Raw genomic sequence first — 57,671 nt, 5'->3', positions numbered from 1 at the left:
CAGATCCACCGCGAGGCACAGGTTCTGCGTGCCCAGTTAGCCTTGCTGACGTACCCGGCCGATCATGCGAAGAACCAGGTTGCGACGGTGGCTGGTGCTTTACGGGCGCAGGCCATAGAGCTGTCGGAAGCGACCTATGCCGCAGCAAGCCAAGCTTCTGCCCTGCGCGATATCTTGGGGCGCGAAACGCGCGAGCTGGCGCATATGATCCAGGATGTCGATACCAGAACAACCCCGGCGCTGGAGCGCGCAGCCAGCCAGGTCCGCCAAGTTTCGGAGCTGGTGGAGAAGGTCCGGGACGTTACGGCCACTCTGGATTCCTCCCTGTCACATCACTACGCGAGTTTGACCGAAGCTGCCCGCCAGGCCGATACCTCGGCGGAGGGGTTGGCGGCGTCATTGGGGCGTCAGTGTGAGCAGTTAGCTGTTCTTGGTACAGATCTGGCCGAGCGCAACCGGGTTGTTGATGATCTGGTAACGCGTCAGGATGCGTTACTGGCTTCTGCCAAGGTCTCTGCAGATACCTTCAATCACGCGGCAACCACTCTGATGGTTGGCGCCGCCAAGGCAACGCACGGCCTGACCAAGCGGGCGGAGGCAATTGACAACGTTATCCTGACCATGACGGAGCGGGCGCGTTCCTTGGCTGATGCCACAGCTGTTGTCATACAGCAGATGAATGAGTTGGGTGATGGCGTGGACCGCAGGGCGGATGTCTTGCACAATCGCCAGCAGGATATTACCCGCAGTGCCCATGCTGCGGCCCAGGAACTTGATGCAGCGGCTGCTACGGCGATTGGTGACTTCAATGCATTCCGCGATGTGACAACGGATGCTCTGGAGGGGGCTCACGCCGCTGCGGCGGCCATTCGTGATACGGCAGCTCATGCAGAAGGTGTACGCCGCCTTTTGCATAATCAGGCCAAGGGGTTGGAGGATGCTGCCCGTCGTATGGGAGAAGAGGTCCGCAATACGGGCGTGGCCTGTGACGAGCAGGGGCAGGTGGTATCGCAGGCAACGGACCGGGCAACTGAGCGGATTCGTCACTTGGCTGATCTTCTCAGTCGCAGTGCTGTTGATATTACCCGGACAACAGCGCGTTCGGTTGTCGAGATCGAGACCGTGACCGAAGCCATGAAGCAAAGTGGTGGCGCGGCCATAGATGCCTCGCGAGAGATCCAGGAAGCGACGCGTGCCGTTGCAGCTGAGTCTGATCATGCTGTCAGCCGTGTTCGGGCTGCGACCGATGGTATGGCAAGCGGGGTCAGCGCCCTTGCTGCTGCCGGCCAGGCATTTGGCGATGAAGCTGCCCGGATTGGCGAGGCTGCGAATGCGACGATTGTAACCATTCGCACGCTTGCTGCTGATTTGTCTGCGGAAACCCGCCGGTTTGGCGAGACGGCAGATGGGGCCTTGTTGCGTGCTGATGCAGTCCGTGGTGCCTTGGCTGCAGCCTTGGCCAGTTTTGAGGCCACCATAGATGGCGGTGTCGAAAGAGTGGAAACAGCTGGTGTTCGTCTGACCAGCGGAGCGAATGACTTTGCTGTCTCTGCCCGTACAACGATGGAGACCCTAAATGGAGCCGGGGGTACGTTACGGGCGCAGGTTGATGCCTTGAGCCGTGCAACAGATGAAGCGGCAGACCGGTTGCAGGGTGTCACCCGCTCACTGGGGGAGAGTGGTGATATTGTTGCACGGATCAGCGCTACGGTGACCGAAAAAGCAAGTCGGGCCGGTGATGAGTTTGCGCGACGCGCCAGTGCTCTGGCCGCTGCGGCCGAGGAGGCCAAGGAGCGCGCCAGCGAGTTGATGGTTGTGCGTCAGGATGTTGATGTGCAGCGCTTCCTGACCGAAACATCGTATGTGATTGAGCGTCTTCAGGCTACGGCGGTGGACATTACACGACTGTTTACGCCATCGGTGGAAGAAGATCTGTGGAAGCGCTTTTACAAGGGCGAGCAAAACGTCTTCCTCCACCATGCTGCCCGCACGATTACGCGTTCACAGGTTCAGGCCATCAAAAAGCTGTACTCCGAGAATCGCGAGTTTCGTCAATACGCATCCCGTTATGTCACCGAGTTTGAGTCTCTTCTGAAGGGAGCAAGAAGCAATGATCGTGGTGATGTGCTGACGGCTGTCTTCACCAGTTCCGATATGGGGCGTCTTTACATCGTGCTGGCACGTGCAATTGGCCGCATTGGTGGGGATTGATCAAGAGTGAACAGGGTCTGATGACCCCGTCTTATATTTGGGGGACGGTCGGGCGATCAAGGTAGGGAAAGTCTGCGCACAGATGATCAAGCGCCCTTTTCAAGGCTGATTTGCTCTCGATAATGATCAGAACGGTGTCATCGCCGGCAATGGTCCCTAGGATTCCCGGGTGGTCGCTGTCTTTTCCTGATGAGGGTTGTATGTATTTCTGATCAAGGGCATAGGCAATGCTATTTGCCTGTCCTGGATGTGTGTGCAGGATAATAAGTCCAAGGGCCGAGACCTGTATGCCCTTGATGACAGGGAGGGCTCCCTGAAAAACCTCAAGGCTTTTGTACTGCCCCGATACCTTCGCGATGTTCAGCTTTTTGAGCCGTCGGGACAGGGTAGCTTGCGGAATCTTGTAGCCTCTTTTCTCTAGAATCTCCTGAATTTCACTTTGTTCATAGATGGTGTGGCTCTGAATAATATTCAGAACATGCCTATCAAGGGCAGGATCATGCGTCATTCCGTGGTCCCTGTATGACTTTATATTCATATTTTTGAGATTATAGCCGGATTGCTCTTGACGCTGCAATAGATGCGCTCTTATAGTCAAAATATGAATATAAAATGAATGAGGTTTCGTTGTGAGTAAGGTGCTGTCTGCAGTTCTTTTTGCATTAACTCTTATCTCAGCTTGCTCTGATGAGAATCAGTCCAGAGTGATGCGTTTTGCAACCTCGGCAGAATATCCACCTTTTGAATACATGGAAGGTGATGAGATAAAAGGTTTTGATATCGACCTAGCCCGCGCTATTGCTGCCAAGCTGGGTAAAACCGCGGTCTTTGAGGATATGCAGTTCAGCACGGTTCTGGCCGCACTTCAAAGCGGGACCGTCGATGCGGCGATCTCGACCATCAGTATTACAGAAGAGCGCAAGAAGAGTTTCGACTTCTCGAAAAGCTATTATACGGAAAGCTTGTCGGTTGTTTATCCGCTGCAAGATCCTGTTTCTTCTGTTGAAGCCTTAAATAACAAGACGATTGCCTGCCAGCTGGGCTCGACTATGGAGATCTGGTTAAGGGAGCATGTGCCTGGTGCTGACATCGTGGCGATGGACAACAATAACCAGGCAATAGAGGCCTTGAAGGCCGGGCATGTTGATCTGGTTTTGATTGACACTATCCAGGCAGTGGAATTTTCTGCCAGAAATCCGGTTCTGGGGTCTTCGGTGATCAGTCGTTCCGATACGGGCTATGGCATTGCCTTCCCCAAGGGATCGCCACTTCATGCGCTGGTTGACCAAGCACTGACCGAACTGGAGGAAAGCGGCGAGCTTGCGCAGCTGAAACAAAAGTGGCTTGGGGATTCAGCATGGAAGAGCTGATGTCCCATGTCCTTTTTATCGGCAAGGGCGTTGCCCTGACCCTGCAGCTTTTGGCAGGGGGGCTGTTGCTGGGTTTTTCCCTGGCCGTTGTCATCAGCATCCTGAGGTACCGGGGTTTTGGGGTTGCTGTGATTGACCGGTGGGTTTCCGTTCTCCGGGGCACGCCGCTTATCCTGCAGCTTGCCTTTGTCTATTTTGCTCTTCCGGGTGTCCTTGGGATCAAGTTCAGTGTGCTGACGGCTGGGATAGTGACCTTTGGCCTGAATGCATCCGCTTACATCGCCGAAATTCTGCGCTCGGGTATCGAGAGCCTGCCCGCCGGGCAGTTTGAGGCCTCCCGCACCTTGGAAGTACCAACCTTCTACATGTGGAAGGATCTTATTCTCCCTCAGGTTCTGCGCAATGTTTTCCCGGCCTTGGTAAACGAGGTGATTGCCCTGCTTAAGGAAACCGCGCTGATTGGTACGATCAGCGGTCTGGATATCATGCGGATGGCCCAGATTCTGGGGGCAGAGCGTTTTACCTACTTCCTGCCGCTGTGTATTGCGGGTGCCTATTACTACCTTCTGGTTCTTTTGATCGAGCATTTTGGCCGCAAGGTCGAGAAGAGAGGCTTTTATGCTCAGGCTTGAGACCGTATCGAAATCCTTCGGGAGTGCAGTGATTCTGGATTGTTTGGATCTGGACGTTGAGAAAGGCAGTATTGTCGGCTTGGCAGGCCCGTCGGGCAGCGGGAAATCAACCCTGCTTCGCCTTCTCCAGAAGCTGGAGAAGCCAGATTCCGGTATCATTCACTGCAATGGCCGGACAGGCTTCATGTTTCAGGACTTCCAGCTTTTTCCGCATATGACGGTTCTGGACAATGTTCTGTATGCACCACGGTTACGGGGCAAGGGGGCTGCGTGTCTTGAGCGTGCCTCCGTTCTGTTGGAACACTTGGGCCTGACGTCCAGGATTGCGGCGTATCCACGGCACTTGTCCGGTGGACAGAAGCAAAGGGTTGCCTTGGCCCGTACCTTGATGATGGAGCCGGATATTGTGCTGTGTGACGAGCCGACATCTGGTCTTGATGTGGCCTCGACGTCCGGTGTGGCGGAGCTTCTGGGCTCTGTCCGGGATATGGGCGTGACAATGGTTATTGCATCCCACGACCTGGATTTTCTGACCCGTGTTGCCGACCGGGTTGTGCTTCTGAGAAACGGCAGGATTGCCGTGGATACCCTTACCTCTGATCTGGATGACCCCGTTGGGTATCTGGAGTCTTTTTATCAGGAACAGGAAGAATGAAAGACAATCCGGACAAAATCGTTCTGGCCTATTCGGGTGGCCTTGATACCTCTGTCATGATTCCGTGGTTGAAGGAGCATTACCCGAATGCCCAGATCAACGCTGTTACTGTTGATCTGGGGCAGGGGGAAGACTTGCAGGCCATCCGTGACAAGGCATTGCGGACAGGGGCTGACCATGCCGTTGTGGTGGATGTTCGCAAGGCGTTCGTAACGGATTATGTGTGGCCCCTTGTCAAGGCGGGTGCTTTGTACGAGGAGCAGTATGTCTTGGGGACTATTTCCCGCCCCCTGATTGCACAAAAGCTGGTCGAGGTGGCCCGTTCCACCGGTGCATCGGCCATTGTGCATGGCGCGACCGGGAAGGGGAACGACCAGGTTCGCTTTGAATACACCATTAATGCGCTGGCGCCGGACATCAAGGTCATTGCCCCCTGGAGAAGCTGGTCTATCACATCACGCCAGGATGCCATTCGCTATGCCCAGGCACATGGTGTTGAGGTGCCGGTCAGCCCGTCGTCGCCCTATTCCCGTGACCGGAACATCTGGTTTGTGTCCCATGAAGGGGGATGTCTGGAAAGGCTGGATACAGGACAGCCCGATGACGTGTTGCTGATGACCGAGGTGCTGGAGAAAGCCTCTTCTGAGGCAGAGTTTCTTTCTCTTGAGTTTGTGCAGGGGATGCCGGTTTCGCTGGATGGTGTTCCAATGGATCCCGTATCCCTTCTTTCTGCCTTGAACGTGCGTGCAGGCAGGCACGGCATCGGGGTCGCCGACATCATTGAAAGCCGCTTGGTTGGCATGAAGGTAAGGGGCATTTACGAATCACCTGCTGCTGCCGTTCTGTACAAAGCACATCATATCCTGGAAACAGCCTGTCTTGACCGGGCCATGCTGCGATTGAAGCAGTCCATGAAGCCTGTCTATGCTGATCTGGTATACGAAGGGCAATGGTTTTCCCAAAGTCGGGAGGCACTGGATGCCTTTTTCAATGAAACCCAGAAGAACGTGACCGGGACCGTCACCGTGCGCCTGTACAAGGGGAATGTTCAGTATGCGGGCTTGAAGTCTCCCTGCAGTCTTTATAATGCGGACTTGGCTACGTTCGAGGAAGACAGCCTGTATAACCAGGCCGATGCGCAGGGGTTCATCAACCTTTTCTCTTTGCCGGCCAAGGTGTATGGCATGGTGCACCGGCAGTCCAGAACGCAGGAGGAGGTTCCGGTATGACCAACGCAGTCTGGGGTGGGCGGTTCCGCAAGCCGATGGACCCGAATGTTGCCCGTTTCAATGCATCCCTGCCGTTTGACTGCCGCTTGTATCGGTTTGATATCGAGGGTAGCCGAGTTCATGCGCGCATGCTGGCCCGGCAAGGTCTGATTACGCAGCAGGATGCTGACGACATAGATGCAGGTCTGGTTGAGATCCTTGGGGAACTGGAGCAGGGGGGAATCCCGTCTGACTCCACGGCTGAAGACATTCACATGTTCGTCGAGCAGCGCCTGATCGAAAAGATTGGTGATACCGGCAAGAAGCTGCATACCGGGCGGAGCCGGAATGATCAGGTTGCGCTGGATTTGCGTCTGTATGCCCGTGATGCCGGACAAAAGGTACAAGGGTATCTACAGGCTGTACATGCAACCTTGTTGAAGCTTGAGGAGCGTCACATCAATGATGCCATGCCGGGGTATACGCACCTGCAGCAGGCCCAGCCTGTTCCGTTGGGGCGATGCTTCGGCGCGTGGGCTGCCATGTTCGGGCGTGATCTCGGGCGGTTGAAGGATTGGGAACGCCGGATGAACCAGTGCCCCCTTGGGGCAGGTGCCCTGGCTGGCAGTACCTTGCCGCTGGACCGTTCCTTTGTTGCATCCGAGCTTGGCTTTGATGGCGTTATTGAAAACACGATTGATGCCGTCAGCGATCGTGATTACATCATCGAGTTTCATGGTGTAGCCGCTCTCGTGATGATGCATCTGTCACGGCTTGCCGAAGACATGATTGTATGGGCCAGCACCGAGTTTGGTTTTGTTGTTCTGGATGATGCTTTTTCAACCGGATCATCCTTGATGCCCAACAAGAAGAATCCCGATGTTTTCGAGCTTGTTCGCGGAAAGAGCGGGCGGGTGTTCGGGAACCTTATGGGCATACTGACGGTAATGAAGGCCCTGCCGCTGAGCTACAACAAGGATATGCAGGAAGACAAGGAAGGTTTGTTTGATACCGTCGATACCTTGGTCGCATGCCTTGGGATCATGCCGACCCTTCTGAAGTCTCTTACCTTCAGGACGGATGCAATGGGCCGCGCGGCAGAGTCAGGTTATCTGGATGCAACCCGCATTCTTGAGGACTTGGTACGACAAGGCGTTCCCTTCCGTGATGCCCATCACCGCGTTGGTGCCTGGGTGGCTGAGGCAATGGACCGGGGGTGTCCCTTGCGTGAAGTTATGGAAAAGCAAACGACATCCTGATCAAGTCAGGCACGAAACAGGCGGGCGGGCTTGCAGGCCCGCCCTCTTTTCGACCAGGTTTCAGGTGGCGCTGGCCAGGATGGGATAGGTAAACAAGCTAAAGTGGATCAGGTTCAGGCCAAAGTGAGTGGCCACGGCAGATCGTAACCCTCCTGCACGCCATGCCAGGCCATAGCCAATGCCGGCAACAGTTGCCAAGCTTACCCAGGCTATTCCACCGCGGTGGTAGGCAAGCCCGAACAGGAGCGCTGCAAGAACCAGGGCCAGCGTTTTTCCGTACCGTTTGTGGCCCCAGAGGCGTTCCATCCCTCCCTGTACAAAGCCTCTGAAGAAAGCCTCCTCGGCCATCGAAACCAGAAGAAGATTGTTCAGCGCCCACAGCCATCCCCACTCAGGCCATTTGGGTGCCCAAGTTATACTGTCAGTGATAAAGCCAAGGCTCAGGCATACGGATACCGTGCCAGCCAAGACCAAGGCTGTTTTTATCACGGGACGTTTCGTATGGGGTCCGACAAGGCACCAAGGAAGGAATAGCATGAGCCAAAACCCGACCAATGGCTTGTCGAGGTTCAGCCACAGGCTTGCCGGGGCGGCTCCCTCTGACAGCACATCAGCTGTGATGACTTCAAGATTCTCGAATCCCGGAGCCTTGTGCAGGGCAAGGGCTGTTGCTGTGAGTGTAAACAGGGCAAAGCCGGCGGCCCGGATCCAGCGTTCCCGTTGAATCAATACGGCACTGAGTCCCAGAAAAAGGACAGGAAGCAAAGCCGGAAATTCAAGGTGCCCGTTTAGGGCTGCTGCACCATAGCCCGCGATCAGCAAGGCATATGACAGCGGGCGGGAGCGGTTGGGTAGCCATAGCAACGCCGCGCCGGCAAACAGAAAAAGCCAAGGAATGAGGGTCATCAAAAGAGTGTGCCTTGCTGTGGTCTGATGAACAAATACGTGAGCATTGGAATCTTTTACCATCAATGATTGACGGCGCAAGGTGAATTCTGTTTCGTTCTTATCACAGAAGTCTTGAATGCAGCTGCGTCTTTGCTTCACCTTGCAGCAGTGGCAATCGTGGTAGCGGACAGGTGGTACTTTAAATGCATTCTCCCGGTTATATCATGTTCCGGAATGTGGCGTTCCTGACGGTGGGGTTGATTCTCGGGATGTTTGTCCTTGCCTGGTTCTCGGCCGTAGGTGGCCGTCATCAGGGATCACCGGAGCCAGAACAGGTTATGAGGCTTTTCGATTCCGTTGCCTTTTCCGGGTTTGGGGAGCAGGGACCGACGGGGCAGGGGCCTGTGCTTCGGCGCTGGACGGTCCCCGTTACTGTAGGTGTACGGGGTCAGCCCTTGGGGCGTGATGATGACGAGCGTCCCTGGGCTATGGCGTTGCGGGAGTATATTACGGCGTGGAACAGCGTTCGTGGCCTGTCTCTTTCCGTGGTTGATTTGCCTGCTACGGAGAATTCTCGTCACCTTCTGGAAGATCCATCCGATGCCTCCCTGCGTATCTTGGTTCTTTCAGAGCAAGTCTTGGCCGATCTGGCGTTTCAGAATGTGATCCCACGTACCCATGTGGCTGAACTCGCCGATCGTCGCCGTGGTTGTACCGTGTTGGGTGCAGAAGGGCCTGCCTTGAGCAATGTCGTCCTGCTGGTTCGCGATGATGTGGGGCGTTCCGCGCGTGCCACATGTCTGGGGTATGGTTTGGCCAAGGCTCTGGGATTTGGGATTGATGCCCGCACGGCATCTGATGTATTCCGCAGTCGTTCTGACGGGCTTGGATTTCTTCCTGCCGGCCGCATGGTGGCAGAGCTGGTCTATGACCCGGCTTTTGTGCCCGGGCAGCCCCGGCATGATGTTTTGCCATTGATACCGGAATTATTGGAGCAACGAGGAATGATCGACCATGAGTGATATTCCGGCCGAGGCTGGATGGCGGGAACGCGGAAGGGCCTTGTTGCCAAAGGATGTAACGGCTGCACGGGGGGTGACACCGGCCATTATCTTGGTGGAGCCCCAGCTTGGGGAAAATATTGGGACCTGTGCCCGCGCCATGGGAAATTGTGGCTTGGGTGATTTGCGTCTTGTGCGTCCCCGGCCTGATCATTTGACGGAGCGGGCCCGGGCAGCATCTTCCGGTGCCGATGCGGTTCTGGAGCAGGCCCGTATCTATGATTCGACCGAAGATGCCGTGGCTGACCTTGTGCACGTTTATGCAACGACAGCGCGGCGGCGTGACATGATGAAGCGTCTTGTAACGCCGCGTCAGGCCGGGGCTGAGATGCGTCTGGCATTGGCAGCCCAGCCATCGCAGCCAGCCGGTATTTTGTTTGGCCGGGAACGGACAGGGCTGGAGAACGACGATGTTGCACTGGCATCTGCTGTCATGGAAATACCCCTGAATCCGTGGTTTTGTTCCCTGAACCTGGCCCAGGCAGTTTTGCTTGTCGGGTATGAATGGTTTACGGGGCTTGATGAAACCCCGTCCGAGCGCCCGCCAGAACGGCAGTCTCCCTTGGCGACACAAGAGGAACTGTCGGGTCTTTACCAGCATCTGGAGCGGGAGCTTGATGCCAGTGGGTTTTTACGTGTTCCCGAGAAGCGTCCGGGTATGGTGCGGAATATTCGTTCTATCTTTGCCCGCAATGGACTGAGTTCGCAGGAAGTACGTACTCTGCATGGCATCGTGCGGGAGCTGCGCTGGGGGCGTCGTCCCGATCGTCCGCCCCGCAACAGCAACGGAAGCAATACTCCACCGGACTTTCATTCCGGGGCAGGTGATGCCGATCCTGAATAGGATCAGGTTGCGGCGCTGCTGCTTTCTGAGGCGCCATAGCCGGCACCACCCTCGCTGGTCAGGCGGCCGAGCATGTAATCGCGCAGGATATTGGCGCCAAGCTGTTCCCATGGCGGCAGGATCAGGTTTTGCAGGGGAAGATCGGGCAGCATGCTGAATGAGTGGGAAAGCGGCATCTCGGCCTTGCCAATCAGGATCAGAGTGCGGGGCAGGGCCGGGGCTGCTGCTACAAGGCGTTCAACCAGCTGTGCATGACGGTCCCGTACCCCGGTCAGAAGCAGCGGTTGGACGTTGCTCTGGCCCATCGCATCGATAATTTGCTCCAGCGTCATGTTGGCCATGGCCCGTATTGGCGCAAAGACAGGGCTTGAGAGCTTGCACAGCAGCGTCGGGTAGAGAAGCTCGACGTCAAAATACCAGATCCCCGGGCCTGTTTTGGGAACAGGGAGCATGGCCTGAAACATCAGGTCTTTCCAGACCGTGGACAGCATTTCCCTGTGTGGCTGGGCGGCTGATGTGGCGTGGATTGGAATCGCGTGATTACAGCGGTCTTCGCGGGCAATGCCTTGTACCTGTTGTGCCGGTTTATCAACCAGGGTTGTCGGTTCGCCGCCTTGGTGCAGCCAGGCAATACCATCGGTCCAGTGAACGCCATAGCAGTCTGCTGTCTGTGTCATGGAAGTACCCTGCCGCCCGGTTCTGCCTGCATAGAGCTGAAAGAGTACCATTTCCCCGGTTTATCCTCATAGCGGGGTGTCAAGCCGTTGTCCGTCTGGTCATGGCTTGGCGCATGGGGGCATTGCTTGTTCTGCAGGTTTCCTTTCCCGCCGCCCGGATTAATATGCCCAAAAATAATCCGGGTATAGCATTCCATGCTGTACCCCTCTTTTTGAGTATTCTACGGAGAGTATTCCATGAACCACGCCGTTCAGGCTGTCAGTCCCACAGCTGTCAATGAGCAGACCTCTTGTGTGCCTTTGTCCTCATCCTACTCGACGCCTGATGTCTTGCCTCCGGACCTGCTCGCCCGGCAAAACGAGGACCTTGCATACAAGAAAGCTGTGAACAGTCTGTCGGGAAAAATGATTCAAGGAGTCCTGGCGGGTATTTTTATCGGGGTCGGTGCGCTTTTCGCTACGGTCGTCATGTCGGGTGATCCGCATTCAGCCTTGCCCTACGGGGTTACCAAAATGCTGGGAGGCTTCTGTTTCACTGTTGGGCTTTCCTTGGTTATGCTGGGCGGAGGTCAGTTGTTTACCAGTGATTGCCTGATAACGATGCCTGTTGCCAGCGGGCGTCTGAGTTTTGGGCATATGGTGCGTTCATGGGCGGTGGTGTGGTGTTCCAACTTTGTTGGTGCCGTGGCTTTTGCCGGTCTGATCTTCCTTGGTGGACAGTACATGCAGGGGCATGGCGTTGTTGGCGCAAACGCTCTTTATATTGCATCTGCGAAGGCATCGCTGCCTTCTGGTCAGGCTTTCTTTCTGGGAATTCTGTGTAATATCATGGTGTGTATGGCTGTATGGATGGCTAATGCCGGTCGTACAGTAGCGGACAAGATTATAGTGATTGTGTTGCCCATTGCCGGCTTTGTTGCCGCAGGGGGAGAGCACTGTGTTGCCAATATGTACTTTATTCCCATGGGGTTGATGATCGAGTACGGAGCTCCGGATTCGTTCTGGATGGATATCGGAAAGCTGGCCCTTGACAGCCGCCCCCATATTGATGTGGTTAGCGCCCTGAAGAATCTTGGTATCGTGACACTCGCCAACGTAATTGGGGGTGGTGTTTGTGTGGGTGGTGTATACTGGAAGCTGTTCAGATCAGCCCGGAACCGGTCTTGCGGCTGATTCATCATTTGACATCCCGATATCGATCGCGATAATGCCAGCCTCCATTTCCGAGAATGTGGGCATGGCTTTTGGTTTGGATGCCTTGCCCCGCCGCCCGTTTCGTATGCATCCGGGGCCGGACTATCGGGACAACAACGTATAGATTTTAAAAGGGCAACGACCTGTTATGTCGAAGCGTCATTCCGCAAAGTACAAGATAGACCGCCGCCTTGGCGTTAACCTCTGGGGCCGCGCCAAGTCTCCGATCAACAAGCGTGAGTATGGTCCGGGTCAGCATGGCCAGCGCCGCAAGAAGCCTTCGGATTATGGCACTCAGCTGATGGCCAAGCAGAAGCTGAAGGGCTACTACGGTAATATCAGCGAGAAGCAGTTCCGCAAGTATTACGCCGAAGCCGTGCGTCGCAAGGGTGATACCTCCGAGAACCTGATCGGTCTTCTGGAGCGTCGTCTGGATGCCGTTGTGTACCGTATGAAGTTTGTGCCGACCGTTTTTGCGTCGCGCCAGTTCATCAACCACGGCCATGTGCGCGTGAATGGCCGTCGGGTCAACATCCAGTCCTATATGGTCCGTGAGGGTGATGTTGTGTCCGTTCGTGAAAAGTCCCGTGAAATGGCCTTGGTCATGGAAGCGGTCGCTTCGTCCGAGCGTGATATTCCTGAGTACATGGAAGTGGACGCCAAGGCGCTGAAGGGTACGTTTGTTCGTACGCCGAAGCTGGCTGATGTTCCTTACCCGGTGCAAATGGAACCCAATCTGGTGGTTGAATTCTACAGTCGCTAAGGCGTTCGAGAAGCTGGATGCAAAAAAGCCACCCTGATTGGTGGCTTTTTTCATGTGCTGGAGATCACAAAGAAACCGGGCGCTGCTGGTGTTGCGGCAACCCGGTTCAATGTGAATCAGGAATTGATGGATATTCCCTTATCCTGGAGCATCTTGACAAGCTCGCCGTTTGTTGCCATTTCGCGCACGATGTCACAGCCGCCGATGAATTCGCCCTTTATGTACAGCTGGGGAATGGTCGGCCAGTTGCTGAACTCCTTGATTCCCTGACGAAGTTCATCGCTATCCAGAACGTTGATTCCTTTAAAATCAACGCCGAAGTGATTGAGAACCTGAACGACAGCAGCGGAAAAACCGCACTGCGGAAAGTTTGGGGACCCTTTCATGAACAGGACAACGGCGTTCTCGTCGATGTCGCGCTGGATGTCCTTGAAAATCGGATGATCTGACATGATATCGTCCTTGTCTGGCGTGTTTGCGCCGTTTTCCAAACAAATGTGGTGTGAAGGATATGAGGCGATACGGTAGTTCCGTCAACAGGGTAAACAATACAAGTCCCTTGTTTGGGTCGCCCGTATTAAAAGGTTGATGGAGAGTCGCTGATTTCCCCCTGCTTGGGGCCGTAATCTGGTCGGAGTGAGAGGATTCGAACCTCCGGCCCCTGCCTCCCGAAGACAGTGCTCTACCAGGCTGAGCTACACTCCGTTACATTGCAGCGCCAAGGCGTGTGCTTATAACGTTCCCGAATTTCCCTGGCAAGAACAATTGTCTGGTGGCATGTCCCACATTCCGCAAAAAAAGCACCGCTTTTAAGCAGTGCTTTTTAAATGGTCGGAGTGAGAGGATTCGAACCTCCGGCCCCTGCCTCCCGAAGACAGTGCTCTACCAGGCTGAGCTACACTCCGCTATCCATGCATCCCTGAGGGCACAAAGGAAGGTGCTTATAACCTTACTGGAACGGTGCAGCAAGGTCTCATTGTTTGCATGTTGCAGATTTCCCTCTACCAGGCCCGGCTGATGCAAAAGCCAACAATATCACGGAGAGCCTGATGCATGGGAGAGGGCGGGAAAATCTTCAGCGCTTCCTTTGCCTGCTCGCCGTATTCACGCGCCCGTTGCGCGGTTGCTTCCAGGGCGCCGTGGTGTTTCATCAATGCCATGGCCTGCCCCAGGTCTCCTTCATTCTGCTGTAGCTCCCCGAGTGTCCGGCTCCAGAATGCACGTTCGTCACTGTTGGCCTGTTGCAGGGCCAAGATAACCGGCAGGGTAATTTTGCCCTCACGGAAATCATCGCCAACGGTTTTTCCCAGGCGTTCCTGATTGGCGGAATAATCAAGGCAATCGTCTACAATTTGGAAGGCCAGCCCCAAGGCCATGCCATATGCGTAAAGAGCGCTGGCCTCGGCATGCGTGCGTCCGGCAACCTCGGCGCCAACCTTGCATGCGGCTGCAAACAATTCTGCGGTCTTGCCGCTGATGACTTCCAGATAAGACTCCTCGCTTGTATCAATGTCATTGGTGGTGATCAACTGCTGTACTTCGCCTTCGGCAATGACGGCAGATGCACGGGACAGGATGCCCAGGACGGGCAGGTTGCCAACTTCGACCATTAGCTCGAAGGCCCTTGAGAACAGAAAGTCCCCGACCAGAACGCTGGGCTTGTTACCAAAAAGGGCATTGGCGCTGGCCTGGCCACGACGGAGGACGCTCTCATCCACCACGTCATCATGCAGCAGTGTGGCTGTGTGGATGAACTCTACACAGGTTGCCAGGCGAATGTGGTCTTCTCCATCCTCATAGCCGCACAGGCGCGCGCTTGCCAAGGTCAGCATCGGGCGTAGACGCTTGCCCCCGGCCGCAACAAGATGACCCGCTAACTGGGGGATCAGGGCAACCGGGCTTTGCATGCGCTGGACAATTGTCTCGTTGACGCGTTTCATGTCATTGGCAACAAGGTCGCTCAGCACATCCAGGGCGTTGGTATCTGCCGTCTGCGGACAGGCTATTGTTTCGGCGTTTGGTGGGTTGGTCACGGCCAATCCTGAATAATCTGGAGAAGTTACAGTGTGCGCCGGAGCATAGGATTTCGGCGCTGTTGCGGTCAAGGAACAATGCCCCTGTGGTCATAAATGCTTTTTGTGCAGTCTGATGCCGGTGATGGTTTGCGGTCACTTTGTCAGGATATAGAACGGTAACCAGAATGATAAAAGCAATGGTGGAAGAGAATAAGTTGCTGGGAGGGCGTGTGCGCCTTCTTCAGCCTTTGGAGGGTTATCGTGTCGCGCTGGATCCTGTCTTTCTGGCTGCGGCTGTTCCGGGGTCCGGCTGCGGGAAAGTTCTGGATGTAGGAATGGGAACAGGGGCGGCGGCCTTGTGTTTGTTGGCGCGTCTGCCGGTTGATTCCTTGTGTGGGGTCGAGCTTGTCCCATCCCATGCCGATCTGGCGCGACAGTCGGTTCTTGCCAACGGGTATGAGGACCGCTGCAGCGTCCTGTGCGCAGATTTGCGCAGCAGACCTGCCCCCGTTCCCGGATCGTCGTTCGATGTTGTAATTTCCAATCCCCCGTATCACGGACAGGGTACTTTTCCTTCCGATCCAGGGCGCGCGCATGCCCACATGGAGGATGTGCCCCTTCGGGACTGGATTATCTTTTGTCTGCGCTGCCTGAAGCCAGGTGGGTGGCTGGTCGTTGTGCATCGTATGGATCGTCTGGGGGAAATGCTGGCAACCTTGCAGGGGCGTGCCGGAGGGGTGGAGATCATCCCCTTGTGGCCTCGCGTTGGTCAGGAGGCAAAGAGGGTGTTGGTCCGTGCCCGCAAGGGGTCAGGTTCGCCGTTGCGTCTTTTGCCCGGCCTTGTCCTGCACAATGTTTCCGGTGACTTTACGGATGCTGCGCAGGCTGTCCTGCGTGACGGCTTTTCTGTAGATGCCGCGATGGCTTTGCCGTAGTACGCGGGAAAGCGCGAATGGACCCATTCTTAAAAGGGATTTGACCGTATGTGTCGGGGCAGGTAGTTTTCAGGTTCCTTTCAACCCTGTGGTATTGTACCCCCCGGAACCTTGTCGTATGCCCGCACTAGGCCCTTTGTCCAAATCCCCCAGTTTCCAGCAGCTTGTTCTTACCCTCCAGCAATTCTGGGCCGGTCACGGCTGCGCGATCCTTCAGCCCTATGACATGGAGGTGGGGGCGGGGACCTTCCATCCCGCAACAACCTTGAGAGCTCTGGGGCCAGACCCTTGGAATGCCGCGTATGTGCAACCTTCACGCCGCCCGACGGACGGGCGCTACGGCGAAAATCCCAACCGCTTGCAGCATTACTATCAGTTTCAGGTCATCATGAAGCCGTCCCCGGACAATATCCAGGAGCTTTACCTGGACTCTCTCCGGGCACTGGGCATTGATCCTATGAAACATGACATCCGGTTTGTCGAGGATGACTGGGAAAGCCCGACGCTCGGGGCTTGGGGCCTGGGGTGGGAAGTGTGGTGTGACGGGATGGAGGTGACCCAGTTTACCTACTTCCAGCAGGTTGGAGGCTTCGAGTGTAACCCGGTTCCGGCCGAAATTACGTACGGTCTGGAGCGCTTGGCGATGTACATCCAGGGGGTCGAGAATGTCTATGACCTGGATTTCAACGGGGCTGGCGTAACCTATGGCGACATTTTCCACCAGGCCGAGGTCGAATATTCAGCCCATAACTTTGAGTATGCCGATACCACCATGCTGTTGAATCACTTCCGTGACGCTGAAAAAGAATGTCAGTCCCTGTTGGCTGCCGGATTGCCGCTACCGGCTTATGACCAGTGCATCAAGGCATCACATCGTTTCAACCTTCTGGATGCGCGCGGGGTCATTTCTGTGACAGAACGGGCAGCCTACATTGGTCGCGTGCGGGCTTTGGCCAAGGCGTGCTGTGAAGGATGGTTGAAAGCGCGTGGCCATCTTGTTGCTGTGGAGGGCTGATATCATGGCGCAGTCCCTTTTGCTCGAGCTGCTGTCCGAGGAAATACCGGCCCGTATGCAGGCTGCTGCGGCTGAGGCCTTGGAGCGTCTGGTTTGTGACGGGCTGCAGAAAGCGGGCTTCTCTGCTCCGGAGACGCAGACATACGTGACACCACGCCGGTTGACGCTGGTTATTGATGGCCTGCCCGAGGCTACGCCGGATGTCTCGGAGGAGCGGCGCGGGCCGCGTGTTGATGCACCGGAAAAGGCGATACAGGGTTTCCTGGTGGCCAACGGTGTAACCCTGGATCAATGCGAGAAGCGTGAAACGCCCAAGGGAACGTTTTTGTTTGCTGTTGTTTGCAGCCACGGGCGGCCTATGTCATCGGTCCTTAAAGAGGCTATCGAAGGGGCCTTGGCTTCTTTTCCGTGGCCAAAGTCGATGCGCTGGGGGACTGGGCCGCAGCGCTGGGTTCGTCCGTTGCATTCTATTCTGTGTCTCTTCGGGGCCGAGGTGGTTCCGGTCTCTTTTGCTGGTCTTGTTGCCGGTAACGTAACGCGGGGGCATCGCTTCCATGCGCCTGCCGTTTTCTCGGTTACAGGTCCTGCGGACTATTTTGAGAAACTGGCCGCCGCCAAGGTTGTTCTGGATCCGGCGCGCCGCTCTGCCTTGATAGAGGCTGCGGCCACAGCTCTGGCCAATCGTCACGGGGTTCGCCTGAAAGAGGATGCCGCCCTGTTGCGGGAAGTTACGGGGTTGGTTGAATGGCCCGTTGTGCTGAGTGGAGCCATCGAAGATGTCTTTATGGATCTGCCGGCCGAGGTTCTGACAACGTCCATGCGGGCACACCAGAAATATTTCTCCACTGTTCAGGATAATGGTTCGCTTGCTCCACGGTTTGTTGTTGTCTCCAATATGGAAACAGAGGATGGAGGGCAGCAGGTTGTTTCTGGTAACGAGCGTGTCCTCCGCGCGCGTTTGTCAGATGCCCGTTTTTTCTGGGACCAGGATCGCAAGGTCCGTCTGGATGCACGTGTTGATACGCTGCGGGAACGGATTTTTCATGCCCGCCTTGGTACAGAGTGGGAGAAGGTAGGGCGTATCCGTTCCTTGGCTGCAATGATTGCCGGGTACATGGGGGCAGACATCGCTCTTGTGGATCGTGCTGCTTTTCTGGCCAAAGCTGACCTGTCTACTGGTATGGTCGGTGAGTTTCCCGAGCTACAGGGTGTCATGGGGCGTTATTATGCCCGGGCTGACGGAGAGCCAGATGCTGTGGCTGATGCCGTTGCGGAGCATTACAGCCCGCAGGGGCCGTCGGATCGTTGCCCGTCAGCTCCGGTTTCGGTATGCATTGCCTTGTCGGACAAGATTGATACCTTGGCTGGCTTCTGGAGCATTGACGAGAAACCAACCGGATCAAAAGACCCGTTTGCCCTGCGCAGGGCAGCTCTGGGGGTTATTCGGCTTGTTCTGGAGAATGGCTTGCGCCTGCCATTGCGTGCTGTATTCCTCAAGGCGCTGGATGCTTACAGTGTGCCGCGTGTTGCGTCGTCGGATGTCTTGGCCACAGATCTGATGGCGTTCTTTGCGGAACGATTAAAGGTTTTTCTCAGAGAGAAAGGCTTGCGGCATGACTTGGTGTCAGCGGTTCTCTCCCTTGGTCACGAGGATGATCTGGTCAGGCTTGTGAAGCGCGTAGAAGCCCTTTCCGGTTTGTTGCGTTCGGATGATGGTGCCAATCTGCTTGCCGCGTGGCGGCGTGCGACGAACATTGTCCGTATAGAAGATCGGAAAGACGGGCCGCATACCGGGCCTGTTGATGTTCGGTCTTTGGTCATGGATGAGGAAAAAGCTCTTGCCGCTGTGTTGTCGGCGACAGAACCTGGCATTCATCAGGCCCTGGATGCTGAGGACTACCAGAAGGTGGCTGCCTTGGTTGCGGGGTTGCGTGGGCCGGTTGATGCTTTCTTTGAGAATGTGACGGTGAATGATTCCGATCCTGATTTACGCCGCAATCGGTTGCGACTTTTGTCAGCCGTCGGTGCGGTAACAACTGGCCTCGCAGATTTGGCATTGGTTGAGGGAAGCGGCCCGGTTGCCGAAGCCGTGGTGTAGAGACGTGGCCGGGCTTGTCCCGGCCATTTTTTCAAGGTGAAGCCCGGGTGTCATATCGGGTAGACAGGAAGTCAGGCAGGACAAGGGGCGCAAGGATGTCCAAGTGGATCTATATGTTTGGTGGTGGACGGACCGAGGGACGTGCCGGCATGAAGGATCTGCTGGGCGGAAAGGGTGCCAATCTGGCCGAGATGGCTGCGATCGGGCTTCCGGTTCCTCCCGGTTTTACTATTACGGCTGACGTGTGTACGTTTTACTATGCCAATGGTCGTACGTATCCTGCTGGCCTGGATGATGCTATCGAGGCAGGAGTTGCCCATATTGCCTCTATTATGGGGGCGTCTTTCGGGGACCGGAAACAGCCGCTTCTGTTGTCGGTTCGGTCGGGGGCCCGTGCTTCCATGCCCGGCATGATGGATACCATTCTTAATCTTGGCCTGAATGACGATACGGTTCTTGGTCTGATTGAAACATCTGGCGATGCGCGTTTCGCATGGGATAGCTATCGCCGTTTTGTGCAGATGTATTCCGATGTCGTTCTGGGTATTGGACATCACTATTTTGAGGAACTGCTGGAAGATCTCAAGGCTGATCGTGGCTATGTCCTTGATACCGATCTTCAGGCAGAGGATTGGAAAGAGCTCTTGGGTTCATACAAAGCTCTGGTAGAGCAGCGTTCTGGCGTGCCTTTTCCGGATGACCCGTACGATCAGCTACGCGGCGCAATTGGTGCTGTCTTCTCCAGCTGGATGAACCAGCGCGCCATAACCTACCGCCGTTTGCACGATATTCCGGAGGCGTGGGGAACGGCTGTCAATGTGCAGGCTATGGTGTTTGGCAACATGGGGAGTGACTGTGCGACCGGTGTTGCCTTTACGCGTGATCCGTCGACCGGTGACGATACGTTTTTCGGAGAATATCTGGTCAACGCCCAAGGAGAGGATGTCGTGGCTGGCATCCGGACGCCACAGCATCTGACAATTCGGGGAAAGCAGGCCAATCAATCTGATCTTCCTGCCTTGGAAGAGCTTATGCCAGACGTATTTTGTCAGCTGGATGCGATACGCCGTATTCTGGAAAAGCATTATCGCGACATGCAGGATATTGAGTTTACAGTCCAGCGCGGGGTGCTGTGGATGCTGCAAACCCGGACAGGCAAGCGTACACCTGCTGCTGCCTTGAAGATTGCGGTTGATCTTGCACGTGAGGGGCTGATCACGCGTGAAGAGGCCGTGATGCGGGTTGATCCGGGGCAGGTTGACCAGCTTCTGCATCCGATGCTTGATCCACGGGCTATCCGTGATGTTCTGACAACGGGCTTGCCGGCCAGCCCGGGGGCTGCTTCGGGTAAACTGGTCTTTAGCGCAGCCGATGCAGAAGCATGGGTTCGCCGGGGGGAGAAAGTTATTCTGGCGCGTGTTGAAACCAGTCCGGAAGATATTGGCGGCATGCATGTGGCCGAAGGTGTTCTGACATCCCGTGGGGGGATGACCAGTCATGCGGCTGTGGTTGCCCGTGGCATGGGGCGTCCCTGCGTTGCCGGGGCCGGAGCTGTGCGGATCAATGTCACAGATCGTGTGATGACCGTGCTGGGACGGGAAATCCGGGAGGGAGATATCCTGACGCTGGATGGCTCGACCGGTCAGGTTATTCACGGGGCTGTTCCCATGGTTCGCCCGGATCTGGGAAAAGACTTTTCTCTTTTGATGGAGTGGGCGGACAGCATCCGCCGTATGGGCGTCCGTGCCAATGCGGAAACGCCTGCTGACGCGCGCGTGGCTCGTAGTTTCGGGGCTGAAGGGATTGGTCTTTGCCGTACAGAACATATGTTCTTTGAGCCTGGACGCATTGTGCATGTACGTCAGATGATCCTGGCCCGGGATGAGGATGGCCGACGCCAGGCGCTGGATCTTCTGCGTCCGTACCAGAGGGCTGATTTTATCGAGATCTTCCGTATTATGCACGGGCTTCCGGTCACGATACGCTTGCTGGATCCACCCCTGCACGAGTTTTTGCCTCATACAGATGCTGATATTCAGGAGGTAGCTGACTCTGCGGGCGTTGACGTGCGTACTGTACGCCAAGCCATTGCCCAGATGGCTGAGTCCAATCCCATGTTGGGGCATCGCGGCTGTCGTCTGGGGATTACTTTCCCTGAAATTTATGCAATGCAGTGTCAGGCTATTTTTGAGGCTGCGGTTGAGGTTTCTCCCAAGGATGCACCGTCCATGGTGGAAGTGATGATTCCCCTTGTTGCAACCCGCCGCGAACTGGAGCTGACAAAAGCGATTGTTGACCAAGCTGCCAAGGATGTCTTTGACCGGTGTGGGAAGACGATTCCTTACAAGGTTGGCACTATGATAGAGCTGCCACGCGCAGCTCTACGTGCAGGTGATCTTGCTGATGATGCTGAATTCTTCAGTTTTGGAACCAACGACCTGACCCAGACTGCCCTGGGAATATCGCGCGATGATGCAGCTCACTTCATGGATGCCTATCACCGGCATGGTGTTTATGCCAAGGATCCATTCGTGTCGATAGACTGCGAAGGAGTGGGGGAGCTTGTCAAGATTGCAACGGCTCGTGGGCGTACGGCTCATCCCGGGTTGAAGGTCGGTGTGTGCGGGGAACACGGTGGCGATCCGGATTCGATAGAATTTTTCGAGGGTGTTGGCCTTGACTACGTGTCGTGCTCTCCGTATCGCGTTCCCATTGCACGCTTGGCTGCAGCACGTTCGGCCTGCCGTCGTATAGGGAACGGACATAAGGAGCTTGCAGACAGTACGGCGTGATGGGGCGCTCAAGAGGGTGCGCTGTGTTGTCTTGGCGGAATAGTCAAGCTGGTATGCATCCCGTTTGTTGCTTGGTTTCCGCTGTGTCACAGTGATTTCTGTGGGCGGGTGTTGCACCTGCCTTTGGCGTGTGGCAGTAAAGCGGACACCTGATATGACAAGCCTTTCCAGCCATAAAGACACATTGGGTACAGAGGCATGGGTTACTGAACGTGGATTGCAGGATGCCGCGCGTGTTGTACTTGCGGTTTCTGATGCTGTTTTGGCCCATATTTCATCTGATGCGGTGGGTGGATCTTCGGGTGTGTCCTCCTTCCGCGCCCGTTGGGATGGGCTGTTGTCGGTTGGTGTGACGGAGTATCCCGCACCGCATCTTCCGCAGGATCCGGTTTATCGTTTGGCAACATCCATGTTTTTATCCATGGCCTCGTCTGCCCTTGCCCGTCAGTTCCGCTTTCGTCCGTCCCGTTGTGATGCTGCGATCCGCAGCCTGCACGGACGTATTGTGCCTGATCTGATGGGGTCCTCAGGCAGCGAGAGTGTGCAGGCTATACCTTCTGCAGCAAAGGATGCGCATTCCATTCTTATTCTGCGGCAGATGGCTGATACAGCTGCCGATGTCAATGATGCTGCCGTTGTTTTGGCATCACTGTCTCGCAATTCGCATATTACCAGCAGTTCGGGTGAAGCTATTTCCTCTGCTGCGACCGAACTTCTGGCCAGTGTCGAGGAAATTGCCCGCAACAGTGGCACCGCCTCGGGTGAGGCATCTGCCGCGGATGCCTTGGTCAGGGAAGGGGTCAGTGATGTCGAAAGGGCACGGAATGCGATCAGGGATATTGCGGGGGCCGTTGAGCAAACAGCCTTGAGTGTGAGTGATCTGTCGACGGCTTCCGAGCAGATCGGTGAAATTCTGGTTGTGATTGAGGCCATTGCAAGCCAGACGAATCTGCTGGCCCTGAATGCTACGATCGAGGCAGCCCGTGCCGGTGAGATGGGCAAGGGCTTTGCTGTCGTGGCAAACGAAGTGAAGACGCTTGCCAATCAGACAGCGCGGGCTACGGAAGATATTACCCGTCGTATTGATGCCTTGCGTGTTGGCATGACAACCATCCGTGAAACGATGGCACGTTCCACCCGTGCTGTTGACATGGGGCGTTCTGCGATCGAGTCCATCCAGGAGAAAATGCACGCCGTATCGTCACAGGTGACAGAGGCAGCACGGCAAATGCAGGAGATTAATACAATACTGGGGCAGCAGAAGGAGGCAACGGGTGAAATTGCCCGCAGTATTACGGCCGTTGCAGAAATGTCGCGTGACAATGTGAGCTTGGTGACAAAGGTTGCAGACAGTATCCACTCCAGTAATGCTGCCGTCAGCAAAAGTGCCAAGGAGTGGTTCGTCGAGGGATCGGCACAGGGATTGTGCGAAATGGCCCGCGTTGACCATATTCTGTTCAAGAAGAGGGTTGTTGATGTTCTGATGGGCAATGGGGAGTGGCAGCCCACAGACGTTCCGGATCACCATAGCTGTCGCCTGGGGCGTTGGTATGATGCCTTGGATGATCAAAGAATCAAGGCGTTGCCGGAGTATGCTGCCCTGGAGGGTCCCCACGCCACGGTTCATGCTGAAGCCCGGAAAGCACTTCAGGCGTGGTATTCCGGAGAGCGTGACAACGCACTTGTACACCTTGATGAACTGCATGAGGCAAGCCGGGTCGTCATTTCCCTTCTCAATGCCTTGTCACGCAAACTGGATTAACCAGCCTCTGTTAGCCTTGCCTCAGCGGTTGTCCGGAAGGCGCAGCCAAGCCGGAGGGCAGGGTTTCAGGCGCATGGTGTTGCAGCATAAATCAGTCGCCTGGATGGCATCCAAGCGTACAACACCCATCGTAAGAAAGCCTGTTCCGGTCTCATCAGGCGTGCTGCTGCGTATAGCGCCAACTACCTGACCATCAGGCAGAGTTATCGGGCTGTTGCTTTGTGGCATGGTTTTACCTTCCCCGCGCAGGGGGACAAGGCGTTTCTTTGTCAGGTGCTTCCACTTCATGCGGGCGGTTGTTTCCTGGCCAACGTAGCAGCCCTTGCGAAAATCAACACCGCCCAGTTCATCGAAGCCATATTCCAGCAGGAAGCCTTTCTCGGGTTCTATGTCCCGGCTACCATCAGGCAGGCCGTTGCGTATGCGGTTTTGCTCCCATGCGGCTTCGGCCATGTCAGTTGTGGGCAGCCCTGTCTCTGAAATGGCCTGGCGCGATGCAACGATGCGTATACCACCGGCTGGCAGGCGCGGGTCCATGCAGGCGATACCATCCCCGAATGCGGTGGTATCGCCTGCATGGTTCAGGTTCTTCAGTGGCCCATGAAATGGTGGCAGGGTACCAAAGACGGCTAGGTCCGGTGCGGATTCCAAGGTGACCCTGGCGCGAAGCCGATAGCGCAGGAGGCGTGTCTGCAGGTCTTCCAGTCGTTCCCGCTCTCCCTCCAGCAGCAGGGTGCTGCCATGCTGATAAATGAAGAATTCATGCAAGAATTTTCCCTGTGGGGTCAGCAGGGCTGTCCACGCGCTGTGGTTTTCCGTAACCGTACGAATGTCGGCAGAAACCAGACCCTGCAGGAAGGTGCGATGGTCATCGCCGGACAAGATCAGGGCGCCTCGGTGAGCAAGCTCATGAAACGGAGCAGTTTCTGGTGACATTCGTGGTCTCAGGCCTGTCAGTTCTGTGATTATGCCCTGATTATGTGGGCGGGCTTATGGAGTCAAGCAAGAGAAAAGTCCTGTCGGCCGTGTTTTTCGGTCGGTCGGTTGACCGGGGCTGGTAATCTGGTGTGCAACCTCTTATAAGCAAAAGCATTCGTTGGTCACCCGGCTGTTTTCTTGGACATGCGCTTTTGCTTTCTTGATGGCACTGCTGATTACAGTGTTTTCTCCCCCGATCATCATGCTTTGGGTGGTGCGGAGAAGGCTTTGCACGGGCTGGCTGATGCCTTGTCCGCCCGTGGGCACGGGGTTTCTGTTGCTTGTCGTGTATCCCGGCGCATTGAATGCAACGGGATAGCCTACGTCCCTGTAGGCGAGGCGACAGACCTTGTGGCAGATGTTTCTGTTGCCTTCCGGAATCCAGCTTTGCTGGGTCAGGTGTCGGCGCGGCGGCAGTTGCTCTGGGTTACGGCATCACCTGAATATATGGTGCATCCAGCTGTGCAGGCGCGTATCCTGGCTACGAGGGCGGGCGTTCTGTTTTGTGGTGCTGCTCAGCATCGCCGTTGGAGTGGAGACGATCCCGCTTGGATTATGCCGGTTGGGGTTCGCTCCCCCTTCTTGGGCCGGGGTACGGGAGTGCCTGCCTCTATTGATCCTGTCGCGGTTGTTACCACGCATCCGCAACGTGGGCTGGACCGCCTTCTGGATATTTGGTGTGACCAGATCAGGCCCCATGTTCCCGGGGCAAGGTTGTTGGTCGTGTCGCGTCTCCTTGGATCCGGTCCGGATTATGTGCCTGTGGTTCTGAGGCCCCTGTTTGAGCGCGTTGAGGCTTTGGCCATCAAGGGTGTTGAAGTCTGTCTTCCGCCCGGCGACCTTGATCTGGCCACTCTCTGGTCCCGAGCTCGGCTACATCTTTACCCTACGTGTGATGATGATATGTGCTGCTGGACGCTGGCCGAAAGTCAAGCCTGTGGCGTTCCAGCTGTTGTTGGACCGGCTGGGGGGGCTGTTGACCGTATAGAGAATGGTGTATCCGGGTATTGTGTCCCCGATGATGCAGCCTTGGCTGGCGTGGCCGTGCAGATTTTGCAGGATGATGGTGTGTTTTCTGGTTTGTCTGCAGCAGCAGGGGCATCGTTCCGCCATCGATCATGGAATGATGCGGCTGTTTTTCTTGAGACTCTTGCCGCCGAGGTTTGTGTATGAGCCGTTTGTTGTTTGTCACCTCGACCCGGATCGGGGATGCGGTTCTGTCTTCTGGTCTTCTGGCTCATTTGGTTGGGGTTATGCCGGGGGTTCGGGTCACTGTTGCCTGTGGCCCTTTGGCGGCCCCTCTGTTCTCGGGTTTGCCTGAGCTGGAACGCCTGATCATCATGGATAAGCGCCGTTGGGGCGGGCATTGGCTGGATTTATGGCGACAGGTTGCCACAACCCGCTGGGATGTCGTGGTTGATCTGCGTCGTTCAGCCTTGGCATGGTGCTTGCCGGTTGTAGGGCGGCGACTGGTTTCCAGTCGTGATACCGCAGCGCTTCATCGAGTTCGGGCTGCCGGTGCTCTTGTTGGTTTGGCGGATGATCCTCCTTTGCCTGTTTTGTGGACCACAGGTGAGGATGAGCAGGAAGCATGTCAACTCATTCCCGAGGGGTTACCAGTGCTGGCCGTCGGGCCGGCTGCAAACTGGCCTGCCAAGATCTGGCGTGCCGAGCGTTTCGCAGAACTTGTTGCGCGCCTGACGGCACCGGATGGTATCCTGCCTGGGGCGCGCGTTGCCCTTTTCGGTGCACCGGATGAACGCCACCAGGCAGAGCAGGTTGCCCGTACCCTTCCATCGGATCGTTGTCTTGATCTTGTTGGCCGTTTGTCTCTTCCTGTTGCGGCGGCTTGTCTCCGGCGCTGTTCTTTCTATGTTGGCAATGACAGCGCGCTGATGCATATGGCTGCTGCTGCCGGTATCCCGACACTTGGTCTCTTTGGCCCCAGTGATGAGTGCCTGTACGGTCCATGGGGGCCTAATGCGGCGTTTGTTCGTACGCCGGAAACCCTTCAGACCATCTATCCTCCCGGGTTTGACCATCGCAAAACGGGGACGTTAATGGATGGCCTTGCTGTCGAGAGTGTTTTTGATGCCGCCTGTCAGCTGTGGAGGCGTACCCGGTCATGAAGGAATTGCCCCGGCTTTCAGCCTTGGTTGTTGTTCATAATGAGGAAGAGCGTCTGCCAGCGTGCCTAGAGCGTTTGACATTTGCCGACGAGATTGTCGTCGTTCTTGATCGGTGTACCGATCGTTCGGCTGATATTGCCCGCTCTGCCGGGGCCAAGATAATAGAGGGCGCCTGGCCGGTTGAAGGCGATCGTCGGAATGCGGGCATAGAGGCATGCCGTGGAGACTGGATTCTGGAAGTGGATGCAGACGAGCACGTATCGTCTGCCTTGGCTGCTGAAATTCGTGCCGTCATTGCATCCTCCCTTTTCGACTGGCACGTTGTTCCCGTCGACAATTACATTGGCACACGCTTGGTTCGTCATGGGTGGGGATCCAGTTTCGGGAAGGCAGGGTGTCCGGCACTCTTCCGGCGTGGCGTGAAAATATGGGGTCGGCAGAGGGTTCACCCGGCCCTTCAATGGTCTGGTACGCGCGGTCCGGCTCTGACAACTCCGCTGTTGCACTATGTCGATCGCAATATTTCCGATATGCTGCACCGTCTTGACCGGTATACTTCAGCGCGTGCTGTTGACCTGCGGGAATCCGGCCAAGCAGGGTCTCTGGCCGGGGCTATCCGCTCGGCACTATCGCGTTTTTTACGGGTCTATCTGTTCCGCAAGGGGTATCGTGAGGGGCGTATGGGGTTGGTTGTGGCCTTGTGTACGGCGCTGTATCCGCTGCTTTCGTACATAAAGGCCATGGAGGAAACGGAAGAGGTTTGAGCGTCTCTTGCAGGAGGCGAGCCGTCCGTATGATGACAGGAGTTGTGTGCCACAGATGGTAAATCTTCGGATCCTGCAGGCTATGGCCGGTGCCCCGAATGGTGGAGCGGAGCTGTTTTTTGAGCGGCTTGTTCTGGCCCTTCATCGTGCGGGTGTCCAGCAGCACATACTCTTGCGTCCGGACAGCAACAGAATGGCCCGCCTGCGTGAGGGGGGCCTTGATCCGGTGGCTCTTGGTTTTGGCGGGCGGTTTGATTTTTCTACACGCCGTGCTTTCCGTCGGGAAATTGAGAGATTCCAGCCGGCAGTTGTGCTGACTTGGATGAACAGGGCAACGTCTTTTTGTCCGTCCAGAACGCAGATCTCTGTTCCGTTCGTGCATGTTGGCCGCTTGGGTGGCTACTACGACCTGAAGTATTATCAGTCGTGTGATCATCTGGTATGCAATACCCGTGACCTTGTTGACTATGTGACAAGTCATGGTTGGCCGGTAGAGCGAGCCCACTATCTACCCAACTTCGTTGATGAACGTACGGCGCCGCCGGTCAATCGCGCTGAATTTTATACCCCTGACCGTGTGCCTATTGTTTTTGCACTGGGGCGTCTGCACGAAAACAAGGGGTTTGATACCCTGATCCGTGCGTTTGCGCGTTTGTCAGACGTGTATCTATGGATTGCTGGTGATGGGCCTGAGCGGGAACGCCTGGAGGCACTGGCCTATGAGGTCGGTGTACGCCCGCGTGTTCGTTTCTTGGGATGGCGCGATGATGCCCCGGCTTTTCATGCCTCGTGCGACCTGTTTGTATGCCCTTCGCGCCACGAGCCCTTGGGGAACGTTGTGCTGGAGGCCTGGGCGCAAGGGCGGCCTGTTCTTGCTGCTGCAAGTCAGGGACCGGCAGCACTGATCAAGCATGGCGTGAATGGGCTTTTAACCCCGGTGGATGATGTTGATGCGATGGCGGATGCTATTCGTCAGGCCCTGCGTGATCGTGACCTTCTGGCGCGCCTTGCTGAAGAGGGGCGTAAAAGTTTCACGGAAGAGTTCACCGAAAGCATTGTTGTCGGCAAGTACAGGGACTTTTTTGCCCGGGTGTCGGCCTGATGTGTGGCATAGCAGGTTTTTCTGCCGCCCATGGGGCGGTGCCGGAGGCTGGGCTGAGAGCTATGGCCGATGCCTTGGCTCACCGCGGTCCCGATGGTGTTCACGTGCATGTTGATGGCCCTGTCGGGTTGGTGCACACTCGCTTGGCCATTATTGATCCTGCTGGTGGTGACCAGCCACTGTTCTGGCCTGGTGGCCGCGTTCTGGTCGCCAATGGCGAGATTTACAATGATCCATCTGTCCGCAAGGATATGCCAGCCGCTCCTTTCCGTACGGGTTCGGACTGCGAGAGTCTTCTCGCCCTGTATGATTGCCAGGGCCATTCATTTCCGTCTTCTTTACGGGGCATGATTGCCTTTGCCTTGTATGATTCTGCGGACGATATGCTGCTGCTTGGGCGGGATCCATTCGGGATCAAGCCGCTATATGTGGTTGAGCATGCTGATGGCGTCGCCTTTGCGTCCGAGGCTCAGGCGCTGGTTGCGGGTGGTTTTGTGGCTCCGTCTCTGTGCGCAGATGCTGCTGGTGAGTTACTAAATCTACAGTTCACAACGGGAAGTCGGACGCTGTTTGACGGTATTCGTCGTCTGCTTCCCGGCGAGATGATCATGATCCGCAAGGGGCGTATTGTTGACAGCTGCCGCCAGTCCCTGCCGTTACGCAGCAGCCAGCCTCCTCTTGAAACGGAAGAAGAAGCTCTTCGGGCTTTGGATCAGGCTTTGACGGACAGTGTTGCCGTGCACCAACGATCTGATGTGCCTTATGGCATGTTCCTGTCCGGAGGTGTTGACAGTGCGGCTCTCCTCGCCTTGATGTCCCGTCTGAACGAGCGCCCGGTTTTGGCCTTTACGGCGGGTTTTCCGGAAACGGGTGTGCATGATGAACGGGATCATGCGCGTTCTCTTGCCCAAGCTGTCGGGGCAGAGCATATCGAGCTGGCGGTAACCGATCGGGACTTCTGGGACTGTTTGCCCCGGATTGTTGCCTGTATGGATGATCCGGCAACCGACTATGCCATTATCCCTGTTTGGTTGCTTGCGCGGGCAGCGCGTCCCTATGTAACGGTTGTTCTGTCTGGTGAGGGAGGGGATGAGCTTTTCGCCGGTTATGGCCGTTACCGAGCAGCTTCACGGCCGTGGCCTTTTACCCGGGCGATGCGTCGTCGTGGACTGTTTGAAGGGTTGTGTGGAAATCTCGGTCGTTTCCCTTCATGGCGCACCGGCTACAAGGCATCCGAGGAAGAAGCAAACCGTACGGTTCATGATCGACTTTTGCGTGCGCAGTATGTTGATTGTGCGGATTGGTTGCCCAACGATCTCTTGACCAAGCTTGATCGTTGTTTAATGGCTCATGGTATGGAAGGGCGCGTGCCGTTCTTGGATCCGGTCGTGGCCGAGGTTGCGGCCCGCCTTCCACGGTCCCTTAAAATACGTGGAGGGCAGGGGAAGTATATTTTGCGCCGTTGGCTGGAAAATGCCTTGCCTCAGGCCAATCCGTTTGCACCCAAAAAGGGGTTTACGGTGCCTGTCGGGGAGTGGATAGCGGCCCGTGGGCAGGAGTTAGGGGCCTTGGTTGCCAGGGGAGAGTTGGCCAGCCGCGTGGCTGATCCTGCTGTTGTTCGCTCCTTGTTTATGGCATCTGGACGGCGGGAGCGTTTTGCCGCTTGGTCGTTGTTATTTCTGGATTTGTGGTATCGCCGCCATATTATGGGGCAGGCGATGGACGGTGATGTTTTTCATGTCTTGTCATCTCCTCTCTAGAGTTGCGTGAGGAAGGTTATGTGGCCAGTAGACAACCTTGGGTGTATATGCTACCTGTGGCTACTTACGGGCAGCAATCAATCTTCCGGGTGTTGTGATGATCCAGAACAGCGAACTCTTTGACCTTGTCCTGTCTGGTGGGACCGTCTGGATGCCGGGCGGTGCTGTCCTGACTGATATCGGTATCCGGGGCGGGCGGATTGCGGCTTTTGGTTCCTTGGGGGCCCGGGGGAAGCATGTTGTTGACTTGGGTGGCCTGACCGTCTTGCCTGGTGTTATTGATAGCCAGGTTCATTTTCGCGAACCAGGACTGGAGCAAAAGGAGGATCTGGAGACAGGCAGCCGTGCCGCTGTCCTTGGCGGTGTAACCGCCGTCTTTGAAATGCCCAATACGCAGCCGGGTACCGTCAGTGCCGAAGACTTGGCTGACAAGTTGTTCAGGGCTGTGGGGCGTTCATGGTGTGATCATGCCTTCTATATTGGTGCGACAGCGGGCAATCTGCAGGACTTGGCAGAGCTGGAGCGTATCCCCGGCTGTGCGGGAATCAAAGTTTTTATGGGCTCGTCAACAGGCTCCCTGCTGGTGGCTGATGATGACACCCTAGCCGATGTCTTGTCGCAAGGTTGCCGCCGGATTGCTGTTCATTGCGAGGATGAGGAGCGTTTGAAAGAACGCAGGGGTATTGTCAATGGTGGTGCCGATGTTGCCATGCATCCTGCGTGGCGTGATGAAGAAACTGCCCTTCTGGCAACAACCCGTCTGTTGAAACTTGCCAGAAAGGCCCGCCGACTGGTTCACGTGTTGCACGTGACAACGGCAGCAGAAATGCAGCTTTTGGCAGCATGCAGTGATTTTGCTACCGTCGAAGTGACTCCTCAGCATCTGACATTTGCCGGCCCCGGGGATTACGAGAGACTTGGCACACGTTTGCAAATGAACCCTCCGATCCGTGACGCGGCGCATCGTGAGGCCCTGTGGCAGGCTGTATCGGATGGTGTTGTCGATGTCATTGGGTCTGATCATGCGCCCCATACCCTAGACGAGAAGGCACGCCCGTACCCCGACAGTCCATCTGGCATGACCGGTGTCCAGACACTGGTTCCGGTCATGCTGACCCATGTCGCCAGTGGCCGTTTGTCCCTTGCGCGGTTTGTTGATCTGACCAGTGCCGGACCTGCGCGAGTCTTTGGAATAGCCGGGAAGGGACGGATTGCGCTTGGTTATGATGCAGATCTGACGATTGTGGATTTGAAGCAGCGCTGGACGATCAGCGATTCCTGGATTGCCAGTCGCTGTGGGTGGACGCCCTTTGACGGGTTTCACGCCACGGGACGTCCTGTTCATACGGTTGTGCGCGGTGCTTTTGCCATGCGTGATACGATGGTCAGTGGCATTCCTGCCGGGAGCCCCGTCCGTTTCTGTGGTGTACCGACGCGGTCTTCGGTTCCCGTTGCCTGATATCAGGGCGGGTTCAGGCCCATTTGCCAGAAGTTGCTTTCCAGCACGCAGGCGGTATTGAACGTTCTGACCAAGCTTGTCCAGCGTGGTGATGTGTCAGGCTGATCGCCCAGTGCTTTATGGGCAACCCGGTCCAGAAGAGTACTGACCGAGTGGCATACATCCTGATATTCAGGACTGGCGTAGGTTCTTATCCAGTCTGCATAGGGATGTTGCGACGGCCTGTCCTTGTTCTGTAAGGCCAGCGCATTTCCGATGGCACCATACCCGAAGACACACGGAGTCAATGCCACCAGAAGGTCCAGAAGATCACCGCGCAGGCCGCAATCCATGACAAAGCGGGTATAGGCGATATTGGCAACCTCTTCATCCGTCTTTTCCAGATCGGACAGGGTAATGCCCTCTGCCTCACATGTCTGCACATGCAACGGCATTTCGTACGTGGTCAGGGCATGAACGGTTGAGGCGCACTGGCGTATATCCTCGACGGTTTCAGCCTTGAATGCAGCCAAGGACCATGCCCGCGAGAAGTGAACCAGAAAGATGTAATCTTGCCTGAGATAGTGCAGGAAAGCCTTGCGGGGCAAAGTTCCATCGCCCAGTGCCCGAACAAAAGCATGCCGGGTGTAAGCATCCCAAGCCGGGCGTGATCGATCAACAAGGCTGTCAATCAGTGGGCGGTGAGCGACTTCAATTTTGGCAGGGTAATGCACTGTGTCGGATCCAATATTGACGTGTTCTCTTCAAGATGCAGCAGCCACGCTACTTATTCCCTTGTCGCGGTGGGCAACGCGCTTGGCCCCCAACCACAAGCAAATGGCAACCCAGCTTGTTACAACAGACAGTGACGTCAGGTAGTCGGGGTTGGACAGGCATTCTGCAGCCGTTTGATAGAACGGAATGCGCATAATGGTCAGGGCATGGGCAACTGGATTGGCGATCATGACGATCTGCAGCCACAGCGGAGCACCTGTAACCGGAAACAGGGCTCCCGACAGAAGCCACAGTGGCATCAGAAAGATCATCATGATGGCGTGGAAACCTGATGTTGATTTCATGGTCCATGCAATGGCAAAGCTGAGAGCGGCGTAGCCCAGTGCGGATAACACCATAGCCAGCAAGACCAGAAGCAGTCCGCTGGCTGTAATGGGGAGATCCAGAAATGGAACCGCCAACAGCAAAATAAGGCTTTGGAAAAGGGCAATGCTGGTTCCGCCACCAACCTTACCCAGCACAATTGCCATCCGTGGCACCGGCGCGGTCAACACACCTTGAAGAAAGCCATGCTCCCGGTCCTCGATGACTGTAATGATCGAGAAGATTGAGGCAAACAGGATCAGCATCATCAGCACGCCGGGATAGAAGTATTCCACATAGCTGATCCCATCCATGCCTGGGGGGCGGAAGGAGGGAGAGAACCCGGTTCCAAGAAACAGCCAGAACAGAAGAGGTTGTCCCAGGCTTCCGACAACGCGGTGCGGTTGGCGTATAAAGCGGATGAATTCACGGTGAGCCAGATAACAAGCGGGAAGAACCAGTGCGTTCATGGAACTTTCTCCAGGGCGGGGAAGCTGGTGTGCTCAACCACTTTTTTGCCGGTCACGTGTACGAAAACGTCCTCAAGATCCGGCTGACGAACCCCGATCGACAGAACCTCGGCGCTGTAATGTTCCAGAATACCACTGATCAAGGATGCTGCTTTGTCGGCATTTGTATTGTCGATGCGCAGCTCGTCGCCATAGCGCCATGACGGTTGTCCGAATTCCGAGGACAGGATGGTCGCAAAGGCTTGTGGGTCACGTGGGGTCATCACCACCATGGTTGCCCCGACCCGGGCTTTCAGCATATCCGGGCTGTCATGGGCCAGAAGCCTACCATTGTGCATGATGGCCACGGTATCAGCATAATCGGCATCGGAGAAGACATGGCTGGTCATCAGGATTGTTATGTTTTCGTCCTGCTGCACGCGTTTGAGTGTGTTCAGGAAAGAGCGCCGGCTGGCTGGATCCAGCCCTGTTGTTGGTTCATCCAGCAAAAGAATGCGAGGGCGTGTCAACAAGCACTTTGCAAGTTCGACCTGTCGGGCCAGCCCACCGGAAAGTGTTTCTACCCTTTCATCCAGTCGATTGGCGAGGTCTGTCCATGCCAAGGCCTGAGCACAGCGTGTCCTGTAGTCCTCTGCCCCCAAGCCATGCAGACGCGCATGCAGGCGAAGATTCTCGGCAACGGACAATTGTTTGTCCAGTGCGGGGCTCTGGAAAACCACCCCTGTTATACGCCGGGCAGCCCCGGGATTGACCAGTACGTCGGATCCATCAATATGGATTGACCCCGAAGAAGGCTGTGACAGCCCGCACAGCATGCGAAAAAGACTTGATTTCCCACTGCCGTTCGGGCCGGACATGATACACAGGGTACCCGTTTCAACGGTCAGGTCCAAGTTATTCAGAGCCATCCGCTGCGGCTGGCGTCGTGATCCCGGATAGGTATGACAAAGGTTGCGAACAACAATCATCCGTGCAGGTGTTCCGTACAATGTTGGGCGGCTGTCGCGGCAGGAGTACCCGTTATTTCATACTCGGTTTCGGGCTGCAACAGTGGGGTATCGCCGTTTATCTTTGCTCTTGTGCCCTTGGCCCTGATCGGCCACCCTGATCGCCTTGTCCTGTATGTCGAAAGGACGGAGTGTGAGAGCGCGTCAAGATCTGTTCAGCATTGGGTACCTGGCCAGGCAGAGTGGCTGCAAGGTGCCAACAATCCGGTACTATGAGCAGATCGGTCTGATGCCTGTTCCGGATCGTACTGCCGGTAATCAGCGTGTTTACGGGCCGGCGCATCTGGACCGTCTCAGCTTTATCAGGCACAGCCGTGAGCTTGGTTTTACCCTCGATGACATTCGCGAGCTTTTGCGTTTGTCTGATCATCCGGAAAAACCTTGCCATGAAGTGGATCATATCGCCGTGCGCCACCTGCACCGTGTACGCGACCGCATTGCCAGGTTGCAGCGTCTGGAGCAAGAGCTGGAGCATATGTCCGAGCACCCGAATGGCCATACAGTCCGTGCCTGCCGTGTGATCGAGGTTCTTTCAGACCACAGTCACTGTCTGTCACCCAGTCATGCCTCTTCAGAGGATCCGTCCGGGCGTGGATAAGCGATCGACAGGACTTCCAGTGTACTGATGCCGGCAGGGGTGCGAACGGTTACGGTGTCGCCGATACCGGCTTTCATCAACGCCCGGGCAACAGGGGATTGCCAGCTGATTGAGCCGGTGGCCATGTCTGCCTCGTCCTTGCCCAGAATGGTGACGGTTTTTTCTTCATCGCGTTCATTGACAAAGGTCACTGTGGCACCAAAAAAAACCTGTGACCGGTTTGTTTGCCGTGATGGATCGATTACCTCTGCACAGTCTATCCGTTTCAGCAAGAAGCGGACCCGTCGGTCAATCTCCCGCAGGCGTTTCTTGTTATACAGATAGTCACCATTTTCTGACCGGTCGCCATTTTGTGCAGCCCGCCATACGGCCTCTACGGTCTTGGGTCTCTCAACGGCCCACAGGTGGCGGTACTCTTCTTTCAACGCCTTCAGGCCATGCGGGGTGATCAGGTTTCGTTCCGTTTTTCCGTCTGTGGCAGGTGTGTTTGCAGACCGGATCATGACCGGGGTTCCTTTTTGTTCGGCTTTGTCTTCCACCCGGCTTTGGTTAGGGCATGGGCGAGTGCATTGTCAGTGTTTTGACCCGTTGCGTTACCCTTGTCCTTTGAATGTGCCCGTGGTGTTTTCCGGGTTTCATCCAGTCCGGGTGTCCGGGGCTGGTTACGTGGCTTGCTGGGTTCTTCATCCATCCGCCGTGTCAACGCGATACGTTTAAGTTGTAGATCAACATCCAGAACCTTTACTTTTACGACGTCGCCGACCTTTACAACACTTCTTGGATCTTTGACGAAGCGGTCGGACAAGGCGGAAATGTGGATGAGCCCGTCCTGGTGTACACCGATGTCCACAAAGGCCCCAAAGTTGGCAACGTTGGTAATGGTTCCTTCCAGAATCATGCCGGGCTCAAGATCAGCCATTTTCTCCACGCCATCACGGAACTGCGCTGTCCTGAATTCCGGTCGCGGATCGCGTCCGGGTTTTTCCAGTTCCTTCAGAATGTCAATGACGGTCGGAGTACCAAAGCGATCGTTGGCAAAGGATTCCGGCCGCAAGGTGTGGAGCAGGGAAAGGTTGCCAATCACATGCGCGATGGTCGTTTTGGCAACGGTCAGTATGTTTTGCACAACGGAATAGGCTTCCGGATGAACCGCCGATGCATCCAGGGGTTCATCGCCATTGAAAATGCGCAGGAAGCCGGCGCACTGTTCAAAAGTCTTTGGCCCCAGCCCCGCTACTTTCAGCAAGGTCCGACGGTTCTTGAATGCACCGTTGCTGTCGCGGAAGGCGACAATATTCTCGGCCAGTCGTTCCGAGAGGCCGGCCACACGACTGAGGAGAGGCACCGAGGCTGTATTCAGGTCCACGCCAACAGCGTTAACGGCATCTTCAACAACCACATCCAGTGCCCGGGCCAGTTCCGGCTGAGACAGATCATGCTGGTACTGGCCGACGCCGATACTTTTGGGGTCGATCTTGACCAGTTCTGCAAGGGGATCCTGCAGGCGGCGTCCTATGGAGACCGCACCGCGAAGCGAGACATCAAGATCCGGCAGTTCCCGTGATGCCCAGGCCGAAGCAGAGTACACACTGGCACCGGCCTCGCTCACCGTAACATTGGTGACCCGCTTTTCCGGCATCTGTCGGATCAGTTCAGTGGTCAATGTATCGGTTTCACGACTTGCTGTGCCGTTGCCGACCGCAATCAGCTGTACCTGATGTTTGATGACCAGGCGGCCCAGTGTTGCCAACGCTTCATTCCATTGTTTGCGGGGCTCATGTGGGTAGATTGTTGTTGTTTCAAGCACCTTTCCGGTCTGGTCGATAACTGCGACCTTTACCCCTGTACGGTACCCCGGGTCCAAGGCCAGTGTTGTCCGCATACCTGCCGGGGCTGCCATCAACACATCTTTCAGATTGGCAGCAAAGACCTGTATCGCTTCTTTTTCTGCTTTTTCACGCAGGCGTGTGGTTATGTCTGTTTCAATATGTCCGGACAGCTTGTTTTTCCATGCGGCCCGTACGGTCTCGACAAGCCACGGATCGCTTGCCCGTCCCTTGTTGCCAATGCCGAAGCAGCTGGCAATACAACGCAGGCAGGTTTCACTGTCTCCTGTCTTCTCATCACTGTCCGGGTGGCGTAATGACAGGCGGAGAACACCTTCCGCGGCGCCCCTGAACATGGCCAGCGCACGGTGACCTGCTATATGGCGTACGGGTTCGCGATGGTCAAAGTAATCCGTGAACTTGTTGCCTTGGTCGCTTTTCCCTTTGATAACATTGGAGAATAAAATCCCTTCAGACCACATCATCTCCCGCAGGGTTCCGACGAGTTCCGCGTGTTCAGCGAACCGTTCAATCAGGATGTGGCGTGCCCCTTCCAGCGCCTCTGCAGGGTTTGTAATTCCCTTGTCAGCATCAACAAAGCTGCGGGCCTTGGTTTCAGGATCGTGTCCCGGATTCTCAAGAAGAGCATTGGCCAATGGCTCAAGCCCGGCTTCGCGGGCTGTGGTGGCTTTGGTACGGCGCTTGGGGCGATAGGGGAGGTAGATATCCTCCAGCTTGGCTTTTGTATCGGCACCGTCAATTCTGGCGCGCAGGTCACCGGTCAGTTTGCCTTGGCTGTCGATGCTCTTGAGGATGGTGCTTCGCCTGTCCTCCAGATCACGTAAATATCCCAGTCGTTCTTCCAGAAAGCGGAGCTGTGCATCGTCCAGCCCGCCTGTTGCTTCCTTGCGGTAGCGGGCAATAAAAGGAATGGTTGCTCCTGCAGAAAGAAGGTCAATCGTGGCGTTGACTTGGGATTCCCGGCAACCGAGATCCTGTGCAATCAAGGAGGCAATAGTCGACATAGGCGTAGTGGTCCGTTGTTCTGCTGTTTCCCGTTTGCCGGACCCTAGCCTGCTTTCATGGTTCAGAGAAGGGTCAGGGTATTCGCGCACATTATCTTTTGTGTATGAGTGTATCCATATCTGTCTGCTTGGATACAGTTCCTTTGGCGGTAGAATGTATTTTGGACTGTCAATGCGAGTATGGACACCGTCTCATACAGGGTATCGGGCGGGGGCGTCATGTTTTTTTCCAGATATGACAATGATTTTATCCAGATGCTGTCGCGTGCAACACTGGATGCACTGCCCGATGCTGTCATGATTGCTGACAGTGAAACCCTGACTATTCAGTTTGCCAACAAGCGTAGTATGGAGATTCTTGCTCCCTTGGAGAGATGGTTGCCGGTTCCTCTCAGCAGCCTGATCGGCACCAGTATTGATGCGTTTCATAAAAATCCCGCTCATCAGCGTGCCTTGCTTGCAGATCCGGGTAATCTTCCGCACCGGGCTATCGTGTCTTTGGGGGCGCACAAGCTGGAACTGAAGCTTTCAGCCATTTACGATGGCAAGGGGCGCTATGTCGCAGTGTGTCTGACATGGTCGTTGGCGACCGAGCACCTGCGTGTGGAAACAGAAAATAACGCACGTTTGCAGATGCTGGATCTCATGCCCGTGAACATTATTCTCTGCAACAAGAATGGCATTATAACGTATACGAACAAGAAGAGTCGCGAGACCCTGAAGAAGATAGAACACCTTTTGCCCTGTAAGGCCGAGGAGGTTATCGGGAAGAGCTATGATATCTTCCACCGTCGCCCGGAATATCAAAGGCAGATTATAGAGAAGCTTGGTGACCGGCAGCACCGTGCAGTTGTCCACGTCGGGGACGAGGCAATGGACCTTCGCGTCAATCCGGTCAAGGATCATGCAGGGGCTGTGATCGGTACCATGGTAACGTGGTCGCTTGTCACCGAGCAAGAGCGTCTTGCCAACATGGTTATGGAGCTGGCCTCCAAGGTTAATACTATATCGACAGACCTGAAGATTCAGGCGACAGAAGGTGCTGCTGCTGCTGAGGAAACATCCAACCAGGCAGCGTCTGTGATGGCTGCCGTGGAGCAGCTCAGCGTGTCCATCAATGAAATCAGTGCCCGTTTGTGTGATGCGGCCCGCATCAGCCATGAAACCAAGGAAGAGATGCGGCAGATGTTGGATCAAGTGTATGCTATGGACGAGGCATCGACACAGATTGATACGGTTATTTCCATGATTGCTGCAATTGCCGGTCAAACAAAGGTCTTGGCATTGAATGCTGCCATAGAGGCGTCGCGTGCTGGTTTCGAGGGCAAGGGATTTGCCGTTGTTGCCGAAGAGGTTCATTCCCTGGCACACCAGGCAGCAGAATCTGCGGCTTCTGTTGGTGACCGTATTGGCCTCTTGAAGGATACAACAAAAGCATGCCAAGACATTGCCCATCATCTGATGGGGCAGGTTGAGAACCTGTCAGAGATCTCTGCGGCCATTGCGGCTTCTGTCGAAGAGCAGAGTGCGGCTACATCAGAGATTAGCGGTAATGTTGCGCATGTCTGTACCGCAACTGACACCACCAGCAAAGCCTCAAGCTCTACACTGGCAGCGGCTAGGGAGCTGGATCAGCGCAGCGGCAAGCTGGAGGGGATTATCAAGGACCTGATGAATATGGACGAGCGCTGATTTCCTTCAGAACATGTCAAAGGAGGCAACCGGAACAGGTGCCTGTTTTTCCAGCGTTTGCAGCACGGCTCTGACTGATGTGGCCACCTTTTCCATCTGATCATTGGTGATGCAGTACGGTGGAAGAAGGTAGACCGTGTTGCCCAAGGGGCGGATGAGCATACCGGCTTGCAGGAACAGGTCTCTCAATCGCGGTGCCAACGATGATGCATAGCCAGGATCGGCGCATTCCAGATCAAAGGCTGCAATGGTCCCGGTAACCCGGAAGCGACGCGTCAACGTGCTTTCAGCCACAATGTCTGCCAATGTACTGCGGTGGAATGTTTCAATCTGGTGGCGCGCATCCTTGCAGGCATCTGTTATCAAAAGATCCAGCGATGCCAAGGCTGCAGCACATCCCAGCGGGTTTGCCGTAAAAGAGTGCCCGTGCAGGAAAGCGCGGTCTACGGACTCGTCCAGAAAAGCCTGGTAAACAGAATCACTGGTTACCGTGGCGGACAGGGGCATAAAGCCACCGGTCAACCCCTTGGAGAGGCATATGAAATCGGGTGTAACCCCTGCCTTTACGCACGCAAACAGATCTCCGGTTCGTCCGAAACCTGTCATGACCTCATCAAAGATAACCATGATACCGTGATGGCGCAGGCGCTCTGTGACAGCACGCAGAAAGGCCGGGCGGTGCATGCGCATGCCGCAGGCTCCTTGAACCAAAGGTTCGATCAGGGCTGCGACCGTTGTTTTCCCATGCTGGTCAAGGTGGGCTTCCAGTGCTGTTAGGGCACGCTCTTCCCCATTTTCGACCAAATCATGACCCATGGAGGAATCGTGGCCGGCAATCGGCATGATATCAACCGGAAACAGAAGTTGTTTCCAGGCCCGGAAGAAGTTTGACGAGGCCCCGGCTGACATGGCCCCGACGGTGTCGCCATGATATCCGCCCTCGAAAGCCAGGAACCGGGTACGCTGCTTTTCTCCTTTGTTGGCCGCATGCTGGAAAGCCATTTTCATCGCGACTTCTACGGCCGTTGAGCCATTGTCAGAGAAGAAGACACGGGATAATGGGTCTGGTAGCAGTGCGGCAAGGCGGCTGGCCAGGCGTATGGCTGGCTCGTGTGTAAACCCTGCAAAAATAACATGTTCCAGTGTGGCGGCTTGCTCTGCCACGGCACGGGCTATGGCGGGATGTGCATGCCCATGCAGATTGACCCACCACGATGAAATAAGGTCCAGGATATGGCGCCCATCCGTCGTTGTCAGAACGGTCCCTGATGCGGACCGTACGGGTATGGCATCCGGGGCTGTCATGGCCTGGGTGAAGGGATGCCACAGGTGAGCCCGGTCCAGGGCAATCAGACTGCTGGTTTCCATATCCATCATCATTGCTCTGCTTTGTTACATCCAGGCCGAAAGGTCAAGGGTTTCTGCCGCGTGCCGGATGGATGTCTTGTCCAGTGGGGAGAGCACGGGAATATGGCCGATTACGGGAACCTGTCCAAGCCGCTTGATCGTGCTGATGTTGTCCGGGTTGTCCGGCCCGCAAAACAGAACCCCTGCAACAGAGATATGGCGTGCCTTGAGTGCTTCCAGGCTGAGCAGGGTATGGTTGATGGTTCCCAGTCCTGTCCGGGCGACGATGATAACGGGTAGCCCCAATCTTTTCATGATATCGATCATCAGGACCCGATCGGTCAAGGGCACCATCAGGCCGCCGGCACCCTCAACGATCAGGGGGCTTTCGGAGGGAAACCTGTTCTCCAGGTGTGCTGGTTCAACGGTCTTCCCCTCAAGCCGTGCAGCTTGGTCCGGCGACAGGGCAGCCTTGAAAGAGAAAACAGGCGCAGGGAAATCATCCGGGTGATGGCCTGTCAGGTTGGCTACTGTTGCTGTATCTCCGCCCGGCAGATCATCAGTACCGGATTGTACCGGCTTCCAGTACAGGGCACCTGTTGCCTTGACCAAGCAGGCACAGGCAACAGTTTTTCCGACATCTGTATCGGTGCCGGTGACAAAAAAGCCGCGGAATGTTGTCTTCATGGCCGGCTCCATATAACAGTCAGGATTTCATAGGTCATGGTCAGGGGGTGCCCCTGCGTTATGTGCATCAGGCGACGCATCTGGGATACGGTCATGGGTGCTGCTTGTTGTGGGGCTGTACGGGCCCCGGTATGGCGCAGATGGCCAAGAAACTCGAACAGGTTTGCACAGGACATCGGCACACTATGTGCGGAGATATGCGCATGGGGCAGGTTCATGGCCAATGTATCCTGATTTGGCCCCAGGGGTGCGGGAGCTTGCACGCTAGCCTGCCTGCACAGGGATCTCCACTCGGCAAATGTTTGCGATCCGGGCAGGGTCATTGCCAGAATTCCCCCGGGACGCAATAAACTGTAAAGCCGCCGTAAAGCCGCGGGACAATCAGAGAACCACTGTGCTGTCATGTTCGACACCACAAGATCGACGGATTGTGGGGGAAGGTTCGGCCATTCCCCATCCATGCACCGGCCATTCAGGTTTATGGCATGGGGCTGCATGCGACGCAGACAGGCTTGAACCATGGAAGGCGCAATATCCGTGGCATGCCAAAGGGCAGGGCGAAGGACCGGTGCAAGCTGTTCAGTCAGGAAACCGGTTCCACACCCAACTTCCAGAACAACAGGGCAGGAGGGCAGGTTAATAGCCTTCAGGCTTTCAGCAAGGGTTGTTGCAATGTGGCGCTGGATGGCGGCGGCGGCATCATAGGTTGTTGCTGCATCATTGAAACGCCGGGCAACCTTCTGTTTCCAGGCGATCGTGTTCATGACCGGATGATCCTGACAATAGCGTTGGCAACAATGTGTGGGTGGCTATGTAACAGCCTGTGTCCACCCTCTTGGATGATCGCGGCGGAATCACCAAAGCATGCCCGGCTGTGTGCAACAGATACAAGAGGATCCCTGTCTCCGGCCAGCGCAAGGGCAGGCTGTGCCGGGCGTCTGTCTGCCTCAAGAAGGCGGGTCAACCCGGCAGACAAGGCTTCGTGGTTATAGGTCGCGCTGTTATCTAGGAAACGGGAAGCCCCGATACTGGATAGAAAGGTTATGACCGTTGATGCTGTATCTTCATCCAGTCGTTTCCGCATGCGCTGGAGAATGCGGGCGGGCACTCCTTCCGGGAAATCTACCCCTGCACAGAACCGCGTGAATCCATTGACCGCTATCCATGGAATATCGTTCAAATCCGGGTGATCCAGTGCGTCCAGGCATCCAAGGGAATACCCCACAATAAGGTCAGGCCTGTGTCCGGACCATGGCTTTTGTTGGCCGAAATACCCTGCGTCGGGGCATTCTGTATCCAAGTTGTTCGGTAAATTGGCCTGCACCTCCTTCCAGTCTTGAGCAGAGCCGGCCCAGCCATGAAGCAGAAGAATGCGTGTCATGCGCCGCACCGTGCAAAGGCCTGAAAAGCGTCCATCAGTCGATCAATCTGGTCACGGGTGTGTAGCGCCGACAGGGCAATCCGCAGGCGTCCTGTACCGGGGGGAACCGTTGGTGGACGGATGGGAACTACCAGAAAACCCTTTTCTTCCAGTATGGCTGCTGCGGCCAGTGTGTCGTGGTCATTGCCAATGACGGCGGGAATAATCTGGGTATCGGAGTCCAGTGTATCAATCCCGATCTGTCTCAACCCTGATCGCAGTGTGTTGCCTATCTCCAGCAGGTAGCGGCGCTGGTTCTCAAGGGAAGGCAGGATTCTCAGCGCGGCCAGTGCTGCGGCCAGAACCGGTGGTGGCAGCGCGGTTGCATAGATAAACCCTCTACAATGGTTGATGAGCCACTCGCGCAGAAGGGGAGAGGTTGCAACAAACGCCCCATAGCCGCCCAGCGCCTTGCCAAAGGTACCCATCACAATGTCAACCTTGCCCTTGACGTTGGGGTCAGCACACAGTCCGGCTCCATCCGGCCCCAGAACGCCTGTGGCATGTGCTTCGTCAACGTATAGAAGAGCACCATGTTCCTGGGCTAGCTTTACCAGTTCCGGCAGGTTTGCACGGTCGCCGTCCATACTGAAAACGCTTTCCGTAATGATGATCCGTGTTTCGCTTTGGTGGCTGTGTTGCTTCAGCAGATCAGAGAGATGAGACAGGTCATTGTGACGAAACCTCAGCTGACGTACCCCGGCCAGCTTGAGACCATCGTGGATCGAGGCATGAGCCAGGCGATCCACCAGAACAAGCGGAGCGGTCTTTGTCGTGCCCTGATCCAGCAGGGCAGCAAGAACAGAGGCATTGGTCTGGAACCCTGATCCTGTCACTAGGGCAGAGCCCGTTCCCTTCAGCGCGGCCAGTTGGTCTTCCAGCATGTCATGCAAGGGTAGGGTGCCGCAGATCAGGCGTGATGCCCCGGCGCCACACCCGCTTTCCTGCACTGCGTGGGAGACAGCCTCTATCAGGGCAGGATGGTGCGACAGACCCAGATAGTCATTCGATGACATATTGATAAGGCTGCGTCCGTGGCGTCTCACGGACATGCTATTTTCTGTCTCTGTGGTGCACAGGGAACGGTATCGCCCTTGTTCTTTCAGGGCTTCCAGCGCATGCGCGATACGGGTATGCCAAACAGGATCAATCATGGCTCTCAGGTATTTCCACGTGGTTTCGCCCGGTTGGTTGGCGTAGCTGTCAGGGGATCGTCGGGCCAAGGGTGGCGGGGATACCGTCCACGCATTTCTGCCCGTATGGCCGGGTAGCTCCCGGTCCAGAATCCCGGCAGGTCACGGGTTATCTGCAATGGCCGCCCGGCCGGAGATAGCAGATGAACCGTCAGAGGTATCATGCTTTCTCCTGTCGAGGGGTGCGTGCGGCATCCAAACAGCTGCTGGATCCGCACCGACAAGACTGGTATTTCACCGCTTGTATAGTCCAAGGGGATTCGCTCCCCTGTCGGAACCGTGAAATGGGAGGGGGCAGCGCGTTCCAGCTGCTGGCGTTGCGTCCAGGACAACATGGCTGTCAGGGCAGACAGGAGATCAAGACGCTTCAGGTGCTCCAGTCGGGTAAGCCCGTTTGCAAACGGGACGAACCAGTCCGACAGGCTGTCCAGAAGTCCTGCATCTGTCATATCGGGCCAGTTGTCCTTGTCCTGTTGGGCCAGAAAGGTGACTCGTGCACGGAATTGCTGGCTCTGCTTGTCCCATGGCAGGCAATGCAGGCCTGTTTGACGGATGCCTTCAGCCATGACCAGTGCCGCTGTGTGCGAATCAAGGGCGTTGTTGACCTTCTCGCCAAGGACCAGTGCACCCAAGCGCTGTTGTACCCGGGACAGAACGCTGCCAGTTCGTGGGTCCCAGCATGTTATGGTCTGTTCTTCGATGGAATCAGCAAACAGGGATTCCAGATCCTGCCGCTCAAGGGGTGCGGCCAGGAAAATACGTCCGTTGGCACCTTGGCCATCAAGGTCCATGACAACCAGGAAATCATGCACTGCAAGTGGGTCATCCGGGGGCAGTGCCGCGCTTCGTCCGCCGGATAGTGTGTAAGTGCCTTGTGCCCTTTGTTTTCCGATCCGGTCCGGGAAGGCCAGTGCGGCCACCAGGCCAGACTTGGTTGTTCCGGTTTCTTCTTGCAGGCCCAGTTTTTTTTGCCACCCGGATGACAGATCGCGAATACGCGACAGGGCGCGGTGGTCGACCGATGCGTCCTTGGCCTTGCCCTGAACCAGCTCCAGGCGATGCCGTAGATCGGCATTACGACAGGCGCGGGCGGGATCCCGTTCGGCAAGCACGGCTGCTATGGTGCAGGCCAGTCCACCCAAACCCAAAGACTGAGCCGACAGGACCATATGGGACAAGCGCGGGTGCAGCGGTAAGGCTGCCATTGCCTTTCCGTGTTGTGTTATCCGCCCATCCTGATCAAGAGCCCCCATGGCCTGCAGAAGATCTTCGGCACGGGCCAAGGCTGGAGCAGGGGGAGCAGCCAGCCATCGGAGTTGCTCTGCCCGTGCTCCCCAGACGGCAAGATCCAGGCGCAGCGGTGTCAGGTCTGCTTCGGTGATTTCTGGCGGTGGGAAGGGTGCCAAGGCCCGATCTTCCGCTTCGCTCCACAGGCGGCACCCCAGTCCCGGTCCCAGTCGTCCGGCACGCCCCTGGCGCTGGGCAGCTTCAGCGGTACTGACCCGGGTGGTGACCAGATGCCCCATTCCGCTGCCGACATCGAAGCGGGACCGGCGTGAAAGACCTGAGTCCACCACAATGTGTATGCCATCGATGGTCAGGGATGTTTCTGCAACCGACGTTGCAAGCACGATTTTGCGACGTCCTGTGCCTGCCGGTGCAAGGGCACGGTCTTGCTCGTGAGGTGGCATGGCTCCATAAAGCGGGTGTACATCAATGTGGCCGGGAAGGCCTGCTGATAACAGGATATGTGCGGTACGGCGTATTTCCTTCTCACCGGGAAGAAAGGCCAGAATGGATCCCTGTTCTTCCTCCACAAGGGTCTGAATGGCTTCAGCGCAGGCGTGCTCTGTGCTTATCCCGCGCCGTGGTGGCAGAAAACGGGTGGATACAGGGAAGGTGCGACCTTCCGATGTTATGATGGGGGCCTTGCCAAGAAGGGAAGACAACGGCGCACTGTCAAGGGTAGCCGACATGACGAGAAGACGCAGGTCTTCACGCAGTGCTTCCGAGATGTCCAGGCACAGGGCAAGGCCAAGGTCAGCTTGCAGGGAGCGTTCATGAAATTCGTCAAAGATGACCAACCCGACACCGGTCAACCCCGGATCTTCCAGGATCATACGGGTCAGAATGCCCTCGGTCACAACTTCGATCCGTGTATGGCTTGATACGCAGCGGTTCTGACGAATGCGGAAGCCGACGGTTTCTCCCGCTTTCTCACCCAGCATGGCCGCCATGCGGGCGGCACTGGCCCGTGCGGCCAGGCGACGGGGTTCAAGCATGATGATCTTTTTGTCGGCAAGCCAAGGCTCATTTAGTAGGGCCAAGGGTACGGATGTCGTTTTTCCGGCCCCGGGTGGTGCCTGCAGAACCACACGTCCTGTTTTCTCCAGTGCCGCCCGCAAATCCGGAATAACAGCGCTGACAGGAAGGTGTGCAAAAACAGTATCGGGTACAGGGGTCTTCATGAGCCGCTGATTGCCACCTTTCCTTTCTGGCGGCAAGGGTGAATTACCCGGCCTCTGGACATTATCTGCCTGCACGAAGCGGAAAAAGGCATGAATGGAGGGCCATTTCTGTTGTATTTCATCTTGTTGTTTTGGGGTGGTATGGTCCATCGTTTCTTGGGGTAATCCAAGGGTTCATACCAGAACAGGGGGTCAGCCATTGTGATGCAGGATGCTGATCTTGCGGACTTGTTGTGTACGCGTCTGTGTCATGATCTGGCCGGGCCTGTCGGGGCTGTTGTTGCCGGCATGGAGCTTATGGCAGATGAAGATGATCCACGGTTGGCCCGTGAAACAGTTGCCCTTCTGAAAGGATCGGCTGATGCGGTTTCAAGCCGGCTGCGATTCCTGCGTACGGTTTTTGGCATGTCGCTGGCAGAAGAGCGCGATCTTGCCGATTTGGCCACACTATGTGACGAGTGGATCCGGGCAACAAAAAGCGGTATCACCCTGCTCTGGGGTGATGACTTTGATAGACCATCTACCCCGGGTCACGTCGGGCGCATGATTCTTTGCATGATCATGCTGACGGCTGACCATCTTGTTCGTGGTGGGTCCATTTCTGTCCGTTCCGGGGGAGGGCACCTCGATAGAGGCGTTGTGGTTGCGGCTACAGGGACACAGGTTACCCTTATCCCGGATCTTGACCATCTTTTGTCTGGGCAGCCCGTTGTTCCCGGACCACGCAATGCCCCGGTTATCCTGCTTCATCAGCTTGCCATGCGGGCTGGATGGTGCCTGTCCCACGCCTTTTCAAAGCAGGAAATAACCCTTTGCGCAACACCAATGCGTTTATAATAATGTTTCTTGTAATCCTGAGGTTTTCCATTTGATGGCGCTGTGGCAATGGACAGCAAGAACCCTTCTGGTCCCGTTTTTTCCGTGTTACAAAAGCGTTCTGGGTGCCGGATTATCCGGTCAGGGAGGGGCGTTGTGCGCCGCACCGCCGGATATGGTGGTTTTTGACGGCTTCGTTCTCGGCGCTCTCGTGGAAGAGCATTGGGGAGATACCAATGGACGACCTGCTCAGTGAATTCCTGACCGAAACAGCGGAAAGCCTTGCCACGCTTGATATTGAGTTGGTGAATCTGGAGCAGAATCCCAACGATACGGGCATCTTGTCCAATATCTTCCGGTTGGTTCACACCATAAAAGGCACGTGCGGGTTCCTTGGATTGCCACGCCTTGAGTCGTTGGCCCATTCGGGGGAGAACGTTCTGGGCAAGTTCCGTGATGGTGAGCTGACTGTCACGGCCGAGGCTGTCACCCTTATTTTGGCCTCTATCGACCGAATCAAGGAACTTCTGGGACATCTGGAAGCCAACGAGACAGAACCCGAAGGGAATGACCGCGATCTGATCGACCAGCTGAACGCCATGGCCGAGGGGAATACCTCGGGCGGCGGTGCTCCGGCTGCTGCGGCTCCCCCACCGCCTCCTTCTGCCCCTGAAGCACCTCCAGCAGCAGAAGCATTTCCGGTGGCAGCAGAATTGCTGGCTGAGGTCCAGCAGGCTGTATCCCAAGGCAAGAAAGCAACCAGTCAGGCAGAGCTTGATGCCCAGCTAGCCGCCGAGCGTGCGAAGGAAGCTGCGGCTGCCAAGCCTGCCCCGGCTGCCGAAGAGCCTGCTGCTGCCCCACCTGAGGCTGAGAAGCCTGCAGCCGCCAAGCCTCCCGCAGCAGCAAAAGAGCCGCCGAAGGAGTCGGCCAAGGCTGCTGCTCCTGCAGCCCCCGCAGGGGGTGGCGGCGGTGGCGGTGGTGAAAACTCTATTGCGGCACAGTCTATCCGCGTCAACGTGGACCTGCTTGAAAATCTGATGACCTTGGTTTCCGAGCTGGTTCTCACACGTAACCAACTTCTGCAGATGATTCGTGGCCGCGATGATAGCGAGTTTGCAGCTCCGCTGCAGCGGTTGTCTCACATTACGTCTGATTTGCAGGAAGGCGTGATGAAGACCAGGATGCAGCCTATCGGTAATGCTTGGTCAAAATTGCCTCGTATTGTTCGCGATCTGGGGATTGAAACCGGCAAGAAGATCGATCTCCAGATGTATGGTGCTGAAACCGAACTCGACCGCCAGGTTCTGGAGCTGATCAAGGATCCTTTGACCCACATGGTTCGCAACTCCGCAGACCATGGGTTGGAAGATACCGAAGGCCGCCGTAACGCCGGGAAGAGCGAAGTCGGGATTATCAAGCTGAATGCGTTCCACGAAGGTGGGCACATCATTATCGAGATTTCTGATGACGGTCGCGGGCTGAATATCAACCGTATCCGGGAGAAGGCTATTGCGAATGGCCTGGCTTCCGAAGCCGATCTCGACTCGATGAACGAACAGCAGATTGCGCAGTTTATCTTCAAGGCGGGATTCTCTACGGCCGAGAAGATTACCAGCGTGTCGGGCCGTGGTGTTGGTATGGACGTGGTTCGCACCAATATCGAAAAGATTGGTGGAACCATCGAGCTCAAGACCATCTATGGAAAGGGCACGACGTTTACCATCAAGATCCCGCTGACCCTTGCGATCGTCTCGGCCCTGATTGTGGAATGTGCGGCAGAACGTTTTGCCATTCCCCAGATCAGTGTGCTGGAACTGGTCCGGGTGACAGCGAATTCCGAAACCAAGATCGAAAAGATCAACCGTGCACCTGTGCTGCGGTTGCGTGATCGTTTGCTGCCTCTTGTCTCCCTGGGTAATCTACTCAAGCTGCGTCAGGACGATATCCATGACCTTGCCGCACGTCTGGCGGATGTGGACAACGACCTGAACGAAACGTTTATTGTTGTTACCCAAGTCGGGACCTATACCTTCGGGATTATTGTCGACCGCGTGTTTGATACCGAAGAAATCGTCGTCAAGCCGGTTGCTCCCATCCTCCGCCATATTTCCATGTTCTCCGGGAATACGATCCTTGGGGACGGGTCTGTTATCATGATCCTGGATCCGAACGGTATTGCCACTGCAACCGGCGAAGTAACGATGAATTCTGCTGGTGGTGAGGGGGCATCTGCCTACGAGGGTGCCCGTGTGGATGATATGACCAGCTTGCTTATCTTCCGCGCAGCAACAGCCGAATTGAAAGCTGTTCCCCTGGCGCTGGTTGCCAGGTTGGAAGAGATTGAGCTTGAAAAGGTCGAATACTCCTTTGGCAAGCCCGTTGTGCAGTATCGCGGGCAACTGATGCCATTGGTCACGGTTACCGATGGCATTGAGTTCCGGAAAGAAGGGCGCCAGCCTATTCTTGTTTTCTCGGATCGCGATCGTTCCATGGGCTTGATGGTGGACGAGATTGTCGACATCGTCGAGGATCGCCTGAAGGTCGAACTGAAGGCCGAAACTCAAGGCATCATTGGGACAGCCATTATCGGTGATCGTGCAACAGATGTGATCGATACCGGTTACTATCTGACACGGGCCTTTGGTGACTGGTTCGGCAAGCCGCAGCTTCCATCCAGTCAGGATCGTGTCGCTGGTGGGCCTTCTGTGTTGTTGGTTGATGACAGTCCGTTCTTCCGCAATCTTTTGACGCCACTTCTGTCGGTGTCGGGTTACGATGTTACAACCGTCGACAGCGCCGAAAAAGCGATGGCTATCCTGAATTCAGGTGCACGCTTTGATGCCGTTGTTTCGGATATCGAAATGCCGGGCATGAATGGCTTTGAATTTGCGGAGGCCTTGCGCAAGGATGAGCGGTTCGCGACAATTCCACTGATTGCCCTGAGTTCGCGGGCAACAGAGCGTGATCTTGAGCGTGGCCGCGAAGTAGGATTTGACGATTATGTTGCCAAGTTTGACCGGGATGCCCTGATTAATACTTTGGGACAGATTCTTGGTGCGGCTGCGGCATAAGACAGGCAAGCTGTATTCGGGCAGAGAGTTGTTTCCTGCCATGGAATGGTGGTTTGTCAGAGTGCAAGATCCGGCGCGGGTGCCGGCTGACAGGGAACCCTGCAAGGAGGGGCACGGAGAAGCATGAAATCGTGTCTGATCGTCGATGACTCCAAGGTTATCCGCATGGTAGCCAAGAAGATTCTTCAGGAAATGTCGTTTACGACCCTGGAGGCCGAGGACGGCCAAGGTGCCTTGGACATATGTCGCAAGGAGCTTCCTGATGCCATTCTCTTGGACTGGAACATGCCGGTTATGAGCGGTATCGACTTCCTGAGGGAGCTTCGGCGGCTTCCGGGGGGGCAGAAGCCTGTTGTTGTTTTTTGTACAACAGAAAACGACATAGCCCACATTCAGGAAGCTATAGAGGCCGGTGCCAACGAGTACATCATGAAGCCATTTGACAGTGAAATCCTGCAGGCCAAATTTTCCCAGGTTGGTCTTCTTGACTGACGCGTGGTGTCCTTGGGACTTTTGAAGGAGATGGGGTTTGGCCTTTGCGCAGGACACAGGAGGGGCAGGTTCTTCAGGCGGTGATGGGCCGTACCTCGTGATGGTTGTTGACGACTCTGCGGTTGTGCGTGGTCTTGAAACCCGCATGCTTGAGGCTGATCCGGAAATCAAGGTTGTTGCGTCGGTTGGTAATGGTCAGGCTGCGTTGCAGGCCTTGGATCGTATCGATGTCGAGGTTGTTGTTCTGGACATCGAAATGCCGGTTATGGATGGCCTTACAGCACTCCCGAAAATTATTGAAAAGAAGCCTGGTATTCGTGTTCTGATGTCATCGACACTGACGCACAAGAACGCGGAAATCAGCATGAAAGCCATGGAGCTTGGTGCAACGGACTATATTCCGAAGCCCAGCTCTTCCAAGGAACTGACAGGGGCCGGTGACTTTCAGGAGCTTTTGGTTAGCAAGGTCAAGGTTCTGGGGGCATCGGCGCGTCGGGGTACAGGCGTTCGGCGTACATTCGGGGCTGGTACGGCGCCCCCTGCGGCTGCATCTCCGGCGGCGCCTGCAGCAGCCAAGCCAGCGACGGCAGCTCCTGCTGCTGCACCGCGCGTCAGCCTGTTGTCTCCTACGGCACCGATTCAGTTGCGCCAGGCATCGACCGAACGCCCTGATGTTATTGCCATTGGTAGCTCGACCGGGGGGCCACAGGCTCTATTTACGGTGCTGACAGCGCTGAAGGCAGCCGGGGGAGTGGAACAGCCCATTCTGATTACCCAGCACATGCCACCAACATTTACGGCCATTTTGGCTGAGCATATTACCCGTATTGCCGGTCTTGCGGCCAAAGAGGCGACGCAGGGTGAGAAGATAAATGGTGGCATGATCTACATTGCTCCTGGTGATTGGCATATGTTGATCGACAGCAAGGGTGGAGAGCGCTACGTCCAGCTTGAACAGGGCGAGCCGGAAAACTTCTGCCGGCCTGCTGTCGACCCCATGTTCCGCTCTATCGTCAAGGCGTATGGCAAGAAGGTTCTGGCCTGTGTGCTCACCGGTATGGGGGCTGACGGTGCCAAGGGCGGGAAGGTGGTTGCCGAGGCCGGAGGTACCGTCATTGCGCAGGACGAAGCTTCCAGTGTTGTCTGGGGTATGCCGGGCGCAACGGCACAGACAGGTATGTGTTCAGCTGTCCTTCCGATTGATGAGATCGGTTCCTACATCCAGAAATTCGCCACAAGGCGAGCATGAGCATGAAACCAGAAGACTTCGAATATCTCGCCAAACTCCTCAAGGACCGCTCCGGGCTTGTCCTGAACGCAGATAAGTCGTATCTGCTGGAAAGCCGGCTGATGCCCATTGCCCGCAAGCGCGGATTCAAGGGGATTGAGGAGCTGACAGAAAAGCTGCGGGCTAATGATGAAGCCTTGGCTTCTGATGTGACCGAAGCCATGACAACAAATGAGTCCTTCTTTTTCAGGGACCAGAAGCCATTTGATCAGTTCAAGGACATTGTGCTTCCCAACCTTCTGCGTACGCGCGCAACCAAGAAGTCCTTCCGTATCTGGTGTGCTGCGGCATCTTCTGGGCAGGAACCATATTCGCTTGCCATGATTCTGAAGGAAGAGGCAGCAAAGCTGGCAGGATGGAAGACAGAAATTATTGGCACAGATTTGTCCAAAGAAATCCTGGAAAAGGCAAAGACAGGCCTTTACAGCCAGTTTGAGGTTCAACGTGGCTTGCCCATCACTCTACTTGTCAAATACTTCCACAAGCGTGACGACCAGTGGGAGATTGATGCGGGTATACGGGCAATGGTTAACTTCCGGGAGTTCAACCTTCTGAGTGATCTTAGTTCGCTGGGAGGTTTTGATGTCGTCTTCTGTCGTAACGTCTTGATATATTTTGATCAGGCGACAAAGGGCCGCGTCCTTGAAGGCATTGCCAAGTTGATGTCTGACGATGGCGTTCTTTACTTGGGCGGTGCCGAGACTGTCTTGGGCATCACGGACAAGTTCAAGCCCGTTCCCAACCAGCGTGGTGCTTACGCCGTTGTAAAAGGGGCAGGCAATGTTCCGTGTCTTGGTGCAGAGCCTGCCAAGTAACTAACGGCTTTTATTCTTCGACCCAGAGGCTATGTGTCATAGTCGACCAGCGTTGCGACCGGAACGTCCAGCCTGTCTCGCCCCTTGAGAAAATTCAGTTCAATGATAGCGGCCAGTCCTACGACCTCGGCGCCGACCTTTCTTAGCAGGTTCACGGCGGCGTTAGCTGTCCCCCCAGTAGCCAAGAGATCATCAAGAACAACGACACGCTGCCCAGGCTGTATGGCATCGGCCTGTATTTCGATTGTGTCAGTGCCATACTCCAGATCATAGGAATAACTGATTGTTGGCCCCGGTAGCTTGTTGCGCTTGCGCACCATGACAAACCCGCATCCCAGCTTTAGTGCCAGAGGGGCTGCAGTCAGGAAACCACGCGATTCAATGCCGGCCAATACATCCGGCCTCCAAGCCCCGACAGCTTTGGCCAGCCGCCCCATGGTGACCTGCCAAGCATCGGGATCACGCAGCAAGGTCGATATATCGTAGAAGTTTATGCCCGGTTTGGGAAAGTCCGGGATTGATCGTATATGGCTCCGAATATCGATGGGCATATTTTTTCCTTGGGTATTGGGTCTGAAGCATTCCAAGGGCACCCCACCTCTTCGGGGAGAGGCACTTCAAGCTGTTCCGAAGAGGAACCCAATGGTAGCTGATTGCCAAGGTAATAGAAAGGGTTGCGTTTAACGTCAACAAAATAAGGCATTTTTTAATGGATCAGTCTTGATCAGGAAACGTAGAAGTGCCACCCTGACCCGTGGTATACAGAAAGAAGAAAAGCAGGGGCAGGCCCTTTATTTCTCTGTGCTTTTTGTGCAAGTGCGAAGCAGTATATGGTGCGGCCAGCTCCGTAACAAGGCAGATGGGCAGGATGCAATGGCAGATATTCAGCTGACAGCCGAAGATGTACAAAACCTGCTGCGGGAGCCGTCCCCTGAGATCCGGGTGGATCTGGCGTCCAAGGTTGCCCGTCAGTTTGATGCGGTTGATCTCTCGGAGTCCGAGCGTGAAATTGCCGAAGAAATTTTTCGTATCATGGTGCAGGATGCTGAGGTGCGTGTTCGTGAAGCCCTCGCGCTGAATCTCAAGGATAATTCGATGGTGCCGCGTGATGTTGCCCTGTCATTGGCCCGGGATGTAGACAGTGTGTCCTTGCCCCTGTTGCAGTTTTCCGAGGTACTGACCGCCGAAGATCTGGTTGAAATTGTCCGTAGTCAGCAAAGTCAGGACGTTCTCAAGGCTGTAGCCAAGCGCCGGGTTGTTGAGGCAAATGTCGCTGATGAACTGGTGAACCGGGGTGATGCAGACGTGGCAGCCACGTTGGCGGGAAATGCCGGTGCCGAGCTGACCGAGAAGTCCATGCTGAAAATTGTGGAGCGGTTTGGAGACCATGAAGTTGTGCATAGGCCATTGGCAACCCGTGCCTATTTGCCGGTAACCGTTACGGAGCGCTTGGTGAACCGTGTGTCGGAGGCACTGAAGGAGCATATTCTTCACCGCCATGAACTGCCCCCGGACCTAGCTGCTGACTTGGTGATGCAAACGCGGGAGCGTGCGGTTATTTCACTGTCGTCCGAATCATCGGAAGACGATGTAGAGCGTTTGGTGCGGCAGATGTCGGATCACAAGCGTTTGACGCCTTCGATTATTGTGCGTGCCATCTGCATGGGTGATTTGGTTTTCTTTGAATATGCGATGGCAGCCCGTTCCCGCCTTCCTGTTGTCAACGTACGTCGTTTGATCCATGACAGCGGTGCCTTGGGCCTGAAAGGTATTTTCCAGAAGTGCCGTATGCCGGAGAGCATGTATCCTGCCGTTCGCGCTGCCATTGATGTTATTGCCGAAACAGACTTTGATGGCGAGGATGGGGATATTGAGCGTCACCAGCGCCGGGTTCTGGAAAGAATTCTGACCCAGTATGGTGATCTTGGCGTTGATCTTGAGAAGTCCGATCTTGAATACCTTCTGGCCAAAGTCGAAAAGCTGCCTCATCCCACGGGCGGCATTTCGTAGCTTTTGCCTCTATTTCTGCATAAAAAAGCTCCCCGGGTAATTGCCGGGGAGCTTTTTATTATTCATGAGATCTCGCAAGTTTCTGGCAGAGGTCCCAAGAGGGGCACCTCTGCCAGTGTTTTCCAAGGTCAGAAGTTAAGACGTCCGGTCAACATGCCGTTATGAGACATATAGCCGGCGCGCATTTCTGCATCGTAATCAGCACGTACTTCCCACACACCATCGGACGTCGTATAGCCCATGCCGGCTCCGACAGTACCGCCCAGTTTCGAGGGCTTGAGGCCCGGTGTCTGGATGGTTGCGCCCGCCCCGGCATACTTGGCTGTGGCCGTGGCATCATCGCCGAGGAATTCATACAGGGCCGCAGCCCGCAGTTCCGGCCGCAGCTCTGCTCCGGATCGCATTGTATGATCATAGGCAACAATACCGCCCAGACTTCCTTCCAGAATTTGGGTCGAGGGTGGGTTGACTGTCAGGTTCGACCCTTCGGCCCCGGTTTCCGTATAGCTGGACGGGCTGTTGTAGCTGTAGAACATCCCGGCTTTCGGGGTCAGGGTTACCGCTCCCTTGTGCAGAGGCATGCCGACAGCGGTGCTGGCCGAGTACTGGTGCGCATCGTATTCACCGTTTGCGGTACGGTTCAGGCCGCCAAAGGTAATCCGACGCGATGTCTTGATGGTGTTGTAGGCCCAGGCCAGCTGACCTTCGACAAAATACCGACCCGGCTCGTAAGCCCCATAAAAGGCAATTTGATAGGAGTTGATGTCGGTCTTGGATTGGCCGCTGTCCTTTCCTTTGACATCAGACTGGGCATAGCTGAGCGCCCCGCCCAGACGAAGCGTTTCCGTTACCTTGTTGTCCAACCCGATGGTGGCCCCATAGGTGTTGGTGCGGCCTCCGGCTATGCCATTGCGGGCCTTCTGGGTGGCAATTCCGCCAGTCGCTTTCATCCATGCCCCGTTGCGCCTGGTATCATCACCGGCAGCAACGCCGCTTTGCTGAAGGCCGGCGGTCTGTGCTTCCCCGCGGGTTGCCGCCAGGCGTGTTGAGACAGCCCCGGCTGCTGCGCGCGAAGCACCGGTAATGGCTTGGGTTGCGGCAACATTGCTGCTGGTGGTGCTTTGCTCGGCGGCCAGCTTGATATCAGCGACATTTCCAGACAGCAGAACTGTTTCATAAGCTTGGCGCAGGTCACCGTCTCCGGTTTTTTCAGCTACAGCCAGACCGGAGGCAAAGGCTTTGGCCACGGTTGCACTGGCCCCGCTGCTGGATACCAGATCTGCCGTTTTTGCACTGTTGGAAGAGCCAATCAGGTAAGACCCGTTGCCTTTGTTGACCATCCTGTAATCAAGAATGTTGTTATAGGCATTGTTTTCGATCTTCAGGATGATTTCCTTCAGTTCGTCCTCGGTGACAGTGCCTTCAAACACGCGAATGGCATTATTGACCACGCCGGAAACATTAAGTGTTGTTTGGTCAAAGTCGAAGCTATGGGCCTTGATCCCGGCATTCGGGTTTTCTGCCGACATATTGACCTGGGAGCCGTTTCCGGACGTGAATTTTCCGACAACGTCCAGCCTGTTGTTCAGGTTCAGTGTACTTCCGGCAGTATTGGTATAATCACCCTCAACTTTCATTGCGGCGTTGATGTCGTGGGTGTCGTTGTTGGTGTAGCTTCCTTTGACCGTTGTTGCGGCATTGGTCTTGTGGGTGCCTTGGTTGGTAACGTTATTGGAATACGTTACGGCGATGTTGTCTTCAAACACAGTGTCCCTGTCGATGAAAACGTCCCTCACGTAGTCGTAAGACGGTGCCCCGACTTCCCTTTTGTGGGTACCGCCGCTGTATTCGACCCGCCCCAGTCTTTTCCCGGCTTCACCCAGCTGGGTCTTCTGGCTCTTTACTTCGTCAGCGTTAGCAGAGAACAGGACGGTTCCGTCCCCGTCGTTCTCACCCACCACCTTTTGCAGGCCGGTTGCATCGCCTGCCAGCAACAATGTCCGCTTTGAATCCAAGGTCCATACATCACCGCTGGCGGCTTTCGTGACAGCAAAGGTACCCTCGCCTTTCAAGAGCAACCGTTTGACATGGACCTCATTGTGGGTAACGATTTCACCATTCGCGGTATCAATTTGACCATCGCCAATCTGCTTGCCGGCCTCACCGATATTCCCTGCGGAGTCTGCGGCCGTGTCATGCGTGATGTGGAAGTTTCCATCACCGTCCCTTTCAACGCGCATGTGCCCCTTCAGGGCCTGAATTTTTTTCAGCTCATTATCTTTCAGCCAGATGTCCCCATCTGATGCAACCTTCATCAAGTCCAGTCGGCCTGTCAGGAAGATATCCTCTTTATTATAGATACCGCCGCTGGCCTTCCCGATAACACCAGCGCCACTGGCTTCCAGATGGATCTTGCCGCCTTCGCGATAGGCATCCACCGTGCCATATGCAGGGAATTTGTCGGCATTGTCCGCTGCGTCTTTTGCAACCTTTGCGTCCTGAATATTCCGGTAGGCGATGGCCTTGGTGATGGCTTCGTTGGCTATGCCTTGCAGATACGCGGCTTCCAGTTTGGGGTCGGCATTTTTACCGGCCAGATTTGTTACGCCAAGGGCAACCAATTTGGTCCGCAGGGCGGCGTTGGCCGTCTCCAAGGTCGTTTTTGCTGTATTCGCTGTTTGTATGGTACGGTAGTTGTCGATTGCGGCCTGAAGGGCGTTGATTGCGGCATCAAGGGCCTCAATCTTTTTACCAAGATCATTAATTCCTGTGATGTCGCCTAGTTCGTACACTGCAAT

Annotated in this window: 48 protein-coding genes and 2 tRNA genes (2 of these 50 running past the window's edge); 29 read left to right on the top strand and 21 right to left on the bottom strand. The window is 55.8% G+C overall.

The features are described from left to right. A protein-coding gene (locus tag HEQ60_RS05595; protein ID WP_168070351.1) for a hypothetical protein crosses the window boundary here: on the top strand, window positions 1-2,211 show its 3' portion. Its footprint begins 468 nt before the window's first position; 2,211 of the gene's 2,679 nt are visible here — the last part of the coding sequence; the start codon falls outside the window, past its left edge; its stop codon occupies window positions 2,209-2,211. A 31-nt stretch (window positions 2,212-2,242) separates the two neighbouring features. Here HEQ60_RS05595 and HEQ60_RS05590 read toward each other — a convergent pair whose 3' ends face one another. Then, window positions 2,243-2,719, bottom strand: a complete 477-nt coding sequence (locus tag HEQ60_RS05590) for an ArgR family transcriptional regulator (protein ID WP_168070348.1) — start codon at window positions 2,717-2,719, stop codon at window positions 2,243-2,245. 199 nt (window positions 2,720-2,918) lie between these two features. Here HEQ60_RS05590 and HEQ60_RS05585 point away from each other — a divergent pair, with 199 nt between their 5' ends. The 5 genes from HEQ60_RS05585 to argH are packed head-to-tail and all read left to right on the top strand — an operon-like array spanning window position 2,919 to window position 7,335. Further along, window positions 2,919-3,581, top strand: a complete 663-nt coding sequence (locus HEQ60_RS05585; RefSeq protein ID WP_168070346.1) for a transporter substrate-binding domain-containing protein — start codon at window positions 2,919-2,921, stop codon at window positions 3,579-3,581. After that, window positions 3,581-4,213 carry an amino acid ABC transporter permease gene (locus tag HEQ60_RS05580; RefSeq protein WP_209315426.1) on the top strand — a complete coding sequence of 211 codons (633 nt, stop codon included), beginning with the start codon at window positions 3,581-3,583 and terminating at the stop codon, window positions 4,211-4,213. The genes HEQ60_RS05585 and HEQ60_RS05580 overlap by 1 nt, the downstream gene beginning before the upstream one ends. Beyond that, the gene (locus HEQ60_RS05575; protein WP_168070342.1) at window positions 4,200-4,868 is read left to right on the top strand and encodes an amino acid ABC transporter ATP-binding protein; all 669 of its coding nucleotides are present in this window, start codon (window positions 4,200-4,202) and stop codon (window positions 4,866-4,868) included. Before HEQ60_RS05580 ends, HEQ60_RS05575 begins: the two co-directional genes overlap by 14 nt. After that, on the top strand, window positions 4,865-6,097 hold the full coding sequence (locus HEQ60_RS05570) for an argininosuccinate synthase (protein WP_168070340.1): 1,233 nt from the start codon (window positions 4,865-4,867) through the stop codon (window positions 6,095-6,097). Before HEQ60_RS05575 ends, HEQ60_RS05570 begins: the two co-directional genes overlap by 4 nt. Further along, window positions 6,094-7,335 carry an argininosuccinate lyase gene (argH, locus tag HEQ60_RS05565; protein ID WP_168070338.1) on the top strand — a complete coding sequence of 414 codons (1,242 nt, stop codon included), beginning with the start codon at window positions 6,094-6,096 and terminating at the stop codon, window positions 7,333-7,335. Before HEQ60_RS05570 ends, argH begins: the two co-directional genes overlap by 4 nt. Window positions 7,336-7,395: 60 nt before the next feature. Here argH and HEQ60_RS05560 read toward each other — a convergent pair whose 3' ends face one another. Next, window positions 7,396-8,241 (bottom strand): type II CAAX prenyl endopeptidase Rce1 family protein, encoded by an 846-nt coding sequence (locus HEQ60_RS05560; RefSeq protein WP_168070336.1) that lies wholly within the window; start codon window positions 8,239-8,241, stop codon window positions 7,396-7,398. 185 nt (window positions 8,242-8,426) lie between these two features. Here HEQ60_RS05560 and HEQ60_RS05555 point away from each other — a divergent pair, with 185 nt between their 5' ends. Then, complete coding sequence (locus HEQ60_RS05555) at window positions 8,427-9,245, top strand: DUF2927 domain-containing protein (RefSeq protein WP_168070334.1); 819 nt, start codon at window positions 8,427-8,429, stop codon at window positions 9,243-9,245. After that, window positions 9,238-10,128 (top strand): RNA methyltransferase, encoded by an 891-nt coding sequence (locus HEQ60_RS05550; RefSeq protein ID WP_168070332.1) that lies wholly within the window; start codon window positions 9,238-9,240, stop codon window positions 10,126-10,128. Before HEQ60_RS05555 ends, HEQ60_RS05550 begins: the two co-directional genes overlap by 8 nt. A 2-nt stretch (window positions 10,129-10,130) precedes the next feature. On the opposite strand, the gene HEQ60_RS05545 is transcribed toward HEQ60_RS05550, so the two are convergent. Beyond that, complete coding sequence (locus tag HEQ60_RS05545) at window positions 10,131-10,805, bottom strand: hypothetical protein (RefSeq protein WP_168070330.1); 675 nt, start codon at window positions 10,803-10,805, stop codon at window positions 10,131-10,133. A 237-nt stretch (window positions 10,806-11,042) separates the two neighbouring features. On the opposite strand from HEQ60_RS05545, the gene HEQ60_RS05540 reads away from it, so the two are divergent. Beyond that, window positions 11,043-11,978, top strand: a complete 936-nt coding sequence (locus tag HEQ60_RS05540) for a formate/nitrite transporter family protein (protein WP_168070327.1) — start codon at window positions 11,043-11,045, stop codon at window positions 11,976-11,978. A 169-nt stretch (window positions 11,979-12,147) separates the two neighbouring features. Further along, window positions 12,148-12,762 carry a 30S ribosomal protein S4 gene (rpsD, locus tag HEQ60_RS05535; RefSeq protein WP_168070325.1) on the top strand — a complete coding sequence of 205 codons (615 nt, stop codon included), beginning with the start codon at window positions 12,148-12,150 and terminating at the stop codon, window positions 12,760-12,762. A gap of 116 nt (window positions 12,763-12,878) precedes the next feature. On the opposite strand, the gene grxD is transcribed toward rpsD, so the two are convergent. The 4 genes from grxD to HEQ60_RS05515 form a co-directional block, all read right to left on the bottom strand. Continuing rightward, window positions 12,879-13,214 (bottom strand): Grx4 family monothiol glutaredoxin, encoded by a 336-nt coding sequence (gene grxD, locus HEQ60_RS05530; RefSeq protein ID WP_168070323.1) that lies wholly within the window; start codon window positions 13,212-13,214, stop codon window positions 12,879-12,881. A 176-nt stretch (window positions 13,215-13,390) separates the two neighbouring features. Continuing rightward, window positions 13,391-13,467, bottom strand: a tRNA-Pro gene (locus HEQ60_RS05525). 123 nt (window positions 13,468-13,590) lie between these two features. Then, window positions 13,591-13,667: transfer RNA gene (locus HEQ60_RS05520), tRNA-Pro, on the bottom strand. A gap of 96 nt (window positions 13,668-13,763) precedes the next feature. Next, the gene (locus tag HEQ60_RS05515) at window positions 13,764-14,795 is read right to left on the bottom strand and encodes a polyprenyl synthetase family protein (protein ID WP_416046634.1); all 1,032 of its coding nucleotides are present in this window, start codon (window positions 14,793-14,795) and stop codon (window positions 13,764-13,766) included. A 167-nt stretch (window positions 14,796-14,962) separates the two neighbouring features. On the opposite strand from HEQ60_RS05515, the gene HEQ60_RS05510 reads away from it, so the two are divergent. From HEQ60_RS05510 to HEQ60_RS05490, 5 genes are all read left to right on the top strand, one after another. After that, window positions 14,963-15,712 carry a tRNA1(Val) (adenine(37)-N6)-methyltransferase gene (locus HEQ60_RS05510; protein ID WP_168070321.1) on the top strand — a complete coding sequence of 250 codons (750 nt, stop codon included), beginning with the start codon at window positions 14,963-14,965 and terminating at the stop codon, window positions 15,710-15,712. Window positions 15,713-15,848: 136 nt separating this feature from the next. After that, the gene (locus tag HEQ60_RS05505) at window positions 15,849-16,727 is read left to right on the top strand and encodes a glycine--tRNA ligase subunit alpha (protein WP_168070438.1); all 879 of its coding nucleotides are present in this window, start codon (window positions 15,849-15,851) and stop codon (window positions 16,725-16,727) included. Between the two features lie 4 nt (window positions 16,728-16,731). Continuing rightward, entirely contained in the window at window positions 16,732-18,825 is a 2,094-nt protein-coding gene (gene glyS, locus HEQ60_RS05500) for a glycine--tRNA ligase subunit beta (RefSeq protein ID WP_168070427.1), read from the top strand. 95 nt (window positions 18,826-18,920) lie between these two features. Further along, entirely contained in the window at window positions 18,921-21,617 is a 2,697-nt protein-coding gene (gene ppdK / locus HEQ60_RS05495) for a pyruvate, phosphate dikinase (protein WP_168070319.1), read from the top strand. Window positions 21,618-21,771: 154 nt separating this feature from the next. Further along, window positions 21,772-23,379 carry a methyl-accepting chemotaxis protein gene (locus HEQ60_RS05490; RefSeq protein ID WP_168070318.1) on the top strand — a complete coding sequence of 536 codons (1,608 nt, stop codon included), beginning with the start codon at window positions 21,772-21,774 and terminating at the stop codon, window positions 23,377-23,379. Window positions 23,380-23,400: 21 nt separating this feature from the next. Here HEQ60_RS05490 and HEQ60_RS05485 read toward each other — a convergent pair whose 3' ends face one another. After that, window positions 23,401-24,315 carry a YgfZ/GcvT domain-containing protein gene (locus tag HEQ60_RS05485; RefSeq protein ID WP_168070316.1) on the bottom strand — a complete coding sequence of 305 codons (915 nt, stop codon included), beginning with the start codon at window positions 24,313-24,315 and terminating at the stop codon, window positions 23,401-23,403. 186 nt (window positions 24,316-24,501) lie between these two features. On the opposite strand from HEQ60_RS05485, the gene HEQ60_RS05480 reads away from it, so the two are divergent. The 6 genes from HEQ60_RS05480 to HEQ60_RS05455 all read left to right on the top strand — a co-directional run bounded on the left by HEQ60_RS05480 (window position 24,502) and on the right by HEQ60_RS05455 (window position 31,571). Further along, entirely contained in the window at window positions 24,502-25,530 is a 1,029-nt protein-coding gene (locus HEQ60_RS05480; protein ID WP_168070314.1) for a glycosyltransferase, read from the top strand. Then, complete coding sequence (locus HEQ60_RS05475; protein ID WP_168070312.1) at window positions 25,527-26,486, top strand: glycosyltransferase family 9 protein; 960 nt, start codon at window positions 25,527-25,529, stop codon at window positions 26,484-26,486. Before HEQ60_RS05480 ends, HEQ60_RS05475 begins: the two co-directional genes overlap by 4 nt. After that, the gene (locus tag HEQ60_RS05470; protein WP_168070310.1) at window positions 26,483-27,250 is read left to right on the top strand and encodes a glycosyltransferase family 2 protein; all 768 of its coding nucleotides are present in this window, start codon (window positions 26,483-26,485) and stop codon (window positions 27,248-27,250) included. Before HEQ60_RS05475 ends, HEQ60_RS05470 begins: the two co-directional genes overlap by 4 nt. A 55-nt stretch (window positions 27,251-27,305) precedes the next feature. Then, window positions 27,306-28,352, top strand: a complete 1,047-nt coding sequence (locus HEQ60_RS05465) for a glycosyltransferase (RefSeq protein WP_168070308.1) — start codon at window positions 27,306-27,308, stop codon at window positions 28,350-28,352. Then, window positions 28,352-30,112, top strand: coding sequence for an asparagine synthase (glutamine-hydrolyzing) (gene asnB / locus HEQ60_RS05460; RefSeq protein ID WP_168070305.1), 1,761 nt, complete (start codon window positions 28,352-28,354; stop codon window positions 30,110-30,112). Before HEQ60_RS05465 ends, asnB begins: the two co-directional genes overlap by 1 nt. 97 nt (window positions 30,113-30,209) lie before the next feature. Beyond that, window positions 30,210-31,571, top strand: a complete 1,362-nt coding sequence (locus tag HEQ60_RS05455; RefSeq protein ID WP_168070303.1) for a dihydroorotase — start codon at window positions 30,210-30,212, stop codon at window positions 31,569-31,571. Window positions 31,572-31,573: 2 nt separating this feature from the next. Here the strand turns inward: HEQ60_RS05455 and tenA are convergent, their stop codons facing one another. Genes tenA through HEQ60_RS05440 form a run of 3 tightly spaced genes read right to left on the bottom strand, consistent with a single transcriptional unit; the run spans window position 31,574 to window position 34,086 of the window. Further along, window positions 31,574-32,284: a thiaminase II gene (gene tenA / locus HEQ60_RS05450; RefSeq protein WP_209315424.1), complete on the bottom strand. Its 711-nt coding sequence runs from the start codon at window positions 32,282-32,284 to the stop codon at window positions 31,574-31,576. Window positions 32,285-32,314: 30 nt separating this feature from the next. Next, complete coding sequence (locus tag HEQ60_RS05445; RefSeq protein WP_168070300.1) at window positions 32,315-33,118, bottom strand: ABC transporter permease; 804 nt, start codon at window positions 33,116-33,118, stop codon at window positions 32,315-32,317. Then, the gene (locus HEQ60_RS05440; RefSeq protein ID WP_168070298.1) at window positions 33,115-34,086 is read right to left on the bottom strand and encodes an ABC transporter ATP-binding protein; all 972 of its coding nucleotides are present in this window, start codon (window positions 34,084-34,086) and stop codon (window positions 33,115-33,117) included. Before HEQ60_RS05440 ends, HEQ60_RS05445 begins: the two co-directional genes overlap by 4 nt. 190 nt (window positions 34,087-34,276) lie before the next feature. Here HEQ60_RS05440 and HEQ60_RS05435 point away from each other — a divergent pair, with 190 nt between their 5' ends. Further along, a complete protein-coding gene (locus tag HEQ60_RS05435; RefSeq protein WP_168070423.1) occupies window positions 34,277-34,723 on the top strand; it encodes a MerR family transcriptional regulator in 447 nt (148 codons plus the stop codon). Here HEQ60_RS05435 and greB read toward each other — a convergent pair. Continuing rightward, window positions 34,687-35,226, bottom strand: a complete 540-nt coding sequence (gene greB, locus HEQ60_RS05430) for a transcription elongation factor GreB (RefSeq protein ID WP_168070296.1) — start codon at window positions 35,224-35,226, stop codon at window positions 34,687-34,689. The genes HEQ60_RS05435 and greB overlap by 37 nt on opposite strands. Beyond that, complete coding sequence (locus HEQ60_RS05425; protein ID WP_168070294.1) at window positions 35,223-37,574, bottom strand: Tex family protein; 2,352 nt, start codon at window positions 37,572-37,574, stop codon at window positions 35,223-35,225. Before HEQ60_RS05425 ends, greB begins: the two co-directional genes overlap by 4 nt. A 219-nt stretch (window positions 37,575-37,793) precedes the next feature. Here HEQ60_RS05425 and HEQ60_RS05420 point away from each other — a divergent pair, with 219 nt between their 5' ends. Further along, window positions 37,794-39,266: a methyl-accepting chemotaxis protein gene (locus HEQ60_RS05420; RefSeq protein ID WP_168070292.1), complete on the top strand. Its 1,473-nt coding sequence runs from the start codon at window positions 37,794-37,796 to the stop codon at window positions 39,264-39,266. A 6-nt stretch (window positions 39,267-39,272) separates the two neighbouring features. On the opposite strand, the gene HEQ60_RS05415 is transcribed toward HEQ60_RS05420, so the two are convergent. Genes HEQ60_RS05415 through hrpB form a run of 6 tightly spaced genes read right to left on the bottom strand, consistent with a single transcriptional unit; the run spans window position 39,273 to window position 46,381 of the window. Next, window positions 39,273-40,634: an adenosylmethionine--8-amino-7-oxononanoate transaminase gene (locus HEQ60_RS05415; protein WP_168070290.1), complete on the bottom strand. Its 1,362-nt coding sequence runs from the start codon at window positions 40,632-40,634 to the stop codon at window positions 39,273-39,275. Window positions 40,635-40,658: 24 nt separating this feature from the next. Further along, entirely contained in the window at window positions 40,659-41,300 is a 642-nt protein-coding gene (gene bioD / locus HEQ60_RS05410; RefSeq protein ID WP_168070288.1) for a dethiobiotin synthase, read from the bottom strand. Further along, complete coding sequence (locus tag HEQ60_RS05405) at window positions 41,297-42,064, bottom strand: methyltransferase domain-containing protein (protein WP_168070286.1); 768 nt, start codon at window positions 42,062-42,064, stop codon at window positions 41,297-41,299. Before HEQ60_RS05405 ends, bioD begins: the two co-directional genes overlap by 4 nt. After that, window positions 42,061-42,681 (bottom strand): alpha/beta fold hydrolase, encoded by a 621-nt coding sequence (locus HEQ60_RS05400; RefSeq protein ID WP_168070284.1) that lies wholly within the window; start codon window positions 42,679-42,681, stop codon window positions 42,061-42,063. The genes HEQ60_RS05405 and HEQ60_RS05400 overlap by 4 nt, the downstream gene beginning before the upstream one ends. Beyond that, window positions 42,678-43,874, bottom strand: a complete 1,197-nt coding sequence (bioF, locus tag HEQ60_RS05395) for an 8-amino-7-oxononanoate synthase (protein WP_168070282.1) — start codon at window positions 43,872-43,874, stop codon at window positions 42,678-42,680. The genes HEQ60_RS05400 and bioF overlap by 4 nt, the downstream gene beginning before the upstream one ends. 5 nt (window positions 43,875-43,879) lie before the next feature. Then, window positions 43,880-46,381 carry an ATP-dependent helicase HrpB gene (gene hrpB / locus HEQ60_RS05390; protein ID WP_168070280.1) on the bottom strand — a complete coding sequence of 834 codons (2,502 nt, stop codon included), beginning with the start codon at window positions 46,379-46,381 and terminating at the stop codon, window positions 43,880-43,882. Between the two features lie 204 nt (window positions 46,382-46,585). Here hrpB and HEQ60_RS05385 point away from each other — a divergent pair, with 204 nt between their 5' ends. The 5 genes from HEQ60_RS05385 (at window position 46,586) to HEQ60_RS05365 (ending at window position 52,863) form a co-directional block, all read left to right on the top strand. After that, window positions 46,586-47,218, top strand: a complete 633-nt coding sequence (locus HEQ60_RS05385) for a histidine phosphotransferase family protein (protein WP_245183785.1) — start codon at window positions 46,586-46,588, stop codon at window positions 47,216-47,218. Between the two features lie 215 nt (window positions 47,219-47,433). Beyond that, complete coding sequence (locus HEQ60_RS05380; protein WP_168070276.1) at window positions 47,434-50,268, top strand: chemotaxis protein CheW; 2,835 nt, start codon at window positions 47,434-47,436, stop codon at window positions 50,266-50,268. A gap of 123 nt (window positions 50,269-50,391) precedes the next feature. Then, window positions 50,392-50,760 carry a response regulator gene (locus HEQ60_RS05375; protein ID WP_066136106.1) on the top strand — a complete coding sequence of 123 codons (369 nt, stop codon included), beginning with the start codon at window positions 50,392-50,394 and terminating at the stop codon, window positions 50,758-50,760. Window positions 50,761-50,860: 100 nt separating this feature from the next. Further along, window positions 50,861-52,009: a protein-glutamate methylesterase/protein-glutamine glutaminase gene (locus HEQ60_RS05370; protein WP_168070421.1), complete on the top strand. Its 1,149-nt coding sequence runs from the start codon at window positions 50,861-50,863 to the stop codon at window positions 52,007-52,009. A 2-nt stretch (window positions 52,010-52,011) separates the two neighbouring features. Then, a complete protein-coding gene (locus HEQ60_RS05365; RefSeq protein ID WP_168070419.1) occupies window positions 52,012-52,863 on the top strand; it encodes a CheR family methyltransferase in 852 nt (283 codons plus the stop codon). A gap of 29 nt (window positions 52,864-52,892) precedes the next feature. On the opposite strand, the gene HEQ60_RS05360 is transcribed toward HEQ60_RS05365, so the two are convergent. Then, window positions 52,893-53,414 carry an adenine phosphoribosyltransferase gene (locus HEQ60_RS05360; RefSeq protein ID WP_209315423.1) on the bottom strand — a complete coding sequence of 174 codons (522 nt, stop codon included), beginning with the start codon at window positions 53,412-53,414 and terminating at the stop codon, window positions 52,893-52,895. 169 nt (window positions 53,415-53,583) lie between these two features. Between HEQ60_RS05360 and HEQ60_RS05355 the strand changes: the two genes are divergently transcribed. Then, a complete protein-coding gene (locus HEQ60_RS05355) occupies window positions 53,584-54,873 on the top strand; it encodes a DUF2336 domain-containing protein (protein WP_322099295.1) in 1,290 nt (429 codons plus the stop codon). A gap of 128 nt (window positions 54,874-55,001) precedes the next feature. On the opposite strand, the gene HEQ60_RS05350 is transcribed toward HEQ60_RS05355, so the two are convergent. Further along, window positions 55,002-57,671: the 3' portion of an autotransporter domain-containing protein gene (locus tag HEQ60_RS05350; RefSeq protein ID WP_168070274.1), read on the bottom strand. The gene runs 2,160 nt beyond the window's last position; 2,670 of the gene's 4,830 nt are visible here — the last part of the coding sequence; the start codon falls outside the window, past its right edge; its stop codon occupies window positions 55,002-55,004.

The sequence above is a fragment of the Haematospirillum sp. H1815 genome (genome assembly GCF_012102705.1).
Taxonomy (GTDB): domain Bacteria; phylum Pseudomonadota; class Alphaproteobacteria; order Rhodospirillales; family Rhodospirillaceae; genus Haematospirillum.
This window is presented reverse-complemented; position numbering and strand designations above follow the sequence as displayed.

Bases quoted from the DNA above. Each gene is read 5' to 3' on its own strand.
- bioD (WP_168070288.1), bottom strand. From the start codon at position 41,300: ATGAAGACAACATTCCGCGGCTTTTTTGTCACCGGCACCGATACAGAT.
- greB (WP_168070296.1), bottom strand. From the start codon at position 35,226: ATGATCCGGTCTGCAAACACACCTGCCACAGACGGAAAAACGGAACGA.
- bioF (WP_168070282.1), bottom strand. From the start codon at position 43,874: ATGATTGATCCTGTTTGGCATACCCGTATCGCGCATGCGCTGGAAGCC.
- HEQ60_RS05550 (WP_168070332.1), top strand. From the start codon at position 9,238: ATGAGTGATATTCCGGCCGAGGCTGGATGGCGGGAACGCGGAAGGGCC.
- HEQ60_RS05465 (WP_168070308.1), top strand. From the start codon at position 27,306: ATGGTAAATCTTCGGATCCTGCAGGCTATGGCCGGTGCCCCGAATGGT.
- glyS (WP_168070427.1), top strand. From the start codon at position 16,732: ATGGCGCAGTCCCTTTTGCTCGAGCTGCTGTCCGAGGAAATACCGGCC.
- HEQ60_RS05480 (WP_168070314.1), top strand. From the start codon at position 24,502: ATGCGCTTTTGCTTTCTTGATGGCACTGCTGATTACAGTGTTTTCTCC.
- asnB (WP_168070305.1), top strand. From the start codon at position 28,352: ATGTGTGGCATAGCAGGTTTTTCTGCCGCCCATGGGGCGGTGCCGGAG.
- HEQ60_RS05425 (WP_168070294.1), bottom strand. From the start codon at position 37,574: ATGTCGACTATTGCCTCCTTGATTGCACAGGATCTCGGTTGCCGGGAA.
- HEQ60_RS05555 (WP_168070334.1), top strand. From the start codon at position 8,427: ATGCATTCTCCCGGTTATATCATGTTCCGGAATGTGGCGTTCCTGACG.
- HEQ60_RS05365 (WP_168070419.1), top strand. From the start codon at position 52,012: ATGAAACCAGAAGACTTCGAATATCTCGCCAAACTCCTCAAGGACCGC.
- HEQ60_RS05510 (WP_168070321.1), top strand. From the start codon at position 14,963: ATGATAAAAGCAATGGTGGAAGAGAATAAGTTGCTGGGAGGGCGTGTG.
- HEQ60_RS05560 (WP_168070336.1), bottom strand. From the start codon at position 8,241: ATGACCCTCATTCCTTGGCTTTTTCTGTTTGCCGGCGCGGCGTTGCTA.
- HEQ60_RS05455 (WP_168070303.1), top strand. From the start codon at position 30,210: ATGATCCAGAACAGCGAACTCTTTGACCTTGTCCTGTCTGGTGGGACC.
- HEQ60_RS05475 (WP_168070312.1), top strand. From the start codon at position 25,527: ATGAGCCGTTTGTTGTTTGTCACCTCGACCCGGATCGGGGATGCGGTT.
- HEQ60_RS05445 (WP_168070300.1), bottom strand. From the start codon at position 33,118: ATGAACGCACTGGTTCTTCCCGCTTGTTATCTGGCTCACCGTGAATTC.
- HEQ60_RS05370 (WP_168070421.1), top strand. From the start codon at position 50,861: ATGGTTGTTGACGACTCTGCGGTTGTGCGTGGTCTTGAAACCCGCATG.
- HEQ60_RS05540 (WP_168070327.1), top strand. From the start codon at position 11,043: ATGAACCACGCCGTTCAGGCTGTCAGTCCCACAGCTGTCAATGAGCAG.
- ppdK (WP_168070319.1), top strand. From the start codon at position 18,921: ATGTCCAAGTGGATCTATATGTTTGGTGGTGGACGGACCGAGGGACGT.
- HEQ60_RS05490 (WP_168070318.1), top strand. From the start codon at position 21,772: ATGACAAGCCTTTCCAGCCATAAAGACACATTGGGTACAGAGGCATGG.
- HEQ60_RS05400 (WP_168070284.1), bottom strand. From the start codon at position 42,681: ATGACACGCATTCTTCTGCTTCATGGCTGGGCCGGCTCTGCTCAAGAC.
- HEQ60_RS05360 (WP_209315423.1), bottom strand. From the start codon at position 53,414: ATGCCCATCGATATTCGGAGCCATATACGATCAATCCCGGACTTTCCC.
- HEQ60_RS05575 (WP_168070342.1), top strand. From the start codon at position 4,200: ATGCTCAGGCTTGAGACCGTATCGAAATCCTTCGGGAGTGCAGTGATT.
- HEQ60_RS05470 (WP_168070310.1), top strand. From the start codon at position 26,483: ATGAAGGAATTGCCCCGGCTTTCAGCCTTGGTTGTTGTTCATAATGAG.
- argH (WP_168070338.1), top strand. From the start codon at position 6,094: ATGACCAACGCAGTCTGGGGTGGGCGGTTCCGCAAGCCGATGGACCCG.
- HEQ60_RS05585 (WP_168070346.1), top strand. From the start codon at position 2,919: ATGCGTTTTGCAACCTCGGCAGAATATCCACCTTTTGAATACATGGAA.
- HEQ60_RS05570 (WP_168070340.1), top strand. From the start codon at position 4,865: ATGAAAGACAATCCGGACAAAATCGTTCTGGCCTATTCGGGTGGCCTT.
- HEQ60_RS05415 (WP_168070290.1), bottom strand. From the start codon at position 40,634: ATGGAAACCAGCAGTCTGATTGCCCTGGACCGGGCTCACCTGTGGCAT.
- HEQ60_RS05375 (WP_066136106.1), top strand. From the start codon at position 50,392: ATGAAATCGTGTCTGATCGTCGATGACTCCAAGGTTATCCGCATGGTA.
- HEQ60_RS05420 (WP_168070292.1), top strand. From the start codon at position 37,794: ATGTTTTTTTCCAGATATGACAATGATTTTATCCAGATGCTGTCGCGT.
- HEQ60_RS05380 (WP_168070276.1), top strand. From the start codon at position 47,434: ATGGACGACCTGCTCAGTGAATTCCTGACCGAAACAGCGGAAAGCCTT.
- HEQ60_RS05590 (WP_168070348.1), bottom strand. From the start codon at position 2,719: ATGACGCATGATCCTGCCCTTGATAGGCATGTTCTGAATATTATTCAG.
- HEQ60_RS05440 (WP_168070298.1), bottom strand. From the start codon at position 34,086: ATGATTGTTGTTCGCAACCTTTGTCATACCTATCCGGGATCACGACGC.
- HEQ60_RS05405 (WP_168070286.1), bottom strand. From the start codon at position 42,064: ATGAACACGATCGCCTGGAAACAGAAGGTTGCCCGGCGTTTCAATGAT.
- HEQ60_RS05385 (WP_245183785.1), top strand. From the start codon at position 46,586: ATGCAGGATGCTGATCTTGCGGACTTGTTGTGTACGCGTCTGTGTCAT.
- hrpB (WP_168070280.1), bottom strand. From the start codon at position 46,381: ATGAAGACCCCTGTACCCGATACTGTTTTTGCACACCTTCCTGTCAGC.
- HEQ60_RS05545 (WP_168070330.1), bottom strand. From the start codon at position 10,805: ATGACACAGACAGCAGACTGCTATGGCGTTCACTGGACCGATGGTATT.
- rpsD (WP_168070325.1), top strand. From the start codon at position 12,148: ATGTCGAAGCGTCATTCCGCAAAGTACAAGATAGACCGCCGCCTTGGC.
- HEQ60_RS05580 (WP_209315426.1), top strand. From the start codon at position 3,581: ATGTCCCATGTCCTTTTTATCGGCAAGGGCGTTGCCCTGACCCTGCAG.
- HEQ60_RS05485 (WP_168070316.1), bottom strand. From the start codon at position 24,315: ATGTCACCAGAAACTGCTCCGTTTCATGAGCTTGCTCACCGAGGCGCC.
- grxD (WP_168070323.1), bottom strand. From the start codon at position 13,214: ATGTCAGATCATCCGATTTTCAAGGACATCCAGCGCGACATCGACGAG.